Source organism: Microbacterium sp. Bi98 (assembly GCF_918698045.1).
GTDB lineage: Bacteria > Actinomycetota > Actinomycetes > Actinomycetales > Microbacteriaceae > Microbacterium.
Genome location: NZ_CAKKLK010000007.1, coordinates 1 through 54896, shown reverse-complemented (window position 1 = coordinate 54896; position 54896 = coordinate 1). Strand labels below are relative to the sequence as shown.

58 protein-coding genes (1 of these 58 running past the window's edge) are annotated in these 54896 nt (G+C 68.3%); 34 read left to right on the top strand and 24 right to left on the bottom strand.

The window, feature by feature from the left end; translation table 11 throughout:
- Together pdhA and LQZ85_RS11965 are read right to left on the bottom strand one after the other, a co-directional pair.
- A protein-coding gene (gene pdhA / locus LQZ85_RS11970) for a pyruvate dehydrogenase (acetyl-transferring) E1 component subunit alpha (protein ID WP_053099303.1) crosses the window boundary here: on the bottom strand, positions 1–953 show its 5' portion. Its footprint begins 175 nt before the window's first position; the window shows 953 of its 1128 coding nt (coding positions 1–953); its start codon is at positions 951–953; the stop codon falls past the left edge of the window.
- Positions 954–1049: 96 nt separating this feature from the next.
- Complete coding sequence (locus LQZ85_RS11965) at positions 1050–2123, bottom strand: histidinol-phosphate transaminase (RefSeq protein WP_230100914.1); 1074 nt, start codon at positions 2121–2123, stop codon at positions 1050–1052.
- Between the two features lie 52 nt (positions 2124–2175).
- Between LQZ85_RS11965 and LQZ85_RS11960 the strand changes: the two genes are divergently transcribed.
- Entirely contained in the window at positions 2176–2580 is a 405-nt protein-coding gene (locus tag LQZ85_RS11960) for a phage holin family protein (RefSeq protein WP_053098140.1), read from the top strand.
- 27 nt (positions 2581–2607) lie between these two features.
- On the opposite strand, the gene LQZ85_RS11955 is transcribed toward LQZ85_RS11960, so the two are convergent.
- Positions 2608–3885 carry a hypothetical protein gene (locus LQZ85_RS11955; protein WP_230100913.1) on the bottom strand — a complete coding sequence of 426 codons (1278 nt, stop codon included), beginning with the start codon at positions 3883–3885 and terminating at the stop codon, positions 2608–2610.
- Complete coding sequence (locus LQZ85_RS11950) at positions 3882–4145, bottom strand: hypothetical protein (RefSeq protein ID WP_072592106.1); 264 nt, start codon at positions 4143–4145, stop codon at positions 3882–3884. Before LQZ85_RS11950 ends, LQZ85_RS11955 begins: the two co-directional genes overlap by 4 nt.
- Before the next feature lie 167 nt (positions 4146–4312).
- On the opposite strand from LQZ85_RS11950, the gene LQZ85_RS11945 reads away from it, so the two are divergent.
- Both LQZ85_RS11945 and purB read left to right on the top strand, forming a co-directional pair.
- Entirely contained in the window at positions 4313–4852 is a 540-nt protein-coding gene (locus LQZ85_RS11945; RefSeq protein WP_171821959.1) for a low molecular weight protein-tyrosine-phosphatase, read from the top strand.
- Entirely contained in the window at positions 4849–6231 is a 1383-nt protein-coding gene (gene purB / locus LQZ85_RS11940; RefSeq protein ID WP_056275439.1) for an adenylosuccinate lyase, read from the top strand. The genes LQZ85_RS11945 and purB overlap by 4 nt, the downstream gene beginning before the upstream one ends.
- Before the next feature lie 241 nt (positions 6232–6472).
- Here the strand turns inward: purB and LQZ85_RS11935 are convergent, their stop codons facing one another.
- The 3 genes from LQZ85_RS11935 to LQZ85_RS11925 all read right to left on the bottom strand — a co-directional run bounded on the left by LQZ85_RS11935 (position 6473) and on the right by LQZ85_RS11925 (position 8992).
- Positions 6473–7906: an MFS transporter gene (locus LQZ85_RS11935; RefSeq protein ID WP_187249206.1), complete on the bottom strand. Its 1434-nt coding sequence runs from the start codon at positions 7904–7906 to the stop codon at positions 6473–6475.
- An 85-nt stretch (positions 7907–7991) separates the two neighbouring features.
- Positions 7992–8345, bottom strand: coding sequence for a hypothetical protein (locus tag LQZ85_RS11930; RefSeq protein ID WP_053098147.1), 354 nt, complete (start codon positions 8343–8345; stop codon positions 7992–7994).
- Positions 8342–8992, bottom strand: coding sequence for a hypothetical protein (locus LQZ85_RS11925; protein ID WP_053098148.1), 651 nt, complete (start codon positions 8990–8992; stop codon positions 8342–8344). Before LQZ85_RS11925 ends, LQZ85_RS11930 begins: the two co-directional genes overlap by 4 nt.
- A gap of 305 nt (positions 8993–9297) precedes the next feature.
- Between LQZ85_RS11925 and LQZ85_RS11920 the strand changes: the two genes are divergently transcribed.
- The gene (locus LQZ85_RS11920) at positions 9298–10206 is read left to right on the top strand and encodes a hypothetical protein (RefSeq protein ID WP_056275446.1); all 909 of its coding nucleotides are present in this window, start codon (positions 9298–9300) and stop codon (positions 10204–10206) included.
- A 33-nt stretch (positions 10207–10239) separates the two neighbouring features.
- Here the strand turns inward: LQZ85_RS11920 and LQZ85_RS11915 are convergent, their stop codons facing one another.
- Complete coding sequence (locus LQZ85_RS11915; RefSeq protein WP_072592109.1) at positions 10240–11076, bottom strand: sulfurtransferase; 837 nt, start codon at positions 11074–11076, stop codon at positions 10240–10242.
- Between the two features lie 134 nt (positions 11077–11210).
- Here LQZ85_RS11915 and LQZ85_RS11910 point away from each other — a divergent pair, with 134 nt between their 5' ends.
- From LQZ85_RS11910 to LQZ85_RS11900, 3 genes are read left to right on the top strand one after another with little or no spacing between them, the layout of a single operon-like run.
- Positions 11211–12098: a DMT family transporter gene (locus tag LQZ85_RS11910; RefSeq protein ID WP_230100912.1), complete on the top strand. Its 888-nt coding sequence runs from the start codon at positions 11211–11213 to the stop codon at positions 12096–12098.
- 44 nt (positions 12099–12142) lie between these two features.
- Positions 12143–12802, top strand: a complete 660-nt coding sequence (gene ribA / locus LQZ85_RS11905) for a GTP cyclohydrolase II (protein WP_053098152.1) — start codon at positions 12143–12145, stop codon at positions 12800–12802.
- Positions 12802–13275 carry a MarR family transcriptional regulator gene (locus tag LQZ85_RS11900; protein ID WP_053098153.1) on the top strand — a complete coding sequence of 158 codons (474 nt, stop codon included), beginning with the start codon at positions 12802–12804 and terminating at the stop codon, positions 13273–13275. The genes ribA and LQZ85_RS11900 overlap by 1 nt, the downstream gene beginning before the upstream one ends.
- Before the next feature lies 1 nt (position 13276).
- Here LQZ85_RS11900 and LQZ85_RS11895 read toward each other — a convergent pair whose 3' ends face one another.
- Complete coding sequence (locus LQZ85_RS11895; protein WP_230100952.1) at positions 13277–14149, bottom strand: aldo/keto reductase; 873 nt, start codon at positions 14147–14149, stop codon at positions 13277–13279.
- A 92-nt stretch (positions 14150–14241) separates the two neighbouring features.
- Here LQZ85_RS11895 and LQZ85_RS11890 point away from each other — a divergent pair, with 92 nt between their 5' ends.
- Together LQZ85_RS11890 and LQZ85_RS11885 are read left to right on the top strand one after the other, a co-directional pair.
- A complete protein-coding gene (locus LQZ85_RS11890) occupies positions 14242–15129 on the top strand; it encodes a helix-turn-helix transcriptional regulator (protein WP_053098155.1) in 888 nt (295 codons plus the stop codon).
- A 138-nt stretch (positions 15130–15267) separates the two neighbouring features.
- Positions 15268–15543 carry a helix-turn-helix transcriptional regulator gene (locus tag LQZ85_RS11885; protein WP_230100911.1) on the top strand — a complete coding sequence of 92 codons (276 nt, stop codon included), beginning with the start codon at positions 15268–15270 and terminating at the stop codon, positions 15541–15543.
- A 162-nt stretch (positions 15544–15705) separates the two neighbouring features.
- On the opposite strand, the gene LQZ85_RS11880 is transcribed toward LQZ85_RS11885, so the two are convergent.
- Together LQZ85_RS11880 and LQZ85_RS11875 are read right to left on the bottom strand one after the other, a co-directional pair.
- Positions 15706–16299, bottom strand: a complete 594-nt coding sequence (locus LQZ85_RS11880) for an ATP-dependent Clp protease proteolytic subunit (RefSeq protein WP_056275458.1) — start codon at positions 16297–16299, stop codon at positions 15706–15708.
- Entirely contained in the window at positions 16296–16910 is a 615-nt protein-coding gene (locus LQZ85_RS11875) for an ATP-dependent Clp protease proteolytic subunit (RefSeq protein ID WP_230100910.1), read from the bottom strand. Before LQZ85_RS11875 ends, LQZ85_RS11880 begins: the two co-directional genes overlap by 4 nt.
- Before the next feature lie 169 nt (positions 16911–17079).
- Between LQZ85_RS11875 and LQZ85_RS11870 the strand changes: the two genes are divergently transcribed.
- Both LQZ85_RS11870 and LQZ85_RS11865 read left to right on the top strand, forming a co-directional pair.
- On the top strand, positions 17080–17547 hold the full coding sequence (locus LQZ85_RS11870; RefSeq protein ID WP_072592111.1) for a hotdog domain-containing protein: 468 nt from the start codon (positions 17080–17082) through the stop codon (positions 17545–17547).
- Positions 17548–17738: 191 nt separating this feature from the next.
- Positions 17739–19448 (top strand): AMP-binding protein, encoded by a 1710-nt coding sequence (locus tag LQZ85_RS11865; protein WP_230100909.1) that lies wholly within the window; start codon positions 17739–17741, stop codon positions 19446–19448.
- A gap of 7 nt (positions 19449–19455) precedes the next feature.
- Here the strand turns inward: LQZ85_RS11865 and LQZ85_RS11860 are convergent, their stop codons facing one another.
- Together LQZ85_RS11860 and LQZ85_RS11855 are read right to left on the bottom strand one after the other, a co-directional pair.
- The gene (locus LQZ85_RS11860; protein WP_150115131.1) at positions 19456–19848 is read right to left on the bottom strand and encodes a hypothetical protein; all 393 of its coding nucleotides are present in this window, start codon (positions 19846–19848) and stop codon (positions 19456–19458) included.
- Between the two features lie 119 nt (positions 19849–19967).
- Complete coding sequence (locus LQZ85_RS11855) at positions 19968–21440, bottom strand: MATE family efflux transporter (RefSeq protein ID WP_072592114.1); 1473 nt, start codon at positions 21438–21440, stop codon at positions 19968–19970.
- Between the two features lie 146 nt (positions 21441–21586).
- Here LQZ85_RS11855 and cycA point away from each other — a divergent pair, with 146 nt between their 5' ends.
- Positions 21587–23047, top strand: a complete 1461-nt coding sequence (gene cycA, locus LQZ85_RS11850; protein ID WP_053098162.1) for a D-serine/D-alanine/glycine transporter — start codon at positions 21587–21589, stop codon at positions 23045–23047.
- A 184-nt stretch (positions 23048–23231) separates the two neighbouring features.
- Positions 23232–24218: an aldo/keto reductase gene (locus tag LQZ85_RS11845; RefSeq protein ID WP_056275472.1), complete on the top strand. Its 987-nt coding sequence runs from the start codon at positions 23232–23234 to the stop codon at positions 24216–24218.
- Between the two features lie 10 nt (positions 24219–24228).
- On the opposite strand, the gene LQZ85_RS11840 is transcribed toward LQZ85_RS11845, so the two are convergent.
- The 6 genes from LQZ85_RS11840 to LQZ85_RS11815 form a co-directional block, all read right to left on the bottom strand.
- A complete protein-coding gene (locus tag LQZ85_RS11840; RefSeq protein WP_056275475.1) occupies positions 24229–25107 on the bottom strand; it encodes a hypothetical protein in 879 nt (292 codons plus the stop codon).
- 2 nt (positions 25108–25109) lie between these two features.
- Positions 25110–26132 carry an arginase family protein gene (locus tag LQZ85_RS11835; protein WP_230100908.1) on the bottom strand — a complete coding sequence of 341 codons (1023 nt, stop codon included), beginning with the start codon at positions 26130–26132 and terminating at the stop codon, positions 25110–25112.
- Between the two features lie 167 nt (positions 26133–26299).
- The gene (locus tag LQZ85_RS11830) at positions 26300–28048 is read right to left on the bottom strand and encodes an ABC transporter ATP-binding protein (RefSeq protein WP_056275479.1); all 1749 of its coding nucleotides are present in this window, start codon (positions 28046–28048) and stop codon (positions 26300–26302) included.
- Positions 28045–29544: an ABC transporter ATP-binding protein gene (locus LQZ85_RS11825; protein ID WP_056275481.1), complete on the bottom strand. Its 1500-nt coding sequence runs from the start codon at positions 29542–29544 to the stop codon at positions 28045–28047. Before LQZ85_RS11825 ends, LQZ85_RS11830 begins: the two co-directional genes overlap by 4 nt.
- A complete protein-coding gene (locus LQZ85_RS11820) occupies positions 29541–29792 on the bottom strand; it encodes a hypothetical protein (protein WP_056275482.1) in 252 nt (83 codons plus the stop codon). Before LQZ85_RS11820 ends, LQZ85_RS11825 begins: the two co-directional genes overlap by 4 nt.
- Positions 29793–29990: 198 nt before the next feature.
- Positions 29991–31109 (bottom strand): hypothetical protein, encoded by a 1119-nt coding sequence (locus LQZ85_RS11815; protein ID WP_056275485.1) that lies wholly within the window; start codon positions 31107–31109, stop codon positions 29991–29993.
- 477 nt (positions 31110–31586) lie between these two features.
- On the opposite strand from LQZ85_RS11815, the gene LQZ85_RS11810 reads away from it, so the two are divergent.
- The 9 genes from LQZ85_RS11810 to LQZ85_RS11770 all read left to right on the top strand — a co-directional run bounded on the left by LQZ85_RS11810 (position 31587) and on the right by LQZ85_RS11770 (position 41242).
- Positions 31587–32240, top strand: a complete 654-nt coding sequence (locus LQZ85_RS11810) for a YigZ family protein (RefSeq protein ID WP_230100907.1) — start codon at positions 31587–31589, stop codon at positions 32238–32240.
- 51 nt (positions 32241–32291) lie between these two features.
- Positions 32292–33221: a DnaJ domain-containing protein gene (locus LQZ85_RS11805; protein ID WP_053098165.1), complete on the top strand. Its 930-nt coding sequence runs from the start codon at positions 32292–32294 to the stop codon at positions 33219–33221.
- A gap of 150 nt (positions 33222–33371) precedes the next feature.
- Complete coding sequence (locus LQZ85_RS11800; RefSeq protein WP_056275491.1) at positions 33372–34364, top strand: LacI family DNA-binding transcriptional regulator; 993 nt, start codon at positions 33372–33374, stop codon at positions 34362–34364.
- A 35-nt stretch (positions 34365–34399) separates the two neighbouring features.
- Positions 34400–35668, top strand: coding sequence for an extracellular solute-binding protein (locus tag LQZ85_RS11795; protein WP_056275494.1), 1269 nt, complete (start codon positions 34400–34402; stop codon positions 35666–35668).
- Between the two features lie 10 nt (positions 35669–35678).
- Positions 35679–36644 carry a sugar ABC transporter permease gene (locus LQZ85_RS11790; RefSeq protein WP_082586444.1) on the top strand — a complete coding sequence of 322 codons (966 nt, stop codon included), beginning with the start codon at positions 35679–35681 and terminating at the stop codon, positions 36642–36644.
- A gap of 2 nt (positions 36645–36646) precedes the next feature.
- Entirely contained in the window at positions 36647–37486 is an 840-nt protein-coding gene (locus LQZ85_RS11785; RefSeq protein ID WP_053098169.1) for a carbohydrate ABC transporter permease, read from the top strand.
- 15 nt (positions 37487–37501) lie between these two features.
- Positions 37502–38485, top strand: coding sequence for a glycoside hydrolase family 130 protein (locus LQZ85_RS11780; RefSeq protein ID WP_053098170.1), 984 nt, complete (start codon positions 37502–37504; stop codon positions 38483–38485).
- 4 nt (positions 38486–38489) lie between these two features.
- A complete protein-coding gene (locus tag LQZ85_RS11775) occupies positions 38490–40529 on the top strand; it encodes a hypothetical protein (RefSeq protein WP_056275498.1) in 2040 nt (679 codons plus the stop codon).
- 47 nt (positions 40530–40576) lie between these two features.
- Positions 40577–41242, top strand: coding sequence for a histidine phosphatase family protein (locus LQZ85_RS11770; protein WP_082298058.1), 666 nt, complete (start codon positions 40577–40579; stop codon positions 41240–41242).
- Between the two features lie 30 nt (positions 41243–41272).
- On the opposite strand, the gene LQZ85_RS11765 is transcribed toward LQZ85_RS11770, so the two are convergent.
- The gene (locus tag LQZ85_RS11765) at positions 41273–41803 is read right to left on the bottom strand and encodes a hypothetical protein (RefSeq protein WP_056275501.1); all 531 of its coding nucleotides are present in this window, start codon (positions 41801–41803) and stop codon (positions 41273–41275) included.
- A gap of 94 nt (positions 41804–41897) precedes the next feature.
- Here LQZ85_RS11765 and LQZ85_RS11760 point away from each other — a divergent pair, with 94 nt between their 5' ends.
- From LQZ85_RS11760 to LQZ85_RS11750, 3 genes are all read left to right on the top strand, one after another.
- Positions 41898–42320 carry a Fur family transcriptional regulator gene (locus LQZ85_RS11760; protein WP_053098173.1) on the top strand — a complete coding sequence of 141 codons (423 nt, stop codon included), beginning with the start codon at positions 41898–41900 and terminating at the stop codon, positions 42318–42320.
- 63 nt (positions 42321–42383) lie between these two features.
- The gene (locus LQZ85_RS11755; protein WP_053098174.1) at positions 42384–43835 is read left to right on the top strand and encodes a catalase; all 1452 of its coding nucleotides are present in this window, start codon (positions 42384–42386) and stop codon (positions 43833–43835) included.
- A gap of 92 nt (positions 43836–43927) precedes the next feature.
- Positions 43928–44728 carry an alpha/beta hydrolase gene (locus tag LQZ85_RS11750; protein ID WP_200955141.1) on the top strand — a complete coding sequence of 267 codons (801 nt, stop codon included), beginning with the start codon at positions 43928–43930 and terminating at the stop codon, positions 44726–44728.
- 190 nt (positions 44729–44918) lie between these two features.
- Here the strand turns inward: LQZ85_RS11750 and msrA are convergent, their stop codons facing one another.
- A complete protein-coding gene (gene msrA / locus LQZ85_RS11745; RefSeq protein WP_053098176.1) occupies positions 44919–45464 on the bottom strand; it encodes a peptide-methionine (S)-S-oxide reductase MsrA in 546 nt (181 codons plus the stop codon).
- On the bottom strand, positions 45461–45928 hold the full coding sequence (msrB, locus tag LQZ85_RS11740) for a peptide-methionine (R)-S-oxide reductase MsrB (protein WP_053098177.1): 468 nt from the start codon (positions 45926–45928) through the stop codon (positions 45461–45463). The genes msrA and msrB overlap by 4 nt, the downstream gene beginning before the upstream one ends.
- A gap of 151 nt (positions 45929–46079) precedes the next feature.
- Between msrB and LQZ85_RS11735 the strand changes: the two genes are divergently transcribed.
- From LQZ85_RS11735 to LQZ85_RS11715, 5 genes are all read left to right on the top strand, one after another.
- Positions 46080–46997, top strand: a complete 918-nt coding sequence (locus LQZ85_RS11735; RefSeq protein WP_053098178.1) for a DUF808 domain-containing protein — start codon at positions 46080–46082, stop codon at positions 46995–46997.
- Positions 46998–47028: 31 nt separating this feature from the next.
- The gene (locus LQZ85_RS11730) at positions 47029–47433 is read left to right on the top strand and encodes a hypothetical protein (protein WP_056275508.1); all 405 of its coding nucleotides are present in this window, start codon (positions 47029–47031) and stop codon (positions 47431–47433) included.
- The gene (locus tag LQZ85_RS11725; RefSeq protein WP_056275511.1) at positions 47430–47957 is read left to right on the top strand and encodes a GNAT family N-acetyltransferase; all 528 of its coding nucleotides are present in this window, start codon (positions 47430–47432) and stop codon (positions 47955–47957) included. Before LQZ85_RS11730 ends, LQZ85_RS11725 begins: the two co-directional genes overlap by 4 nt.
- Positions 47954–48685, top strand: coding sequence for a nicotinamide riboside transporter PnuC (gene pnuC / locus LQZ85_RS11720; protein WP_187249190.1), 732 nt, complete (start codon positions 47954–47956; stop codon positions 48683–48685). The genes LQZ85_RS11725 and pnuC overlap by 4 nt, the downstream gene beginning before the upstream one ends.
- A gap of 80 nt (positions 48686–48765) precedes the next feature.
- A complete protein-coding gene (locus tag LQZ85_RS11715; RefSeq protein ID WP_056275515.1) occupies positions 48766–50151 on the top strand; it encodes an LLM class flavin-dependent oxidoreductase in 1386 nt (461 codons plus the stop codon).
- Positions 50152–50178: 27 nt separating this feature from the next.
- Here the strand turns inward: LQZ85_RS11715 and LQZ85_RS11710 are convergent, their stop codons facing one another.
- On the bottom strand, positions 50179–50358 hold the full coding sequence (locus LQZ85_RS11710) for a hypothetical protein (RefSeq protein WP_053098182.1): 180 nt from the start codon (positions 50356–50358) through the stop codon (positions 50179–50181).
- Between the two features lie 147 nt (positions 50359–50505).
- Here LQZ85_RS11710 and LQZ85_RS11705 point away from each other — a divergent pair, with 147 nt between their 5' ends.
- Both LQZ85_RS11705 and LQZ85_RS11700 read left to right on the top strand, forming a co-directional pair.
- The gene (locus LQZ85_RS11705; RefSeq protein ID WP_056275521.1) at positions 50506–51546 is read left to right on the top strand and encodes an iron-containing redox enzyme family protein; all 1041 of its coding nucleotides are present in this window, start codon (positions 50506–50508) and stop codon (positions 51544–51546) included.
- Positions 51543–51749, top strand: coding sequence for a CDGSH iron-sulfur domain-containing protein (locus tag LQZ85_RS11700; protein ID WP_053098184.1), 207 nt, complete (start codon positions 51543–51545; stop codon positions 51747–51749). The genes LQZ85_RS11705 and LQZ85_RS11700 overlap by 4 nt, the downstream gene beginning before the upstream one ends.
- Positions 51750–51763: 14 nt before the next feature.
- Here the strand turns inward: LQZ85_RS11700 and LQZ85_RS11695 are convergent, their stop codons facing one another.
- Positions 51764–52300, bottom strand: a complete 537-nt coding sequence (locus LQZ85_RS11695; RefSeq protein ID WP_056275524.1) for a hypothetical protein — start codon at positions 52298–52300, stop codon at positions 51764–51766.
- A gap of 158 nt (positions 52301–52458) precedes the next feature.
- Between LQZ85_RS11695 and LQZ85_RS11690 the strand changes: the two genes are divergently transcribed.
- Complete coding sequence (locus LQZ85_RS11690; RefSeq protein WP_056275527.1) at positions 52459–53136, top strand: response regulator transcription factor; 678 nt, start codon at positions 52459–52461, stop codon at positions 53134–53136.
- Positions 53129–54460 (top strand): HAMP domain-containing sensor histidine kinase, encoded by a 1332-nt coding sequence (locus tag LQZ85_RS11685; protein WP_056275530.1) that lies wholly within the window; start codon positions 53129–53131, stop codon positions 54458–54460. The genes LQZ85_RS11690 and LQZ85_RS11685 overlap by 8 nt, the downstream gene beginning before the upstream one ends.
- Positions 54461–54896 lie beyond the last annotated feature (436 nt).

Sequence of the window (54896 nt, the reverse complement as noted above, 5' to 3'; positions counted from 1 at the left end):
ACGTCGGCGAAGAACTGCCCCGCCGCTCCCCTGTTCTCGAGGAAGGCGCGCATGCGGTCGATCGGGTCTCGCAGCGCCCACGACTGCTCTTCGTCGGAGCCGCGGTACTTCGTGGGGTCGTCGCTGGTGGTGTGCGCGCCGAGACGGTACGTGACCGCCTCGATCGCCCGGGGACCCTGGCCGCTGCGGGCTTCGTCGAGAGCGACGCGCGACACGGCGTAGCTGGCGAGGACGTCGTTGCCGTCGACGCGGACGCTGGGGATGCCGTAGCCGGCGCTGCGCTCGACCAGCGGCACCCGCGACTGCGTCGCGACCGGCACCGAGATCGCCCAGTGGTTGTTCTGCAGGAAGAAGACGGTGGGAGCCTGGTAGCTCGCGGCGAAGACCATCGCCTCGTGCACGTCGCCCTGGCTCGACGCCCCGTCGCCGTAGTAGACGATGACGGCTTCGTCCTTGTCGACGTCGCCGGTGCCGGATCGACCGTCGAAGTTCAACGCCATCGCGTAGCCGGCTGCATGCAGCACCTGCGAGCCGAGAACCAGGGTGTAGAGGCGGGTGTTGCCGTTCTTGGGGTCGGTCGGATCCCAGCCGCCGTGCGAGACACCGCGCATCAGCTTGATGATGTCGACGGGGTCGACGCCGCGGATGCGCGTCACGGCGTGCTCGCGGTACGACGGGAAGAGCGTGTCCTGGGCGCGGGCGGCGCGGGCCGAACCGACCTGGGCGGCCTCCTGCCCACGACTCGGCGGCCACAGCGCCAGCTGTCCCTGTCGCTGCAGGTTGGTCGCCTGGGTGTCGATCGCGCGGATGACCACCATGTCCCGGTAGAACTGCTCGAGCTCGGCGTCGCTGATCGCCTCGATCAACGACAGATACTGCTCAGCAGCCGGACTCGGCGTGAAGCGGCCATCCTGATCCAGGACGCGGACGAGTTCAGTCTCTGACGAGGTCACGACCCCCACGCTACCCGCGCGCGCATGCCCGGTCACGCATACCTAGGACGTCCTCGCATCTGCCGGGAACCCGGAGAAACGGCGGAACGGCGCGGATCAGCGCAGTGACGATGCGACCTCGAGCACGCGCGCCACGGATGCCTCCTCGCCCACAGAGATGCGGATGCCGTCACCCGGGAACGGGCGCACGATGAGGTCGGCGGCGACGAATGCGGCGGCGACCTCGTCGGTGCGCTCGCCGGTGGGCAGCCAGATGAAGTTGGCCTGCGAGTCGGGCACGTCCCAGCCCTGCCGACGCAGCCCCTCGAGCAGGCGCGTGCGGCGCTCGACGATCACCGCGACGCGCTCGAGCAGCTCGGACTCGGCGTCGAGGCTCGCGATCGCGGCGTTCTCGGCTGCCGACGTGACGGAGAGCGGGATGCCGGTGGTGCGCGCGGCATCGAGGACCTTCTCGTTGCCGATCGCGTATCCGATGCGCAGGCCCGCGAGTCCGTAGGCCTTCGAGAAGGTGCGCAGCACGACGACGTTCGGATGCCGCTCGAACACCCGCTCGGCGAGACCGTCGACCGCCCCGGGCACCGTCACGAACTCGGCGTAGGCCTCGTCGAGGACGATCAGCACATCGGCGGGGACGCGCTCGACGAACGTCGCGAACTCGTCGCTCGTGATGATCGGACCGGTCGGGTTGTTCGGGGTGCAGAGGATGACGGCACGCGTGCGATCGGTGACCGCCGCAGCCATCGCGTCGAGGTCGTGACGGGAGTCGGGCGTCAGCGGCACCTGCACCCCGGTCGCGCCCGCGACGAGCGGCAGGCTCGGATAGGCCTCGAACGAGCGCCAGGCGTAGACGACCTCGTCACCTACGGAGGCGGTCGCGAGGATCAGCTGGTGGAGGATCGAGACGCTGCCCGCAGCCACGTGCACCTGGTCGGGCTCGACGGCGTACCGTGCACCGAGTCGTACGCGAAGGCGGCCGGCGGTGGCATCCGGGTATCGGTTGATGGGCGTCGTGTGCTGCAGCGCCGCGGCGACCGACGGAAGCGGCTCGAACGGGTTCTCGTTGCTCGAGAGCTTGAATGCGTCGGGGCCCGCCTGCTTGCCCTGTCGGTACGGCGCCAGGGCGGCGATGGCGGGACGGATGCGCGGAAGGATCGGGTCGGTCACAGTCATGAGTCTAGATTCCGCGGCGCTCCCGCGCCCCACATGGAAGACTGGACGGACTATGCGCTTCATCATCCGAGTCGTCGTCAACGCGTTCGCCCTCTGGGTCGTGACGCTGATCCCCGCCCTGCAGGTGCAGATCAGGGCGTTCGCGCCGGGCGAGACCCTGCAGCTCGTGCTGACCCTGCTCGCGGTGGCCGCGATCTTCGCGCTCGTGAACACCGTCATCGGCACGGTGGTGAAGATCGTCGCGTTCCCGCTGTACATCATCACCCTCGGACTGATCGGCTTCGTGATCAACGGCTTCCTGCTGTGGCTCACGGCGTGGATCACGAGCGGGTTCGGCTGGGGTCTCACGGTCGGCAGCTTCTGGTGGGGCGTGCTCGCCGCGCTCATCATCTCGCTGATCAACGGTGTCTTCGGCTTCATCCTGCGTCCGCAGAGCAAGAAGCAGCGTCGGGACTGACGCCTGCCTGCGCACCTCGCGCGGCCGTCATCCGACACGCTCGGCCTGATACTCGGTGCGCTCGACCACCTCGGCGGTGTCGAGCTCGCGCCAGAACTCGTGCATCGCATCGATTCGCAGGTCGCTGAGCTCATCGGCCATCTCCGCGGTGTCGATGTACGTGTCGAGGTGGTGCGCGTCGACCGTCAGGTCCCCGAGGGTGTCCTGCGGGGTTCCTTCAGTGAGCAGGGTGATGCTGTCATCCGACCCGGTCCCCTCGGGCGATCCTCCGCCGGCCAGCCCGGAGACCACGTCGTCGGAATGACGCAGCTGGATGATGGTCTGGTCGTCATCCAGGGTCGGCTCGACCGGGCTTCCCGCCGTGATCTGCATCTGCACGTCGAACGGACTCTCCATCGCGAGGTGAGCGGCGACCATGGCCGATTGCGAATGGGCGACGACATCGACCTCATCGCCCGGCTGCGCCCCCGCCGCCTCGAGCGCCTCGATCGTCGCCTGATACGACGCGGATCTCTTCCCGGTGTAGAGCTCGGCGTTGGACTTGGAGTCCCACGGCTGCGCACCTCCCCACGCGACGCTCTGCGTTCCTTCCAGGTAGGCGACGAACTTCGTGGTGCCGTCGGCGAAGGAGTACTTCTCGACGGCGACCTGCGCTCCGACGGCGACCGGCATGCGCCTCAAGGCTCCGGCCAGGCCCGAGGGCGCCCCCTGGGGCGAGGACGTCTTCACCGGCGAGACCGTGACGGGGTCGGCCGTGCCCTGCAGCCTCTCGCCGGGGAGCACCTTGCCGAACCCCGAGAACGCCCCGACGAGCGCCGCGGTCCCGAAGACGTGGTCGTACAGGGCGGGCGTCACGAGGTTGCCCGTGAGGCCTTCGAATCGTCTGGCGCGCCACTGAGCGACGAGGTCGTCGGCCATCTTCGAGATGCGTTCGTCCGACGCAGCAAGACGATCGGCTCGTCGTGTCAGCCGCTGCGCCGTGCTCGGATCGGTCTGCGCGAGCATCTCCGCCTCCGCTCGCAGCTCGACGTATTCGTAGGCATCGGCCATGAGAAGGGTGGACTCGGCGGTCTCCTGGCACTCGGAGCGGAGTCGAGCGACGTGCTCGCCCGACGCCCACAGCCCCACCGTGTCGACGTGCTCGCTGAAGCCAGGAGAGTCGACGATGATCCGATGCGCTCGCATGATGGCCGAACGCGCATCGTCATAACGGGAGGCGACGGCATCGATGCGGTGAGCGACATCGCGCAGCACGTCGGGGTCGACGGCGATCGCTCCCCCGTGGTCGATCGTCAGCCCTGTCATGAGACGTCGATCCGTTCGGCCTCTGACTCACGGCTGCGCATCTCGGATGCCTCGACGCGTGTCCTCCGTCGGAGATCGTCGAGCGAGTGCTGCATCGCGCGCACCCCGTCGGAGTGCCAGTCGGTGTCGGCGGTGAGGACGGCGAGCGATGCGCGCACGTCGTCGAGCGCCTCGACCGCGCTGCGGAGCGCTGCCACGGCGCGGGACTGGGCCCAGGCGGTGTCTGCGGCGCCGGTCTGTGCGAGTGCGAAGGAGTACATGCGCCCAGCATCCGCGATCCACTGCCGCTGCGATGTGCGGACGACCCTCGGATCTCGGGCCTCGTGAGCAGTTGGCTCGGTCGCGGCACCGGTGCAGAACGGGTGCGCCCGCCCGGCCCCGGATCTCCGGCATCGCGCGATCGGGCTGCGACCGGCAGAATAGGACGGTGACATCCCCGGATCCCTTCCGCGTGATCTTCGTGTGCACGGGGAACATCTGCCGCTCTCCGATGGCGGAGGTGGTGTTCCGCGATCTCGCGGAACGTCAGGGTCTCGGCTCGCGGATCGTCTCCCGCAGCGCGGGAACAGGCGATTGGCACCTCGGCGAACGGGCCGACCACCGCACTCTCGATTCCCTCAGCCGCCGCGGCTACGACGGCTCACTCCACCGCGCGAAGCAGTTCACCTTCTCCTCCTTCTCGGAGAACGACCTCGTCGTCGCCCTCGACCGCACTCATGAGCGCATCCTGCGCGAGTGGGCCGCCAACGAGGACGAGGAGGGCAAGGTCACCCTGCTGCTCGCCTTCGACCCCGACGCGCACAGCCAGGATGTCCCCGACCCCTACTACGCCGGCGCCGAGATGTTCGATTCGGTGCTCGGTATGATTGAGACCGCGACTCGCGGGCTGTTCCGCCAGCTCGAGCCGGCTCTCCGCCAGCCCCGCACGCCCCGCACTCCCGGGGCCCGATCAGGAGGACTCCCCTGACTTTCCAGCCTTCGCTCCCGCCCCAGCCGCTGAGCCCCCTCGACGGTCGCTACCGCGGCGCCGTCACCGGCCTCGCCGACTTCCTCTCGGAGGCCGGCCTCAACCGCGCCCGTGTCGAGGTAGAGGTGGAGTGGCTGATCGCGCTCACCGACCGCTCGCTCTTCGAGACGAGCCCCCTGTCGGATGCCGACAAGGAGCGCCTGCGCGCCCTCTACCGCGACTTCGGCCAGGCCGAGATCGACTGGCTCGCCGAGAAGGAAGCCGTCACGCAGCACGACGTGAAGGCGATCGAGTACCTCGTGCGCGACCGCCTGTCGGCCCTCGGCCTCGACGCGATCGCCGAGCTCACCCACTTCGCCTGCACAAGCGAGGACATCAACTCCGCGTCCTACGCCCTGACCGTCAAGCGCGCGGTCGAGGAGGTCTGGCTGCCGGGTCTCGACGTCGTGATCGCGAAGCTCCGCGAGCTGGCCGCCGAGCACGCCGACGCCGCGATGCTCTCCCGCACCCACGGTCAGCCGGCCACTCCGTCGACCATGGGCAAGGAGCTCGCCGTCTTCGCGTGGCGTCTCGAGCGCGTGCGCGCGCAGATCGCAGCATCCGACTACCTCGCCAAGTTCTCGGGCGCGACCGGCACCTGGTCGGCGCACATCGCCGCCGACCCCGACGCCGACTGGCCCACCATCTCGCGCGAGTACATCGAGGGCCTGGGTCTGGGTTTCAACCTGCTGACGACGCAGATCGAGTCGCACGACTGGCAGGTCGAGCTCTACGATCGCGTGCGTCACGCCGGCGGGATCCTGCACAATCTCGCCACCGACATCTGGACGTACATCTCGCTCGGCTACTTCGCGCAGATCCCCGTCGCGGGCGCGACCGGATCGTCGACGATGCCGCACAAGATCAACCCGATCCGGTTCGAGAACGCCGAGGCCAACCTCGAGATCTCCGGCGCCCTGCTGGCATCCCTCGGACAGACCCTCGTCACCAGCCGACTGCAGCGCGACCTCACCGACTCGACGACGCAGCGCAACATCGGCGTCGCGTTCGGCCACTCGCTGCTCGCGATCGACAACCTGCGTCGCGGTCTGAACGCCATCTCGCTCTCGCGCGACGTGCTGCTCGCCGACCTCGACGTGAACTGGGAAGTCCTCGCCGAAGCAATCCAGACCGTCATCCGCGCGGAGGTCGTCGCCGGCCGCTCGTCGATCAGCGACCCCTACGCGCTGCTGAAGGAGCTCACCCGCGGTCACCGCGTGGGCGCCGCGGACCTGGCGGAGTTCGTCGAGGGACTCGAGATCGGGGATGCCGCGAAGCAGCGTCTGCTCGCCCTCACCCCCGCCTCGTACACCGGCATCGCCGAGCAGCTCGCGAAGTAGCGCGAACGCGCGGGTGCCGCTGAGGCATCCGTGCGTGCACTGCGGGGCCAGAAACGCACCGTGCGCGCGATGCGGGGCCAGAAACGCACCGTGCGCGCGATGCGGGGCCAGAAACGCACCGCAATCGGCCGAATCGGATGCGAAAGCGACCCCGCAGCCAAGCGACCCGCAGCGAAGCGACCCGCAGCGAAGCGACCCCGCACGAATCTGACCCGGCGCCGGGTCACGAACGCCGTGCGGGCTAGGGGCGGGGCTCTCCGGAGTGCGCGCCCGCCGGATCCCGCGGCATGAACGCCGCGGCGATCAGGGTGAGCACGGCCACGACGGCGGCAGCGATGAACACCCAGACGGATGCCGAGATGATGGTTGCCGGGTCCTCGGGCCCCGCGCCCTGCGCGATCACCGAGTTCGAGATCGCGCCGAACACGGCCACCCCGAGCGCGCTGCCGGCCGAGCGGGCGAAGGCGTTCATGCCGGTCACGGCACCGCGCTCGCCCCAGCCGACCGAGGCCTGAGCCGCGATCAGCGTCGGGGCGGCGCTCCAGCCGAGGCCGAAGCCCAGGACGAATGCCACGGCGGCGATCGAGAACGGATTGGGCCAGGGAGAGACCACCGCCAGAGCGATCGCAGCGACCGCGGTGATCGACATGCCGGTGAGCGCTGTGCGTCGGAAACCGATCCGCATGTACAGCCGGCCCGCGTTCGCGGCGGCGAGCGGCCAGCCGAGGGTGAGCGCCGCGACGGCCAACCCCGACAGCAGCGGCGCGATGCCGATGGACCCTTCCAGATATGCGGGTGCGAAGCTCGTCACGCCGGTCATCAGGGCGCCGATGCCCAGGGAGACGATCGTGGTCGTGAGGATCAGCGGCCGCGCCGCCAGGCGCAGGTCCACGATCGGCTCGGCTGCGCGACGCTCGACGAGGCCGAAGGCCACGAGCGCCGCGGCGCCGAGTCCGAAGCAGACGGCACTGGGGATCGACAGCCACGCCCAGGCGTTGCCGCCCTCCAGCATCCCGAGGATCAGACCTGTGAGTCCGACCGTGAGCAGCACGGCACCGGCGTAGTCGATGCGATGACGCTGCGTCTGCTTCTCTTCGTGGTACCGCCGCAGCAGCATCCATCCCGCGATCAGACACAGCGGGATGTTGACCCAGAAGATCCACCGCCAGGCGTCGAGCTGGGCGAAGATGCCGCCGAGCGCCGGCCCGACGACAGAGGAGATCGCCCACACCGAGGCGATGTACCCCTGCACCTTGGCGCGCTCGGCGACCGTGTAGATGTCGCCGACGATCGTCATCGACATCGGCGCGACGGCACCGGCGCCGAGGCCCTGGATGATGCGGAACACGATCAGGGCGGTCATGCTCCAGGCGAAGCCGGAGAGGACCGACCCGAGCAGGAACAGCGCGATGCCGAGCAGGATGATCGGCTTGCGGCCGACGGTATCGGCGAAGCGCGAGTAGATCGGCACGCTGACCGCCTGTGCGAGCAGATAGACCGAGAAGAGCCAGGGGAACTGCTGGTAGCTGCCCAGATCGCGCACGATGCTGGGCACCGCGGTCGCGAGGATCGTCGCGTCGATCGCGATCAGCCCCGTGGCGAGCATGAGGGCCCCGAGCACCGGGCCTCGTTCCGACCTGAGTCCGATGGAGGCGCGGTCGATCGAGGCAGTCACTACAGGGAAAAGCCGTCGCAGCCCGGGACTATTCCGGTCGCGATGGAGAACCTTGCGATCCGGTCAGGAGGAGCTTGCGATCCGGTCAGGAGGAGGACGTGCGGCCCGGCTTGTCGGCGCCCGGCTCGTCGGGAGTCTCGGGGTCGAACAGCACGGGGCGGTCGACCTTCTTGGTGACCTCGGCCGGGTCGACCACGAGGATCAGCATCGCGAGGAACAGCAGCGTGACGATGAATGCGCCGCCGCCGACCACCAGGCCGAGCGCGATCGGCGTGAGGCCGTCGTAGGTGCCGTTCGCGATGGCGTTGTTCACCCGGGCGGTGAAGGCGCCGGTCGACACGAGGGTCACCACCGCGGCGAAGACACCGCAGCCGAGAGCGATTCCCAGCAGGTGCAGCGGGCGCAGAATGTCGCGTCGGGTGGGCTTCTCGTCGCTCATCGCTCTCCTCCGTGCCCGGCGGGGGCGGGGTCGTTCTCGATCGTGGTCCCGGCGGCGACAGCATCCGCTCGCTTCGGGGTCAGACCGGCGATGCCGAGGAAGACCGCGACGATGGCCGCGTATCCGCCGAACATCCCGACGCCGAGGATGATGCCGGTGAGCTCGAACGCACCGGCTCCCTCGATGGCGTACGGCTGCACGAAGCCCGCCGGGATCGCGATCAGGAGCACGGCCAGCAGCAGGCCGAAGGCGCCGAGGGTGATCGAGTCCCGTGCGGTCGCATCGCCGGCTTTGCGAGCACGGAGTCCGACGACGAGCTCGAGGATGCCGGTCGAGACCGCCCAGGCGATCACGACGACGAAGAAGAGGTCTTCGGTACGCCATGCGGGCACACCGGCAGTCATCCCGGCGACGAAGCTCAGCAGGGCGAACACGACGGACGGCCAGCGCTGACCGGCCGGGTAGACGAGCCACGCGGCGACGATCATCACGAGGCCGGTGGTGAGCACGAAGCCGCTGAAGACGGAGAGACCGACGGCCGCCGAGTGATCGGGCGAGAAGGTGATCATCACTGCAGCGGCGGCGGCGAAGAGCGCGCGCAGCAACTGGAGGTGACGCACGGTGAACGCGCGGGCGGTGGCAGACATGAAGATCGAGGGTCCTCCGGGGGGTGTTCCCCCCAGTCTACGCGGGGGCGCTGAGTGGGCGCCGACACCGGAGAGGTGTTCGCGGGGCCCGATGGATCTCCCCAGATCGATCATCAGGCCCCGCGACAGAACGCAGCGACGGGGGCGACACTGCGTCAGGCCGAGTGGTCGCGAGGTCGGGCACCCTGCTCACGACTGCTCAGCCGATAGACCCCAGAAATAGCACCTCGTCCCCTACGCGATGCTGGTGTGGTCGTATGCTCACTCTAGGGCTCGATTCTTCACATACCGGAGGGGGTGCTGTGATGAGCATGGAAAGTGGTCTGCGCCGATATGCCGATGTATTCGCAGCGTCCTTCCGCGACGCGATCAATGCGCGTGGATTGACTCTGGCGCGGCTGCACGAGCAGCTGCGCGCCCGCGGCAACAGCGTGTCCATGGCGACGCTCAGCTACTGGCGGTCCGGAGCTCGGCGCCCCGAGGGTGCCCAGTCGATGGCCGCGCTCGGCGACATCGAGCAGCTGCTGCACCTCGAGCCCGGCTCTCTCACCGCCCTGCTCGGCACCACGAACCGCACCGGTCCGCTCGGACCCAACCTCTTCCCGCTCGACGAGCAGGAGCTCGAGGACGCCGTCAAAGAGGCGTTCGCCGCTCTCGGCGCGGAGTACCCCGACACGTCGCGCGAACTCACGACCCACTCGGTGACGGACGTGGATGCCGCGGGCAACGTCTCGTACTCGATCACGCGCAGCATCGTGCAGTCGACCGTCGGCACCGTCGCGTCGATCCCGTTCCTCGAGATGACACCGGGCATCAGCACTCCCGCCCCGTTCATCGAGGCGGTGGCGGGAGGACGCATCGCTGCCCGGTACTCGCACCCGAACGGCGAGGTGCACGGCGTCCTGTTCGAACTCGACGTTCCTCTGACCGCTCCGAGCACCGCGATGGTCGAGTGGTCGGTCGCCTACCCCCCGGACTATCCGCCCCAGCGCGAGACGGGTCATGCCGTCGCCCGGCAGACCAGGGAGCTGCTGGTGTGGACGCGATTCCACCCCGACGCGCTGCCCGACCGGATCGAAGAGCGCGTCGAGACGCCGGACGGCTCGAAGATCACCGAGCTGTCTCTCGAGGGCCGCAATTCGGTGCACCAGGTGCGACGCGCATTCGGACCCGGACTGCTCGGCGTCGCCTGGAGCTACGCCGACGGGCGCTGACCGCGCCCGTTCGCGGGCTCAGAGTCGACCGACTCACCCGGGCTGATCGCCGACCGCGACCGGACGCCCCGGAGTGTTCGACCACTGGCTCCACGAGCCGGGGAAGACCTTCGCCTCGATGCCGATCTCATCCAGCACCAGCGCGGTGTGCGCCGCCGTGATGCCCGAGCCGCAGTAGGCCGCGACGGGCGTCCCCTCGGTCACCCCGAGGGCGGCGAAGGTCGCCTGAAGGGTATGAGTGTCGAGGATCCGGCCCTCGGCATCCAGATGGGCGGCCATCGGGACGTTGAGCGCGCCCGGAATGTGCCCGGCGATCGGATCGAAAGGCTCGTGCTCTCCCCGATAGCGATCCGGCGCGCGCGCGTCGAGCAGCACACCGGTGTCGACGAACGAGGCGGCCTCGTCGATCGAGATCGCATCGCCGCCGATCTCGTCGAGGACGACGTCGCCGGGCTCGGCCTGCACGTCATCGTCGGCGACCGGAAGGCCGGCGGCCGTCCACGCGCGGATGCCGCCGTCGAGGACGCGCACGTCGACACCGCCCTGACGCAGCAGCCACCATGCTCGTGACGCGCTGACTCCCTTGGCGTCGTCATAGGCGACGACGACGTCACCCCGGTTCACACCCCACCGCCGGGCGGCATCCTGGAGCGTCGCCGTGGAGGGCAGGGGGTGCCGGCCGTCCGAGGGTTCGCCGTGGGTGGCGAGCTCGGTCGCGAGCGGCACGAAGACCGCCCCCGGGATGTGGCCCGCGAGGTAGTCCTCTCGGCCGTCGGGCCGGTCGAGTCGCCAGCGCACGTCGATCACACGCACGGGGGTCTCGGACGTCAGCAGATCGTGCAGTTCGGTGGCGCTCACGAAGTTGCTCATGATCCGAGGCTAGCGAGACGCCGTCCGGATCGCGCACCCGGCCGTATTCCGTCGACATATCGGGCCGATCGGCGATTCGAGACGGCGGTCGGCGCGGCGCTAGGCTCGTCCCGGCCGCGTCGAGAAAGGACAGCATGTCCACTCGATTCCGCTTCATGAGCCTGCGCCGACAGGAGGTCGCCCTCATCGCCGTGACGGCGGTCTGGGGCAGCACATTCCTCCTGGTGCACTGGGCGATGCAGAACTCGGGGCCGTGGTTCTTCGTCGGCATCCGGTTCCTGGTCGCCGGCGCGATCAGCATCGTCATCTTCCGACGGGCGCTGCGCGGCATCCGCTGGCGCGACATCGGCGCCGGGGTCGCGATCGGCGTGATGATCTATCTCGGATACGGATTGCAGACCGTCGGGCTGCAGACCATCGATTCGAGCACCTCGGCGTTCATCACCGCGATGTACATCCCTCTCGTGCCGCTCGCGCAGTGGGCCGTCTTCCGCAAGCGCCCACCGGCCATGGCGTTCGTGGGCGCCGCGCTCGCGTTCCTCGGACTGCTGCTCATCGCGGGACCCGATGCGTTCGCCCTGACCCTCGGGTCGGGCGAGATCCTGACGCTCATCAGCACCCTGCCCATCGCGGCCGAGATCATCCTGATCAGCGTGTTCGCCGGCCGGATCGACCTCGGCAGGATCACGATCATCCAGCTCCTCACGGCCGGAGTGCTCGGCATCCTCACCATGCCGGTCGTCGGCGAGGGCCTGCCCGAGTTCTCGTGGATCTGGGTCGGCTGCGCAGTCGGACTCGGAGTGGCGAGCTGCGTCATCCAGCTCACGATGAACTGGGCCCAGAAGTCCGTGTCCCCGACCCGCGCGACGATCATCTATGCGGGCGAACCGGTCTGGGCGGCCGTGATCGGGCGCATCGCCGGTGAACGCCTGCCCGTCGCCGCACTGATCGGCGGAGCACTCGTGGTGCTCGGCATCCTCGCCAGCGAGCTCAAGCCCGTGCGTCGTCGTTCCGGCGAGTAGTGCGCCAGCGGGAATATCGGGGGCGTCGGCGCGTTGCACCCGACATGATTGAAACTTCAACCGTCGTTCCGGTCGCCACAGAGCGGACGCGGGTGCGCGTGCCGATGCGCTTCGCCGACGGGTTCTCGACCACGGCGGATGTCGTCACGTTCGACGGACTGATCGACGGCCGCGAGCACCTGCTGCTCGGGCTCGGCGACTGGCGGGCCGCCCTGGAGCGCGCGGCCGACGGCGGCGACGCACCCCTCGTGCGTCCGCACAGCGAATGCCTGACCGGTGACGTGTTCGGTTCTGAGCGCTGCGACTGCGGCCCGCAGCTGCGTGAAGCCGTCGAGCGCATCGCCGAAGACGGCGGGTTCCTGCTCTACCTGCGCCAGGAGGGTCGGGGCATCGGCCTCTACGCCAAGCTCGACGCGTACGCGCTGCAGGATGCCGGCCTCGACACGTACGAGGCGAACGTCGCACTCGGCCGCGGAGAAGACGAACGCGACTACACGATCGCCGCGCAGATGCTGCAGGCGGTGGGCGTCGACAGCATCCGTCTGCTGAGCAACAATCCCGACAAGGCGGCACAGCTCGACGCCCTCGGCATCCGCGTCACCGAGCAGGTGGCCACCGGCGTGCACCTGTCGGACGCGAACCACCGCTACCTCGAGGCCAAGCGCGACCACACCTCGCACACGCTCGACCTGTCAGCCGCCTGATGAACGCGCAGCTGGCGAGCGAGCGGAGGCTCGACGATGCGGAGATGCAGACGTGGCTGCCGACCATCCGGTTCGTGCAGCTGCTGCCGCAGGTGCTCGATCGCACGCTCAAGGCCGAGACCGGGCTCAAGCACTCGCACTACGCGATCCTGGTGACCCTCGCAGGTCAGGGTGATCGCGCGATCCCGATGACCGAGCTCGCGCAGATCGCCGGGCTCAGCCGCTCACGACTCAGCCACGCGATCGACTCGCTCGAAGACCGCGGCTGGGTGACGCGCACCTCGTGCAGCAGCGACAAGCGCACGCTGACCGCTGCGCTGACGGATGCCGGTCGTGACCTGCTGCGAGCGGCGGCGCCCGTTCATGTGGCGCAGATCCGCGAACTGATCCTCGACCCTCTGACCGCAGAGGAGAGGGAGCAGCTCGGCACGATCTCGGCCAAGCTGCTCCCCGGCGTCGCCGCCGCTCTCTAGGTCACGCCTCGGGGATCTCGCGGCCGAAGGTCTCGAGCGTGACGTCCTCGGGCTCGGGGCCACGGCGCACACCGGTGTCGAGCGCATCGATCGCGTCGAGCTGGTCGGCGGTGAGCTCGAAGTCGAAGACGTCGAAGTTCTCGGCGATGCGGGCGGGACGCACCGACTTCGGCAGCGCGGAGCGGCCCTGCTGCAGGTGCCAGCGCAGCATCACCTGTGCCGGCGACTTGCCGTGCTCTGCGGCGATGGCCGTGAGCGTCTCGTCGTCGAAGACGGATGCGCCGGTGGGGCGGTAGGCCGTGATGCCGCCGATGGGCGACCACGCCTGGGTGACGATGCCGGCCGCGGCATCCGCCTGCTGCACCTCGCGCTGCTGGAAGTAGGGGTGCACCTCGATCTGGTTGAGCGCGGGGACGATGCTCGTCTCCGCCGCCAGCTTGTCGAGGTGCTCCACCATGAAGTTGCTGACGCCGATGGCGCGCACCCGACCGTCGGCGAGCAGGGTCTCGAGCGCCTTATAGGCACCCAGGGTGAGGTCGAAGCGGGTCGGCAGGGCCTGGTGCAGGATCAGCAGGTCGAGCTGATCGATCCCGAGCTTGCCCGTCGACTTCTCGAACGCGTGCAGGGTCTCGTCGTAGCCGAAATCGCTGATCCAGACCTTGGTCTCGATGAAGACCTCATCGCGCGCGATGCCGGTGCGGCGGATCGCCTCGCCGACCTCGCGCTCATTGCCGTAGGCGGCGGCGGTGTCGATCAGGCGGTAGCCGGTCTCGAGAGCGGTGCTGACGGCATCGACCGTCTCGTCCGGAGCGGCCTGGAACACTCCGAAGCCGAGGGCAGGCATCTCGATGCCGGTGTTGAGCGTGACGTTCATCGTCATACCTCCAGTGTGCGCGTCCGCTCACACGCGAGGGAGAGTCCACCAGTACCTCCCTTCGTCGCGACAGGGGGCGTACCGTCGCATACATGGACACCCGCAGCGAGGTGCGCGAATTCCTCTCGTCGAGGCGCGACCGCATCACCCCCGACCAGGCCGGCCTCCCCGCATTCGGCGGCAACCGGCGTGTGCCGGGGCTGCGCCGTGAAGAGGTGTCGCTGCTCGCCGGCGTCAGCGTCGACTATTACACCCGACTCGAACGGGGCGATCTGTCCGGCGTCTCCGACAGCGTGCTCGATGCGCTCGCCCGTGCTCTTCAGCTCGACGAGGCCGAGACCGCGCATCTGTTCGATCTCGCCCGCACCGCGAACGCCTCACCCGTCGCCCGCAAGCCGCGCAAGAAGGTCGAGACGCTGCGCCCCAGCATCCTGCGCCTGCTCGACGCGATGACCGAGGCGCCGGCGATCGTGCGCAACAACTACTTCGACTACCTCGCGGCGAACGCGCTCGGCCGCGCGCTCTATGCGCCCCTGTTCACGACCCCGGTGCCGAACAGCGCCCGCTTCGCCTTCCTCGACCCGGCCGCACAGACGTTCTACCCCGAATGGGAGCGAAACACCCAGGAGCTCGTGGCCGCGATGCGCGGCGAAGCGGGGCGCAACCCGTTCGACCGCAAGCTCACCGACCTCGTGGGCGAGCTGTCGACGCGCAGTGAGCGGTTCCGCACCCTGTGGGCGGCGCACAACGTGCGCTTCCACCGCAGCGGTGTCAAGCGCATCAACCACCCGGTCGTCGGCGAGATGGAACTCACCTACGAGGCGTTCGAGCTGCCGGCTGACCCGGGCCTGCAGATGTCGACGTACACGGCCGAGCCGGGAACGGCATCCGCCGACAAACTGCGGATGCTCGCGAGCTGGGCGGCGACCGACGCTGCCGATGGGACCATCGATGCGCCTTCAGAGCGCACCGAGGCCTGATTTCTGCTCTGAGCAGAACCGCTCGAATCGTGCGCTGACGGCGGATTATCGTGAGGCATGGCCGACCTCGTCCCGTTCCCTCGCGCACCTCTCTCTGCCCGCCCTCGTCCCAGTGAGCCCGAGCCCCTATGGCGCCAGATGGTCGGCGATCAGCTGCGCCGTCGACGACACGACCGGGACGAGACCCTGACCGAGACGGCAGGGAACGCCGGAGTCTCGCCGCAATACCTCTCCGAGGTCGAACGGGGACTCAAGGAGCCGTCGAGCGAGATGATCGCGGCGATCGCCGGGGCCCTCGACACCTCGCTGATCGAACTGACGAGCGCCGTGGCCGACGAGCTGCGCCAGGCGACGATGGCTCCGGCATCCGCTGCGGTGTCCGCCACCCGCGGGGCCTTCGCCCTCGCCGCCTGACGGCTCGTCTCGTCTGCCCGCCCCGTCTGAAGGTCCGTCCGTCTGCAGGTCCGTCCGTCTGCAGGTCCGTCCGTCTGCACGACTTCGGCACGGATGCAGGACCAGAACGGCAGAATCATCCTGCATCCGTGCCCCGATCCTGCAGACGAACGCCGTGACCCCTCAGTCCGCCCGCTCCCCCAGCACGGTGTCGACCAGACCGTAGTCCCGGGCGGCGGATGCCGTGAAGACGCGATCCCGGTCGGTGTCGGCGCGCAGCTCGCTCAGCGAGCGTCCGCTGTGCCTGGCGAGGATCGACTCCATGTCGGAACGCACCCGCACGACCTCGTCCGCCGCGAGGATGAGGTCGGGGATCGCTCCCCGCGACTGGCCCGCCGGCTGATGCAGCACGATGCGGGCGTGCGCGAGAGCTGCCCGCTGTCCCGGAGCCCCTGCCGCGACCAGCAGCGCCGCCGGCCCGATCGCCTGACCCACACACGTCGTCGCGATCGCCGGACGCACGTGCTGCATGGTGTCGTAGATCGCGAGCGCCGCCCCCGGATCGCCACCTTCGCTGTTGATGTAGAACTGGATGCCGGAATCCTGGCTGTCGGCATCGAGGTGCAGCAGCTGCGCGATCAACGCGTTGGCGACTCCGGCGTCGACGCCGGTGCCGAGATAGATGACCCGCTCGGCGAGCAGGTGCGAGTAGACGTCCATGACGCGTTCACCGCGCGGATGCTGCGCGATGACGTTGGGGATCGTGTAACCGCTCATGCGCCCGCACCCAGCCCGACCCGGGCCCGACGACGCGGCATGAGATCCGCGAGCGAGGCGACGATCTCGTCGATGAAGCCATAGTCCTTCGCCTGCTCCGCCGTGTACCAGCGGTCGTGCAGCGAGTCCTCGAAGATGCGCTCCACGGGCTGTCCGGTGTCGGCCGCGATCAGCCCGAGCACGGTGTCGCGCATGTGCCTCAGGTCGTCGGCCTGCGTCTCGAGCTCGCCCGCCGAGCCGCCGATCCCCGCCGAGCCCTGATGCATGAGGATGCGCGCGTGCGGGAGCGCCCTGCGCTTGCCCCTCGCCCCGGCTGAGAGGAGGAACTGCCCGGCGCTGCACGCGAGCCCGAGTGCGAGGGTCAACACGTCGTTCGGCACGAGGGTCATGAGGTCGCGGATCGCGAGCATCGCCGGCACGGAACCACCGGGCGAATGGATCCACAGGGCGATGTCGGTCGTCGGATCCTCCGCCGAGAGGGTGAGCAGCTGCGTCATGAGCAGCGTGCCGTTGTCGTCGTCGAGGGCGCCGTCGAGCACGAGCACCCGTTCGTGGAACAGTGCCCGGCGGGCCTCGGGGCCGAACTGCGGGATGGGGTTGTCTTCGCTCATGGCCCCAGCATCCGCCGCCGTGTCGGAGTGCGGGCGAGTATCCGCTCGCGGCAGATCGGCCCAGAGCAGATAGGCCCAGAGGAGATCGGCGCCAGCAGATCCACCCGTGCAGATCGGTTCGGCATCCTCGCGTAACACCCCCGACTCACGCGGCTCCTACCCTCGAAGCATGGCGAAGCAGAAGACACCCGAGTGGCAGTGGTCCGAAGACGGCATCAACTTCCGCACCCGCAAATGGGTGAAGCCGGAAGACCTCAACGCGAACGGATCGCTGTTCGGCGGCAGCCTGCTGAAGTGGATCGACGAAGAGGCCGCGATCTACGCGATCGTGCAGCTGGGCAACTATCGGGCCGTGACGAAGCACATCTCCGAGATCAACTTCGAGGCCTCAGCCGTGCAGGGCGACCTGATCGAGATCGGCCTGCAGGCCACGCACTTCGGCACCACGTCTCTGACCATGCGCGCCGTCGCCCGCAACATGATCACGCGCAAGCGCATCCTCACGATCGAGAAGATCGTGTTCGTGAGCCTGGACGACGACGGGATGCCGACGCCGCACGGATACGACGAGATCACGTACAACCGCGATCGGATGCCGACCGAGCGCATCGCCACGGGGACGATCCGCCTGCCCTAGCCGCGGCTCCCGCCCGCTCGTCCGCCCGTGTGCGGGCCTCCGTTCAGGAGGCGATCTCTCGCACCGAAGGACCAGGCAGTGGATTCGGTCCTTCTGAGCGAGGGATCTCCTTCCGCAGGTGCGGGGGTCAGAGGCCGGCGTCTGCGCTCGGTGCGAGGATGGAACACGTCTGCCGAGCAAAGGAGCCCAGAATGAGCCGCAGCGCCACCGCAGCCACGACCGCGATCAGAGAGATGCGCGACTTCCTGTTCGCGAACGCGACGGACTACGCCGCGGCACGCGAGGGGTTCGCCTGGCCTGCGCCCGCTGAGTTCAACTTCGCGCTCGAATGGTTCGACGTGATCGCCGGCGAGTCGCCCGACCGCCCGGCGGTGCAGATCGTGTCAGCCGACCTCAGCCTCGAGTCGTGGACCTACGGAGAGCTGTCGAGCCGCTCCGACCAGGTCGCCGCTTGGCTCACAGGACTCGGCATCGGGCGGGGCGACCACGTCATCGTGATGCTCGGCAACACCATCGAGCTCTGGGAGGTGATGCTCGCCATCACCAAGGTCGGCGCGGTGTCGATCCCCACCTCGACGCTGCTCTCGGCATCCGACCTGGCCTACCGCGTCGACCACGGACGCGCCCGCGCCATCGTGACGCTCGGCGGCCTGGCCGAGCGCATCACCGACATCGACGGCGACGTCCTGCGCATCGGGGTGGGCGAGGGCATTCCGGCCGGGTGGACGCGCTTCGACGATTCCGCCGACGCTCCGACGACCTTCGAGCCCGACGCCGCGACCCCCGCCGATGACACGGCTCTGCTCTACTTCACGAGCGGCACGACCAACCGTCCGAAGCTCGTGCAGCACACCCACGTGTCGTACCCGATCGGGCATCTGTCGACCATGTGGTGGCTCGGTGTGCGCCCCGACGACGTGCACCTGAACATCTCGTCGCCGGGTTGGGCGAAGCATGCGTGGTCGAGCTTCTACTCGCCCTTTCTCGCCGAGGCGACCGTGTTCGTCTACAACTACGACCGCTTCGACGCGAACACCCTCATGCAGGTCATGGACACGCATCATGTCTCGACGTTCTGCGCGCCGCCCACCGTGTGGCGGATGCTGATCCAGGCCGACCTCGGGCGCTTGACCCACCCGCCGCGCGAGCTCGTCGGAGCCGGCGAACCGCTGAACCCCGAGGTCATCGACCGGGTGCAGGAGGCGTGGGGAGGCACGATCCGCGACGGCTTCGGCCAGACCGAGATGACGGCCTGCGTGGGCAACTCCCCCGGTCAGGTCGTCAAGATCGGATCGATGGGACGACCCCTGCCCGGATACCCCGTCGTGCTGCTCGACCCCGCGACCGGTGAGCTCGCCGAGCACGAGGGCGAGATCGCGCTCGACCTGGCGCATCCTCCGGTGGGGCTCATGGCCGGGTACTACGACGACCCCGAGAAGACGGCCGAGTCGCGCGTCGGCGGATACCACCACACGGGCGACATCGCCCAGCGGGATGCCGACGGCTATCTGACCTACATCGGCCGGGCGGACGACGTGTTCAAGGCGTCCGACTACAAGATCTCGCCGTTCGAGCTCGAGTCGGTGCTGCTGGAGCACGACCTCGTGATCGAGGCGGCTGTGATCCCGAGCCCCGATCCGACGCGGCTCGCAGTCCCGAAGGCGTACGTGTGCCTGCGCCCCGACGCGGCCGGCTCCGACGCCGAGGCCGCGCGATCGATCTTCGCCTACGCCCACGACCGGCTGTCCTCGCACCTCTGGGTGCGGATCATCGAGTTCGTGCCCGAGCTGCCCAAGACGATCTCCGGCAAGATCCGCCGGGTCGAACTGCGCGCCCGAGAGGCCGAGCGCGTGGCCTCAGGAGACGAGGCCGCGCAGCACCGGGATCGCGACTACCGCTGAGTGCGGCTCAGCCTGCGAGCGCAGGCTGACTGCCGGTGCTCGGCGCTTTCGTGGAGCGCGCCGGGACCGTCGGCTCGGGCGCGTCGACGACAGCCTGGATCCGCGCGGCGCGGGCGACCTCACGGGCAGGCTCGCCCGCGTTGACGATCCCGCGTGCGACGGCTCCGATCACCAGCATCGCGACGAGCACGATGCCGGACACGAGCAGCGGCGTCCACTGATTCGCGAACGATGCCGTGGTGCTGAGCATCGCGCTCGGGATCCACAGTCCTACCGCTCCGCCGGCGAGACCCGCCGCTCCGCGCATGATCGCGACTCCCGCCACGATCGCGCACAGCGCCGCGAGCACGGCCCCCACCACTCCGATCGGCACCAGTATCGATGCCAGTTCGCTTGCCACCCTTGACGATGTCATCACGACCCCCCGGTCCGCGGAACCTCCGCATCACCAACATTACGAAGTGTCGGCATTCTGGGCATCCATCTGAAGGATGATGTTCCTCAACCGTGACGCGTTGCTCAGCGGCGCTTCAACCGTGCGAACCGGGACCTCTTGACCACTCGCACCGGCTGGGTGACGACCGCGTCGACGACCATCGAGCCGTCGGTCGGACCGATGATCGCCATCGCCGACGTCTCGGTGGACTCGATCGGGTCGACCGGCATGCGGGCGAGCGACCGGTGAGCGCGCACGTACGCGGGCACCAGCAGCACGATCGCGCCGAGCCAGGCGAGAGGGTTGCTGAGCGCGACGCCCTCGAATCCGATGAGCGCGCCGAGCACGACGGCCGCTCCCACGCGCATCACCAGCTCGATCACGCCCGTGACGGTGGGGATGAGGGTGTGGCCGAGGCCCTGCAGCGCCCCGCGGAGCACGAACAGCACACCGAGGGCCCAGTACCCGCATCCGTTGATGATCAGCATGAGGTGCGCGAGTCGCACGACCTCGTCGGACCCCTCACCGACGAACAGGCGCACCATCGGCGTGCCGAACGCGATGATGATGACGCCGAGTGCGATGCCGGCGGCGATCGCCATCCAGGTGCCCTCGACGACTCCTCGACGGATGCGGTCGGGGCGGCGCCCGCCCAGGTTCTGCGCCGTGTACATCGACGACGCGAGGCCCAGCGACGAGAGGAAGGCGACCGCGAGGCCGTCGACGCGGGATGCCGTCGTATAGGCCGCGACGGCATCCGAGCCGAGCGTGTTCAGCGCAACCTGCACGGTGAGCGTGCCGATCGCGATGATCGATGCCTGGAATCCCATCGGCAGACCGAGGCGCAGGTGCTCCCTGAAGTCGTCGCGGGTGACTCGCCAGTCGGCGCGACGCAGGTGCAGCATCGGCAGGCGACGGCGCACGAACTCGAGGCACAGTGCGACGGAGACGGCCTGGGCCACGACGGTCGCGAGGGCTGCGCCGCCGACTCCCCACTCGAGCGGACCGACCATCAGGATCACGAGGCCGACGTTGAGCGCGCACGAGACGGTCAGGAAGATGAGCGGCGTGCGCGAGTCGCCGATCGCCCGGATGATCGCCGAGAGGTAGTTGAAGAACATCGTCGCGCTCGCGCCGATGAAGCTGATCTGGGTGAAGACCGTCGCCTCGGGCATGAGCTCGGCCGGCGTCTGCAGCAGCTCGAGCACGGGTCGGGCGATCAGGGGCGCGACGATCGTGAGCACCACGCTCGTGATTCCGGTCAGGATCACGCCGGTCGCGACCGAGCGGCGCACGGCGGCACCGTCACCCGCTCCGAACGCCTGCGCGATGGGGATCGCGAAACCGCTGGTCAGACCCCAGGCGAAGCCGATGAGCAGGAACAGCAGGCTGCCGGTGGCGCCGACGGCTGCGAGGGACTCGACGCCGAGGTGCCGGCCGACGACGACGGCGTCGGCGAACTGGTACATCTGCTGCACGACGTTTCCGAGCAGCAGGGGAATGGAGAACGACAGGATGACACGCCACGGACGGCCCGTGGTCAGAGAGGTGGCCATGAGAGAAGAGGCTCGCAGAACTGGGGGATGATCGGGGGTCGTACCAGGCTATCGAATCGATTCGGTTGGATGCCATCCCCGATCGCCAAGTACGGTCGGAAGGATGCCGCAGCGGGACGCGGCACGGAACACCGGAGGTTCGAGCGATGACGACAGAGAAGACAGGCGGATCCGTCGGGGTGGACGGATCGGCCGACGGCGACGAGCAGCACCTGAAGCGGGCACTGAGCAACCGGCACATCCAGCTGCTCGCGATCGGCGGCGCGATCGGCACCGGCCTGTTCATGGGCAGCGGCAAGACCATCTCGGTCGCGGGCCCCTCGGTCATCTTCGTCTACATGATCATCGGCTTCATGCTGTTCTTCGTCATGCGGGCGATGGGCGAGCTGCTGCTCTCGAACCTCAAGTACAAGTCGTTCAGCGACTTCGCCAGCGACCTGCTCGGCCCGTGGGCGGGGTTCTTCACCGGATGGACGTACTGGTTCTGCTGGGTCGTCACCGGAGTCGCCGACGTGATCGCGATCGCCGGCTACACGGATGCGCTGTTCCCCGGCATCCCGTTGTGGATCCCTGGCGTGCTGGTGATCGTCATCCTGCTCGCGCTGAACCTGCCCACCGTCGCCGCCTTCGGCGAGATGGAGTTCTGGTTCGCGCTCATCAAGATCGTGGCGATCGTGGCGCTCATCATCACGGGTCTCGTGATGATCTTCACCGGCTTCCAGCACGATGCGGGCACGGCGAGCTTCGCGAATCTGTGGGATCACGGCGGCATGTTCCCGCACGGGTTCATGGGCTTCGTCGCCGGGTTCCAGATCGCTGTCTTCGCGTTCGTCGGCGTCGAGCTCGTCGGCACCGCCGCGGCCGAGACGAAGGACCCCGAGAAGAATCTGCCGAAGGCGATCAACGCGATCCCGATCCGCATCCTGCTCTTCTACGTCGGCGCCCTCGTCATCCTGATGGCCGTCACGCCGTGGACCGAGTACGTCGCGGGCGAGAGCCCCTTCATCGCGATGTTCGCTCTCGCGGGCCTCGGCATCGCCGCCACCGTCGTGAACCTCGTCGTGCTGACCTCTGCCATGTCGAGCGCCAACTCTGGCATCTACTCGACCTCGCGCATGGTGTTCGGGCTCGCACAGGACGGCGATGCGCCCCGGCTGTTCGGACGCCTGTCGAAGCGCCGCGTGCCGCAGAACGCCCTGTTCCTGTCGTGCATCCTGCTGCTGTCGGGTGTCGTGCTGCTCTACGCCGGCAAGGACATCGGCACCGCGTTCGACATGGTCACCACGGTCTCGGCGGTGTGCTTCATGTTCGTCTGGACGATCTTCCTGTGCAGCTACCTCGTCTACCGGCGCCGGCGGCCCGAGAAGGTCGCCGCATCGAGGTTCCGGATGCCGGGCGGCATCTTCATGGTCTACGTCGTGCTCGCGTTCTTCGTGTTCATCCTGTGGGCGTTGACGACACAGCCCGACACGCTGACCGCGCTGCTCGTGACTCCGATCTGGTTCGTGCTGCTGCTCGTCGCGTGGCTGTTCGTGCGGAAGTCGCAGAACCACCTGACCCGGCACGCCGCGCACATCGCCTACCTGCGCGACGACTCGGCGGAGTAGTCGCGACGGCTCGGCGTTCACAATTCAGCATGAGCCGGCCGATTCCTGACGAATCGGCCGGTTCTGCTGTGTCCGGGACTGCTCGTGCTGAATCGTGAACGGCGGCTGCCTGTGGGAGGTTCCGACAGGCCCTCCCTCGGGGCCGTCAGCGCGCGTAGCGTCGGCCCTGACGAAAGGACTCGACATGCACACTCGCACACTCGGACAGGGCCTCGAGGTCTCGGCAGTCGGACTCGGCTGCATGGGGATGTCGCAGAGCTACGGACCCAACCCCGGCAGCCGCGACGAGATGATCGGCGTGCTGCGGTCGGCTCTCGACCTCGGCGTCACGTTCTTCGACACCGCGGAGGTGTACGGGCCCTATGTCAACGAAGAGCTCGTCGGCGAGGCGCTCGAGCCGATCCGCGACCAGGTCGCCATCGCGACGAAGTTCGGGTGGCGCATCGAAGACGGCAAGAGCGTCGGGCTCGACAGCCGCCCCGAGCAGATCCGCCGCGTCGCGGAGGCATCGCTGCGGCGCCTGCGCACCGATGTGATCGACCTCTTCTACCAGCACCGCGTCGACCCGGACGTGCCGATCGAAGACGTCGCGGGCACGGTGTCGGAGCTGATCGCCGAAGGCAAGGTGCGTCATTTCGGGCTCTCCGAGGCCTCGGCATCCACCATCCGACGCGCGCATGCCGTGCAGCCGGTCACCGCGCTGCAGAGCGAGTACTCGCTGTGGACGCGCGATCCCGAGCGTGAGGTTCTGCCGGTGCTCGGTGAGCTCGGCATCGGCTTCGTACCCTTCAGCCCTCTGGGCAAGGGGTTCCTCACCGGCACCGTCGACCAGACCACCTCATTCGCAGACGGAGACATCCGCGGCACGATCCCCCGCTTCAGCGAGGAGAACCGGGCGGCGAACCAGGCCCTCGTGAGTCACGTCACGGCACTCGCCGAGGCGAAGGACGCATCGTCCGGCCAGATCGCGCTGGCCTGGCTGCTCGCCCGCGAACCGTGGATCGTGCCGATCCCCGGCACCCGCCGCACCTCGCGCATCGCCGAGAACGCGGGAGCGGCGGCCGTGGCGCTCTCGGCAGACGAGATGGCGGATCTCGACCAGCTCGCCGCTCGCGTCGGGGTGCAGGGCGACCGCTACAACCCGCAGCAGATGTCGTTCGTCGACCGGTGAGCCCGCGCTCCTACCCGGCCACGAAGACTTGGCGGAACCGGGCCCAGCGGCGCTGGACCTCAAAGCCTGACCTCTCATACTGCACCGATTTCGCGGCAGTCACCCCGGTGCTCACCGAACGGGTGCCGTCCCTCGTCGAGCGCAAGACGCTGAGCAGAGCGCGAGCGACTCGCGCACCGCCGTCACCGCCTCCAGGCCCGACAGAGAGGCACTCGATCCAGAGATCCTCCGGATCACCAGGCCAGCGGTAAGCGATGGCGAAGCCCTCCGGAAGTCCGTCTCGCCACGCCATCACGCTATCCCTCCGGCTGACGAACGGAGAGTTCCACACAGCGAGAAGATCACGCTCCGCATGGTCGACATCGACTCTGACGCCGTGCGCGCTGCCGTAGATGGCTGCAGCGAGCGGAAGATCTGACTCGTCCAGCAGGCTCAGCGCCACGCCATCCGGGAGGCTCACCCCGCCGAGCTCGCGTGTCGGCGCAGTCATCTCGACGAAGTCCTCGGCGACGAAGCCTCGCTCGCTCAGGATGTGACGCAACGCGTCATCGCCGACCCCGTCGTCGATGATCACCTCGATGATCCGGGCGTCCAACTCCTCGATCCCCGCGTCGCAGAACCAGTCGATCAGCGCTCTCCCCGCTCCGCGTCCTCGATCACCCACCAGAACTCCTCCCCGAAGATCGGCCACGAGGTGACCATCTCTCCTCTGCGGGCTGACCGCGACGCAACCCACCGGTCGCCGTCCGCAATACGCGACAGCGACGTCGACGTCGACCAGAGAGTCCAGCTGGCGCGACATGGCGCCCTCGCCGATGACGCCAGTCGTGCGAAGAAGTTCCTCATGCTCACCGAACTCGCGCGTGTCGAGAAGGCGCACCGAGAGCATGTTCAGCGCCTCCCACCCATGGCGGCGTCCACAGCGTGGACGAGCAGAGCAGAAATCTCGAGGCCCGGAGCGTCGTGTCCGTCCGGCAGGAACTCCACGACATCGATCCCCACGACTCTCCGCGATCCGAGTACCGCGACGAGCACGTCGATAAGCTCCCCCCATCGCACACCACCCGGTAGGGGTGTGCCCGTGGCCGGCATGTGTGCGGGATCGATGACATCGACATCGACCGTTACATACCACGGGATATCAGCGGCGATGGTGCGCAGCAGCGACTCCGCGCCCGCGTCGACCCATGTCCGGCCAGGCCACACGTGATGCGAATCGAGCGTCTCGGGATCGACTGAGGTGAGCTGGCGGATGCCGCACTGGACGATATGCGCGACCCTGTCATCCCCCGCGCTCCAGTTGAGGAAATTCCCGTGGTGCAGACCCTTCATGTCGCCCGACGCGGGATGGGAGAGATCGTGATGGGCATCGAAGTGCAGCACTCCGATGGAGCCGACGCTATCAGCCACCCCGGCGATGAGTGGCGCCGAGATCGAATGGTCTCCGCCGAGGGCGACGAGCAGTTTGCCCGCGCCGGCGATCCGCCCGGCCAATACCCGCGCGTCGTCAAGTTGCCTCCTGCCACCCCCGCCAGGGTCGGGCAGGATGTCGCCCACATCTCTCACCCGCACAGACTCCATCACACGCTTCCCGCGAACGGGGTCGTGCATACCCCTAGGCGGCTCGGCCGCCTGGAAGACGCTCCTGCTCACGCTCCGAATACCCTGAGGGCCGAATCTGGCTCCCGGCCTGTACGTGACTCCACCGTCAAAAGGGACCCCGACGACGATAACGTCGGCCTCACCGGCGAGCGCGGATCGCACCGAGACGACGGGGGCGCCGAACAGGCCGACCCGCGCGGCGGTCTCCCACTCGGCTCTCGACTCATCCACGAGCACTCCGGCATCGATCAGCCGCTCGATCGCGGCGACGATCACTTCCCGCTCGGCCGAGGCAGAGAACGCCTCGACCACATGTTCGACCAGCTGGGGCACCGCGAACTTCTCGACGGCACGCAAGGACGCTCCGCGGAGGGTCACTCGTGGTCCCGCGGTGCCCCAAGTGAAGTCCGCGCGGTCGAGCCCCTCGATGCGCACGACGGCGTCAGGACGCAGAACAAGGCGTCGTCCGTCAGAGCGATTCACGCCACGACCCCCTCCGAGATGCGCCAGAGATGCGCATAGCGTCCGTCCAGGCCGACGAGATCAGCATGGGTGCCGACCTCGACGATCCGCCCGCCCTCCATCACCACCACACGATCGGCATCTCGCGCTGTCGTCAAGTCGTGCGCGATCTGGAGCACCGCGGCTGCGGGGAGCGACGCAGCGACGCCGAGCTGGAGATCGCGCGCAGCGCCCGCCGACAACGCTGCTGTGACCTCGTCGAGTACGAGAAGCATCGGTCCCGCATAGAGCACCCGAGCAAGCGCGATCTGGCGTGCCTCGCTCGGGCTGAGCTCCCGCTCGCCATCCGAGAGTTCCGTATCGAGTCCGTCTTCCAAGCTGCGGGCCCACGACGCGCCGACGGCGTCCAGACTCGACCACACGCGCTCGTCGTCGACGTCCGCATCGGCGTCGCCCAGCGCGACGTTCACGCGAAGTGAGTCGGCGAACACGTAGTCTTCCTGGGCGACCATCGCCACCGTGCCGTCGCCGGGGATGATGGGCCTGCCGTCGAGAGCGATCGTCCCCGCGGACGGTTCGAGCGCACCGACGATCATCATCCCGAGCGTCGACTTGCCGGCGCCGGACGGGCCCACGATGCAGATGCGTTCCCCGGGATGGATCTCCAGGCTCACGCCGTCGACCGCGCGGTGGCCGCCGGGATACGTGTAGGTGACGTCGCGCATCTCGAGGAGCGGTTGCGCCGCGTCCCTCGCACCTCGTTCCTCCGTCCGCTCCTGGCCACGGGTTCCGGGGACACCGAGGATCCGTCCGAACGCCACCATCGCCGACTGCGCCTCTCCGAACCAGTAGATGACATCGTCCAGAGGGAGCACGATGGTCCGCATGAACAGGGCGATGGCCGCGACTTCTCCGATCTGCGCCGCTCCCGTTCCCACGAGTGGGATCCCTACGGCGAGCACGGTCACGACAGGCAGGTGATAGCCCAGCTGGACCGCGGGGAACCATCTCGCCTCCAACCGCAGCGGTCGGCGAGAGGTCGCGTCGGCACGATCGACGGCCCGCTGGAAGCGCCGTCGTCTCACGTCGGACAACCCAAGGAGTGAGACGGTCTTCGCGCCTCGTACAGTCTCGGTCGCTTCGGTGATCAGTGCGGCTTTGGCCTCTAGCTCCGCCTCATATACCTCGGGCGCCCGCCGCACATACCATCGCGTAGACAGAACGATCAGAGGGAGTCCGATCACCGTCCCGAGAGCCACCAAGGGGTTCACGATGAAAGCCACGGCGATCGTGACCACGGTGGTCACGACTCCCACGAGCGTTTCCGGCACGCCCGTGCGGGCCACCTCGTGCACCGCATCGAGATCCGAGGTCGTGCGCGACAGGATCTCGCCGGAGTCCAGCGCCTCGACCATAGTCAGCGGCAGGTCGAGCACATCGCGGAAGAAGCGTGATCTCAAGGTGGCGAAGACTTCCTCGCCGAAGGCGAAGGCGACCCGCGATGCGAAGAAGCCGACCATCCCACCCACGAGGAGCGCGGCGACCAGGAGCAGCACGACGTTCCAGAGCGGAAGCGGGTTCTGAGCCAAGTAGCCGTCGACCACCGCGCCCAGAAGCATTGGAGGAACGAGCCCGAGCACCACCGCCACCCCCTGAAGTGCGGTCGCACCGACGAGCATGAACCACCGCGGTCGCACGAGGTCCGCGAGTCCGTGCCGCAGCGCGGCTCCCCGCAGGCGAGGGAGATGGCGAATCACGTCGGTCACATCGTCCTCCCGAGTTCGGCCACAGCGGCGGCACTTTCGTCGAAGGCCGTGCTTTCCGTGATGACGATCGTCGTGTGCGCGCGTCGTCGGCTGGCCACGCGCTGCGCGGTCTCCGCCTCGGTGGCGACGTCGAGGGCCGACGTCGGTCGGACGAGAACGAGCGAGCAGGGATCTCCCAGCAGACTGCGCGCGAGTATCAGCCGCTGCCGCTGGCCCCCGGACAGACGTCGTCCTCCCTCGCCGATGACCTCATCGAGTCCGTCGTCGAGCCGCTCGACGACGTCGTCGGCCGCAGCCGCGTGGATCGCCGACACGATGGTCTCGTCGTTCGCCTCGCCTCGCGGATCGACGAGCTCGCGGATCGTTCCCGAGAAGATCGCAGGGTTCTCGTACTGGACGCGCGGCTTGCCGCCAGAGGTATCGACCTCGGCGCGGCGCGCGACTTCGTCGGCAGACATGTCGGCGAGATGATCGACGACGGCGTCCTCCCCGGGGTGGAGCACCGACAGCCGTCGCGCGGCGATGGCCGTGGGATCCAACCGGTCGGCGTCCACCGCGGCGATGACATTCGTGGGCTCCTCCGACGGCGCCGTCACCTCGGCACGACGCCGTTCGGCCACGCGCGCTGCTGAGCGCACCTGCAGGACTGTCGCGGTGGTGTGGATCGGCCCGACGAGATACGCCGACGCGGCGTAGAACGTCACGAGCGCGGACGGCTCGAGCGCTCCGGCCTCGAGAAGCGCTCCCCCTGCGGCGATCAGTCCCACCAGCATCACTCCGGGAAGGAGCACGCCGACCGAGAGCAGCACCGCTTCCGCTGTTGCCAGCCGGAGGCCCTCTGCCTGCGCTCGGCGATTCTCGCGTTGCAGACGCGCGAGGAAGGATGCCCTCGCACCGACCGCCCACAGCGAGCGCAACCCGAGCGCGATGTCAGAGCTCATGGCGGAGATACGACCGACGCGGTCCCTCAGCGCCTCCTGCCGCGCCTCCAACGGCGCGGAGGCCAGTTGCGTGATCCACATGAACAGCGGAACGCCGACGAGCACGATCAGCGCGAGCGGAATGGACAGCCACAGCAGGTAGACGGCGACGATGACGAGGCCGACCATCGCAGCCGCCCACCGCATCACGGCGATCGGGTAGCCCGCGATCCGCGAGATGTCCGAGCCGAGCACCGTTCCTACATGCGACGCGCCGACGGACCTCTGCGTCTCTGCGGTGATCGCCTCGCCGACCTCTGCGCGCATGGCCGTCTGCCGCTGGATCATCCACCGTCCGCCGACGACGTGGCGAGCGACGTTGCACGCGACAGCCAGGACGACGGCGACGGCGAGTGCGCCAGCGAAGAGCAAGCCAAGTCCCGTATCGGTGAGTGCGGCACCGAGCGCGGCACCGAGCAGAAGCGGCATCAGTGACTCGAGCACGGTACCCGTCAAGAGCAGGAACAGGAAGGCGAACCCGATTCCGGAGAGTCGGCTCTCTTTCGAAGATCTCACGTCAGAACGACTTCTTTCAGCGACGGCATCGCGCGACGCATCGCGGCGAACGAGGGGTAGGCGGAGAGGTGGCGCATGACGTCGACGAGCGCCCCGAGCGACGGGCCGCTCCGCGATCCGACGGCGACCTTGAACAGCCCGACGGCGTCAGCCGCACGGGGGATGATCGTCTCATAGCGTGTGCCTCGAAACCCGAAACTGGATCCGTGGGCAACCGCCGCGTCAGTTCCCTGACGGACGCGAACCAAGCATGCTCGAGATATCCGTACGGATGTCTCGGATGTCTGCGCTCTCTGCATCCGATTCGTGAACCACGATCCCGTCGTCCCATCCGGACGCAGTCTCGAACAGCTCAGCGAGACTCTGCTCCAAGTTGGCGATGTTGCTCATATTCCCCTCCCTCCTGTCATCTAGGGTCTCCGGTCGTCCCCCGCCAGGGACTCGATTCATTCGTGAACGGCGCCGCGATAGGAACTCAGCTGTCGGCCCGCGGGGAGGGTGATCTCACCCAGTCGGTCCACTACACCCCCCAGCCATGCGGAAAGTCGTCGCCCATCGTGTCCAAGCTCGCGATCCAGCTCTCCCGAGTCAATCGCCCGCGCGAACACATCAGCCCTCGCCCACGCCAGGGCCGCCCGCTCGATCGCCCGCTCCTCGTCCGCCAGACCGTGAAGATACATGCCGAGGTACAACAGCACCTGGTGCGTGTACACGTGAAAAGCCGCGAAACTGCGATCTGCGCCGAAACTGCGCACTTTGTCGGAACCAAAAGACCAGGGCACATGAACCTGGTCGCTTTGCGCGTCATCGTAGTCGGCGCGCACCAGAGTGCGCGCCAGACTAATGTCGTTGAGCTTCTGATGCAGGCTTTCGTGCAATAGAAATTCGGCGGCGGACTCCAAAACGCGTAACGCCTCTTGATTGATGAAGACGAAGAGGGCGGCCGAGCTTGCGTATCCGCTGCACAACGTCGCTTCGGTAGAGAACGCGCCGACGCGGGACACGCACGAGAACGCGTCACCGGCGATGCGGGGCGCCGCAGCCGTAGCCAATGAGGTCGCGCTGCGGACAGCTTCGGCGAGCGCGGGATCGTGCTCGGCATGACGAAGCGCGACCGGCTCCCCGTCGAGCACCGTGCTCGCAGTGAACCGCTCCAGCGCTCCCCCACTGGAGCCCGGAACTCCCCAGTCCTCTGCCAGCCGCGGGCCGTCAGCGGGACGAAGCTCTCCCCCGTGGACCTCTGCGCGTCGATCCGCATAGGACTCGAGCTCCGCCGCGCATCCAGCCAAATCGCCCGCGAATGCAGCTCTCAATCCCGTGTCGAGATGTGATCGTCGCAGAGATTCAGTCCCGGGCGCGAGCGACGGCAGAACGATCTCCGGGTCGATACCGGTCGCCTGGGCGCAGATTCTGCCCGCTCCGCGATAGTAGGCATCGGCGGTCCCGCTGATGTGGCTGCCCACGCCGAAGGTCCCGCTGGTTAAGACGCCCTCGCAGTGGTCGACCACGGTCGCGATGCGATCCCGAACGTCTAGGAGTGCGCTTCTCCCGGCCGCCGAGGTCACGCGACCAACCCCTTCAAGCGAAGCGAGTCGAGTCGATCACGGACGAATGACCGGGCTTCCTCGCCCTCGCCGATCCGACCGGATGAAACGTTCGTGACGTGCGTTGCGATCTCCACCTCGGAGCGACAATCTGCGAGCTCGTAGATCCACCAGCTCAGTCGATCAAGAACGCACACGCGAAAAGGATCGGAAGAGAAGAAGAATGCCGCCGACATATCGGAGAATGGTTCGATATACCAGTTCCCGATCCTGATGGGACTGTCGACGATGACCTCATTTGACACTAGACCCCCATTGGTCAATGCCGATCACGCTAACACGGATTCTTGTATTCCCATTCGCCGACCGGAATATAGCAGCCACCCGCCGACTCCCGAAGGTTTCGCCGGTCCAGTATCGTCCTGGGAGCAGCTGAAGCACCGGTCGGCGCGAGGGGACCGCGTAGGCGTGGCCGAGGGCAGCACTATCCTGGGGCGGATGATACCCGCGCGTTCCCATCCGGCCACGATCGCCGCGGGCGTCGCGAACGAGATCGTCATCAAGAAGTCGCGATTCATCGCGACCGTCGAGCCGGTCGCCTCAGTCGACGAGGCCGATGCCGTGATCGCCCGCCTCCGCAAGCAGTGGTGGGATGCCCGGCACAACTGCACCGCGATGGTGACGGGGCTTCTCGGCGACCAGGCGCGGTTATCGGATGACGGCGAACCCTCCGGCACTGCGGGCATCCCGATGCTCGACGTGTTGCGGCGTCGCGAGCTGACGGACGTCGTGGCCGTCGTGACCCGCTACTTCGGCGGGGTGAAGCTCGGAGCGGGCGGTCTGGTGCGCGCCTACTCCACGGCCGTGTCCGAGGCTCTCGATCTCGCAGCGCTCGTACGGCGGCAGTCACTCACGCAGGTGACGATCGATGTCGCCCATGCGGATGCCGGACGCTATGACAACCTGCTGCGCGACTGGGCGGGACATCACGGAGCTACCCTCGGGGATGCCCGTTACGGCGCCGTCGCGACGTTCGAGGTCTGGGCCCCGGCAGACGAGCTGCCCCGGCTCGCAGACGATCTCGCGGCGGCATCCGCCGGTTCCGTCGTGCCGGTGACCGGCGTGGAGCGCATCGTCGACGTCCCCGGCTGATCCACAACAGCGCCCGGATATTCTGGATGACGCGATCTCGGAAGGAGAGCGATGTTCGACAGCCCGCTCTCGGCTTCCGCCTACGAGATCCTCGGGGTGGACCCCACCGTCGACGACGGCGAGCTGCGGCGCGCCTATCGTCTGCGACTGCGCCAGACCCACCCCGACACCGGAGGGGACGCGGCCGTGTTCATCCAGGTGCAGCGCGCGTGGGAACTCGTCGGCACGCCCGAGGGCCGCGCCGCCTATGACCGTCGCTCCGGCGCCCACCCCGGCATCCCCGCCGAACCGGAGTGGAACGGCTGGCGGCCGCAGTCGGCGACCCGCACCGACACGCGTCCCCGGGCGCGGTCGTACGGCCACCCCGGCGGATGGCGTCGAGAGCGCTACCTCTCACTCATCCGCGAGTGGGCCGGCCGTGGCGTCGAGGTGCCCGATCCCTACGACCCGGCGCTCGTGCGATCAGCGCCGCGAGACCTGCGACGGCTGCTCGCCGATGCCCTCGCGGAAGAGGCGACGGCCCGCACCGTCAGCGCCCTCGGAATGGGATTCACGGTCTGGCACGACGTCGCGACCGGCGCCGACCCCGACGACAAGCTCGACCACGTCGTGCTCAGTCCGTCGGGTCTCTACGGCGTGATGTCGGAGGACTTCGGCGGCGTCGTCGGATTCCGCCGCGGCGAGATCACCGGCCCGAGCCTCGGCACACGCGCGCCCGTCACCGCGGCGCTCGGCCGCATGCGCACCGTCGCGAAGGCCGCCAAGGTGAAGTTCGGCGGTCTGATCATGGTGCTCCCCGACGACGACCTGGCACAGGCCGTCACGCCTCTGGGCAGCAGTCGCGGGGTGCCCGTCGTGGTCGTGCGGCGCAGCGCCCTGGCGATGGTGCTGCGCCAGGGAGTGCCCGGCGCACGAGCGATCGGCGGCAACGAACTGTTCGACGTCCGCACCCGACTGCAGCAGACCGTCACCTTCGTCTGACCCTGGTCGCGCCCTGTGGCATCCGTCCGGCCCTCTTGACGGGCGTCGTCAAACCGGTTTACACTCGCTGCACCCGCACCTGTCAAACCGGTTAAACCGACGCCTGGCGAAGATGCGGACGATCAGCCCGATGTTCCACGAGGAGGTGGCATGAGCCGCACGACGATCGCCGACGTCGCCCGCGAGGCGGGAGTCACCAAGGCCACCGTCTCTCACGCGATGAGCGGCAAGCGCCCCATCTCCGACGACACCAGGGCGAAAGTGCTCGCCGCCGCGGAGAAGCTGAACTGGGTGCCGAGCCAGAGCGCCCGCGCGCTGGCCACCCAGAAGGCCAACGCCCTCGCCGTCGTGCTGGCCCGCGACCCCGAGGTCATCGCGAACGACTCGTTCTTCCCCGCGTTCATCGCCGGCGTCGAGTCCGTGCTGGCCGAGACCGAGACTGCCCTGATCCTGCAGGTGGTTCCCGATCGGGCCGCAGAGGAACGCGCCTATCGCTCGCTCAGCCACGGGCGGGCCGACGGCGCCCTGCTCCTCGATCTTCGGAACGACGACTGGCGCGTGCCGCTGCTCGAAGAACTCGGCCTGCCGGCCGTGCTGGTCGGCGCCTACGAGCAGCCGACCCGCTTCTCGTGCGTACGCACCGATGACGACGCCCCGGTGCGCGAGATCATCGCCCACCTGCGCGCCGAGGGGCATGAGCGCATCGCGCACGTGGCCGGTCCTCTCGACTACGTGCACTCGCGGGTGCGGGCGGATGCCTACATCGACGCCGTGGGCGGAGACGCACTGCTGCGCGAGGGCGACTTCACGGCATCCAGCGGTCGTGAGCGCACCGCCGAGCTGCTCGCGCTTCCCGAGCGACCGACCGCGATCCTCTACTCCAACGACACGATGGCGATCGCCGGGTTGTCGTACGCCCGCTCGAGCGGACTCAGCATCCCCCGCGATCTCGCGATCGCCGGCTTCGATGACGACCACCTCTCGGCCCACCTCTCCCCTGCGCTCACGAGCGTCTCGTCGGGTCCTGCCGCACGTGGCCGCGCGGCAGCCCGCCTGCTGCAGGCCGACATCCTCGGCGCCGAACCGCGCACCGAGGTCGTCGACTGCAACGTCGTGCACTTCCGGGAGAGCACCACCCGCTAGACGATCACCCGAACCATCGCGTCAAGGAGGACAACATGAAGAAGAAGATCCGCGCAGCAGCGCTCTTGGGAGCCGTCGCACTGGTCGCCACCGGATGCTCGTCAGGAGGCCGGGGCGGCGACGCCTCGGCCGACGGCACCGGCTCCATCGACATCTGGCTGTCGAACAACGAGCAGGAGGTCGCCTGGGGCACCGCCGTCGTAGACGCCTGGAACGCCGAGCACCCCGACGAGAAGGTCAACGCCCAGGAGATCCCCGCGGGCTCGTCGTCGGAAGAGGCCATCACCGCCGCGATCACCGCCGGCACCGCACCCTGCCTCGTCTACAACGTGGCCCCGGCCGCCGTCTCGGGCTGGGTCAAGCAGGGCGGACTCGTCGACCTCAGCACCATGGAGGGCGGCAGCGACTACATCACCGAGCGCGGAGGAGAGGTCGACTCGTATGCGACCGACGGCAGCTTCTACCAGCTGCCCTGGAAGTCGAACCCCGTCATGGTCATGTACAACAAGGCGCTGTTCCAGGCCGCGGGCATCGATCCCGAGGACCCGCAGATGAACACGTACGACGCGTTCCTCGAGGGGTCCAAGGCGATCGTCGCCTCCGGTGTGCAGAGCGCCATCTGGCCGGCTCCGACGAGCGAGTTCTACCAGCCCTGGTTCGACTTCTACCCGCTCTACCTCGCCGAGACCGACGGCACCATGCTCGTCGAAGACGGCAAGGCGACGGTCGACTCGGATGCCGGCCGCGAGGTCGCCGAATTCTGGAAGACGTTCTATGACGAGAAGCTCTCGCCGAACGAGGCGTCGACCGACGATGCGATGTCCGCCGGCACCACCGCCATGCAGCTCGCCGGTCCGTGGGCGATCCCCTCGTACGCCGAGACCGTCGACGTCGGGTTCATGCCGGTCCCGACCAGCGACGGCCGCGAGAACCCGACGACCTTCGCCGACTCGAAGAGCGTCTCCATGTTCACCGCGTGCGAGAACCAGGGCACCGCATGGGAGTTCCTGAAGTTCTCGACGAGCGTCGACAGCGACGGACAGCTGCTCGAGGCCACCGGTCAGATGCCGATGCGCACCGACCTCACGGAGACCTACGCCGACTACTTCGATGCGAACCCGAACTACGTCGCGTTCGCCGAGCAGGCCGAGGCGACGGCCGATGTGCCCAGCATCCCGAACTCCGTGGAGGCCTGGCAGGCGTTCCGCGACGAGTACTCCGCCGCCGTGATCTTCGGCAAGGAGTCGATCGACGACTTCCTGAAGAACGCCACGACGAAGATCGACGACCTCGTCGCCGAGTGATGAGTCTGCGATGACGCTCCGAGACGACGCCGTCGCGGACGTGGCCGGGGGCACTTCAGCCCCGGCCCCGTCCGCGGGCCGGCCACCGAGGGCGCGGTTGCGCACCCGACTGCTGGGTGCGCAACCGATCGGCGGCCTGTTCGCCCTGCCGTACCTGGTCTTCGTGCTGGCGATCTTCGCGTTCCCGCTGGGATTCGCGGTCTACATCGCCTTCCACGACTACTTCTTCACCGCCCCCAACGTCGAGGTCGAGCGACCGTTCGTGGGCTTCGACAACTTCGTGACCGTGCTCACCGACCCGAGAGTGCTCGGTTCGTTCCGCAACACCCTGATCTTCCTCGTCATCAACGTGCCGCTCACCGCCGTGCTCTCGCTCGTGCTGGCCGCGGCGCTGAACACCGGCATCCGCTGGGTCGCCGCCTACCGCGTGGCGTTCTACGTGCCGTATCTGACGGCCAGTGTCTCGCTCGTCGGCGTGTGGATGCTGCTCTTCTCGGGCAACGGTCTGATCAACACGATCCTCGGCCCGCTCGCCCCCGATCCGTCGTGGCTCGTGAACAGCGGGCTGGCGATGCCGATGATCGCGCTCTACGTCACGTGGAAGCAGCTGGGCTTCTACATCCTGCTGTATCTCGCGGCGCTGCAGAACGTGCCGAAGGAGCTCTACGAATCGGCCGAGACCGACGGCGCGGGAGCATTCTCCCGATTCTGGAACGTCACGGTACCCGGCGTCCGTAGCGCCACCACGCTCGTGCTGATCCTGTCGATCATCACCGGAGCCAACCTCTTCACCGAGCCCTACCTGTTGACCAACGGCGGTGGCCCCGACGGCGCCTCGTCGACCCCCGTGCTGCTGATCTACCAGCTGGGCATCCAGCAGCAGAACCCCGACACCGCGGCAGCGATCGGCATGATCCTCGTGATCCTGGTCGGGATGCTGTCACTCGCCGCCAACCGCGCGACCAGGGAGCGATGACCATGAGACGCACGCGTTCACTGCCCCGCATCCTGAGCCTCATCCTGCTCACGGTCGCGGCCATCGGCTTCGCCTTCCCGTTCTACTTCATGCTGGTCGGGGCCTTCCAGGAGAATCCGACGAACTCGCCCAGCGAGCTCTTCCCGACGAGCGGGTGGACGGTCGACAACTTCCTCGCGATCGACTCCCGCATCGACCTCGCGGGCTCCCTGCTCAACTCGCTGATCTTCACGGCGGGTGTGCTGCTGGGCACCGTGGTGTTCGGGCTGCTCGCCGGATATGCGATCGCGAGGCTCGACTTCCGCGGCCGTGGCGTCATCTGGGTGCTCATGCTGCTCGTGCAGATGGTGCCGTTCCAGCTGCTGATGATCCCGCTCTACGTGCAGATCACCCGCAACTACGGGCTCGGCGATTCATACATGGGCATGATCCTGCCGTTCCTCATCAACACGACCGCGGTGTTCATCTTCGTGCAGTTCTTCAAGGCGCTGCCCGTCGAGATCTTCGAGGCGGCGCGCATCGACGGAGCCGGCGAGATCCGGCTGCTGACGTCCGTCGCGATCCCGCTGATCAAGCCGGTACTCGTCACGGTGGTGCTCGTCACGTTCATCGGCCCCTGGAACGAGTTCCTCTGGCCGTTCCTCATCACGAAGGACGCGTCGCTGCAGCCGCTCGCCGTATCGCTCGCCAACTACATCTCGAACGTCGCGCAGTCGACGGCGAATCCCAACGGGGCCATCCTCGCCGGCGCCACGGCGCTGGCGTTCCCCGTCGTCATCCTGTTCATCGTCTTCCAGCGGTTCTTCCGAGCCACCGACCTCGGCGCCGCCGTCAAAGGCTAGCCAGAAAGGCACCCCATGTTCACCGGAGCAACCTTCCCCCTGGGCCCCTTCGTCCCCTACGAGGCCAATCCCATCCTTCGACCGAAAGGCGACAGCTGGGAGTCGGCCAATCTCTACAACCCGGCCGCGATCGTCGACGGCGACGAGGTCGTGCTGCTCTATCGGGCGCACGCCGACGACATCGTCTCGCACATCGGCATCGCGCGATCGAGCGACGGCGTGAACTTCACCCGCGAGGACGCGCCGATCCTCTCCCCCTCAGAGGACTACGAGCGCTTCGGATGCGAGGACCCGCGCATCGCGCTGATCGACGGCACCTACTATCTGACCTACACGGGATGGGACCGACGCAGCGCCCAGCTCTGCCTCGCCACCTCGACCGACCTGCGCACCTGGACCAAGCACGGCCCGCTGTTCGACGACTTCGACACGTTCAAGACCATGGATCCGCGTGGGTTCAACTGGTCGAAGGCCGGCGTGATCGTGCCGCAGAAGATGCACGGCAAATGGTGGATGTACTTCGGCGAGGGGGCGATCTACTGGGCGACCAGCGACGACCTCATCCACTGGACGCCGGGCACGGCCGACACCGACCCGATGTACTCGCCGACCCCGGGCACCTGGGACGAAGCGCTCGTCGAGATCGGCACCTCGCCCGTGCTCGCCGACAACGGACTGCTGGTGTTCCTCACCAACGGCGCGACGAGGGTCGTGCATGACGACGGATCGGTCGACGTCGACTACCGGTGCGGGCAGATCGCGATCGACCCCGACGAGCCGACGAAGGTGATCGCCCGCCTGCAGGAGCCATGGCTGAGGCCGCAGACATTCGAGGACATGAACGGCCTGGTCTCGAACGTCACGTTCGTCGAAGGACTCGTGAAGTTCCGAGGCAAGTGGTTCGCCTACTACGGGCAGTCCGACACGACGCTGGCCGTCGCCATCCACGATCCCGCGCAGCCGTGGGGCCGGGCACTGAGAGACACGAACGAGGAATGAGAGCATGTCCATCTCCCGACGCACGTTCCTGACCGCCGCAGCCGCGACCTCTGCACTCGCGCTGCTTCCGCTCGACCCTGCCGGAGCGCACGCCTCGGCGCCCGCCGCACTGCCGCTCGGATCTCGACCGATCGGCGCGGGTGGAGGCGCGCGGCTCACGAACCTCGCACACCTGCGCTTCCTGCTCGCCGAGGTTCCCGTGGTGGCGAGTACCACGCACACCACGTTCGGCATCGACGCCTCACCCCGCGTGCTCGCACCGTGGACCTATGCCGACACCGACGGTGCGGGCGGATTCCGTCCGGTGGGTGGCGGCACTCGCGACGCCGTGACCGGGTACTGGACGCAGGGCGCCTACAACGCGGATGACATCGCGCGAGCGGCGATCGTGTTCCTGCGCGCGTGGAAGGCGACCGGCGACGCGCAGGCCCGCGACGAGGCACGCGATGTGCTGAGGTCGCTGGCGTTCCTGCAGACGACGAGCGGGCCGAATGCCGGCCGGGTGGTGCTGTGGCAGCAGGAGGACGGCACCCTGAACCCCAGCGCGATCCCCGTCGAACTGCCCGACCCGTCGGACTCCGCCGAGTCCTACTGGCTCGCTCGTTCGGTCTGGGCATTCGGCGAGGGCTATGCGGCGTTCCGGCGGGAGGATTCCGAGTTCGCGGCATTCCTGCTCGCACGGCTGCATCTCGCTCTCGACGCGCTCGGTCGCGAGTCTCTGTCGCGTGCCGGTCACTGGGTGCGCAGCGACGGACGGGATCTGCCCGCCTGGCTGATCGCCGGCGGCGCGGATGCGACGGCCGAGGCCATGCTCGGGCTCGCTGCGGCGACCGAGGCCGGAGATGCGCGCAGCCGTCAGGCTCTGCAGACCTACGGAGAAGGGGTGGCCGCGATGGCCACCGACCCGGCGAAGGGATGGCCGTTCGGCGCCGTTCTGCCGTGGACCGGGTCTCTCGGTTTCTGGCATGCCTGGGGCGCTGCCGCACCGGAGGCACTGGCTCGCGCGGGTGCGCTGCTGCGCCGCCGAGAATGGACCGCCGCGGCCGTGGCGGACGCGGGGACGTTCACCCCGCAGGTGCTCGCCTCGGGCGGACCGCACAACGCCTGGGCGCCGCTGCCCGCGGAGGCGCAGATCGCGTACGGCGCACACGGCCGCGTCGCGGGCGCCGTACAGGCGGCGTCCGTCGGCGGAGACGGTATGCGCGTGCTCGCCGGGCTGACTGCCAGCTGGTTCTTCGGGGCGAACACCGCAGGCGTCCCGGTGTACGACCCGGCCACCGGCGTGACGTTCGACGGCGTGGAGACCGACGGGCGCGTGAATCGTAACTCGGGGGCTGAGTCCACGATCCACGGGCTGCTCACGATGCTGCTGCTCGACGCGAACCGCGACATCGCACGCATCGCGACATCGATCACCGGCCTGTCCTCGTTCTCGGGACTTCGGGTGATCGATGCCGAGGGCGCTCGGCTCTCGGCGGGCTGCGAAGTCGTGCGGCCAGAGGGCGGCGCGTGGATCGGCGAGGGCAACCTCTCGGGAGCCGCGTATGTGCGGGTTCCCGCGGGCGAGTCGGTCGAGTTCGATGTGACAGAGGCCGGCGGCATCCTGCACGGTCTCGTCTGGAGACAGAAGGCGGATGCCGGAGAGGCGGTGTGGGAGGTGTTCCGCGGTGGCAGGCGGCTCTGGAGCACGCGAACCCCTGCCGGAGGAACGGGCGATCGCGGCCTCACGGAGGCCGACGGGATGCTCGTTCCCCAGCTGCTCGGTGGCGATCTTCCCGCCGATGCGGTGACCGTCCGGTGCACGAGCACCGGCGATCTGCGGCTCGACGCTCTCGTCATCCAGCCGGCGGTGTCCACGGCCGTGTATGCCATGGCATCCGGTTCCGCGGTGCTGTACGCGAACGGCGCTCGGCGCGATCAGCGAGTCTCGCCCCTCGCTGCGGGATCGGGCCGAGCCTACGAGGCCGACGGGTCGCAGCGTGGCCAAGCTGTACAGGGCGGCAGGGTTCGCGTGCGCGGCGGAGGTTTCACCATCACGCGGTGAGGGTGCGGGGCTGTGCCGTCGGCACGCGTGCGGACTACGGTTGCGGTGTGCCTGCGCTTCCCGAGTACGACCCGCTGCCCGATCGCCCCGCCCCCGACAATCCCTCGGGAAAGCTCGTCCTCCTGCGCCACGGCGAGACGGAGTGGTCGAGGGCCGGCCGCCACACCGGCCTCACCGACATCCCGCTCACGGCGCGGGGTGAAGACCTCGCTCGCGCTGCCGGGAGGCTGGTCGCCGACTACGACTTCTCGCTCGTCCTGTCGTCACCCCTCGAGCGCTCTCGGCGCACGGCCGAGCTCGCGGGGCTTCACGCCGAGGTCGATCCGCTGCTCGTCGAGTGGGACTACGGCGGATACGAGGGTCGCACGACGAAGGACATCCGCGAGGAGCTCGGCTACGACTGGAGCGCCTTCACCCACGGTGTGATCCGGGGCGCGACGCCGGGCGAGACCGTGGAGGAGGTCGCCGCCCGCGCGTCCCGCGTGCTCACACGGGTGCTGCCGGCGCTGACCGAGGGCGATGTGGCACTCGTCGCGCACGGCCACTTCCTCCGCATCCTCACCGCCGTCTACCTGCGCCTCGCTCCGCGCTTCGGCGCGCAGATCACGCTGGATGCCGGATCGGTGTCGGTGCTGAGCTTCTATCGCGAGCAGCCGGCGATCCTGACGTGGAACTACGGCCTCGAGTTGCCCCTCGCACCGTCGGAGTCCTGACCCCCGCAGCGGAACGAGAGCACTGGAAACTCACGGCACGGTGACGAGCGAGATCGCATTGATCGTGGGAGCGCCGTCGAGAGCGAGCTCGAACCTCACCCCGGTCCGGGCATTCGTGACGTCGAACGCGATCGTCTCGTTCGTGCACGCGATCGGCTCCGACGGCGATCCCTCATCGAGTTCACTGACGGTGAGCACGATCGTCCCCTCGCCTCGGCATGCGATTTGCGCCTGATAGGTCCCCGGTTCGAGCGATGTGAAGCTGGTGACGTCGTTGGCCGAGCTGTTCTCGCTCATCCATCCGGAGAAGCCGAAGACGTATCCGGGCGAGTCCGACCCCGGTACCGCCGTCTGCGCCCACTCGGCGATCTCGTCCACGGGCAGCGGAAGCTGCGCCTCGTCGGAGTCGGCATCCGGAGTCGCCGTCGACGCGGAGCCGCTCGGAGATGGCGAGGGAGACGTCGATCCGGTCGCCGACCCCGACGGCTCTCCCGTGCATCCGGCGAGCGCGATGCCCGCCATCAGGACCAGTCCGATCGTCGCCGCTCGTTTCCTGAACATCCCTCCACGCTACGGATGAGCCAGGATGATGCAACCGCCGCGCCCGACACGCCATTCTTTTGAGTTACTCAAAATAAACGGTAGAGTCGGGGCCATGGAGACAGAACTCGACTCGGCACTTCGCGGTGCCGGGCTGCGTGCGACCGCGGGCCGCGTCGCCGTGCTCGAGGCACTGGAATCCATGGCCCACACGGATGCGGAGCGGATCTTCCGCACCGTGTCCGACGTGCTTCCGACGACGTCGATCCAGTCGGTGCACAACATCCTCGCGGACCTGACGACGGCGGGCCTCATCCGCCGGATCGAACCGGCAGGCTCCGCGGCGCTCTACGAGAGGCGCATCGACGACAACCATCACCACATCGTGTGCACCCAGTGCGGTGCGATCGGCGATGTGGACTGCGTCGTCGGCGAAGCGCCGTGCCTCACCCCGTCTTCGGCGGGGGGATTCACCGTCCAGACAGCCGAAGTGACCTTCTGGGGCCTGTGCCCCAGTTGCCAGAACGCCGCGCAGTAGCATCCGACGCCGTTCCCGGGCACCCGGGATGATCGTCGTGTCTGCGTGCAGAAGGAGAAGAACATGACCGACCCATCGACCACCACCCAGACGGGCACCCCCGTCGCGAGCGACGCGCACTCGCTCACCGTCGGAGCTGACGGCCCCACCGTTCTGCACGATCGCTACCTCGTCGAGAAGCTCGCGTCGTTCAACCGCGAGCGCGTGCCGGAGCGCAACCCCCACGCCAAGGGCGGCGGAGCCTTCGGAACGTTCACCGTCACCGAGGACGTGTCGGCCTACACCCGTGCCGCGGCCTTCCAGCCGGGCGCTCAGAGCGAGACGCTGCTGCGTTTCTCGTCGGTCGCCGGCGAGCAGGGTTCGCCCGACACCTGGCGCGACGTGCGCGGTTTCGCGCTGCGTTTCTACACGCCCGAGGGCAACCTCGACATCGTCGGCAACAACACTCCGACCTTCTTCCTGCGCGACGCCATGAAGTTCCCCGACTTCATCCACTCGCAGAAGCGTCTCGGCGACTCGGGTCTGCGCGACGCCGACATGCAGTGGGACTTCTGGACCCTCTCCCCCGAGTCCGCCCACCAGGTCACCTACCTCATGGGTGACCGCGGCCTGCCGCGCAGCTGGCGCCACATGAACGGCTACGGATCGCACACCTACCAGTGGGTCAACGCCGCCGGCGAGCGCTTCTGGGTGCAGTACCACTTCCTGTCGAAGCAGGGCGTCGAGGCGATGAGCGCCGAAGAGGCCGAGAAGCTCGCCGGATCGGATGCCGACTACTACCGTCGCGACCTGTTCGACGCGATCGCTCGCGGCGACGCCCCCTCGTGGGACGTCTACGTGCAGGTCATGCCCTACGAAGAGGGCAAGACCTACCGCTTCAACCCGTTCGACCTGACGAAGACCTGGTCGAAGAAGGACTACCCGCGCATCAAGGTCGGCACGTTCACGCTCGACCGCAACCCGCAGAACTTCTTCGCCGAGATCGAGCAGGCCGCCTTCTCGCCCGGCAACCAGGTTCCCGGCACGGGCATCTCGCCCGACAAGATGCTCATGGCTCGCGTGTTCGCATACTCGGATGCTCAGCGCTACCGCATCGGTGCGAACTACAACCAGCTGCCAGTCAACCAGCCGCACGCGGCCGAGGTGCGCAACTACATGCACGAAGGCCAGATGCAGTACAAGTTCAACCCGGCCGAGCACCGCGTCTACACGCCGAACTCCTACGGCCCCGCCGGCGGACCCACGGCTGACCCCGCTGCCGGTGTCGAGGCGAGCTGGGAGTCGGACGGCGAGCTGATCCGCGCCGCCGCGACCCTGCACCTCGACGACGACGACTTCGGTCAGGCGGGCACGCTCTACCGCACGGTCTTCGACGACGAGCAGCGCGCGCGCTTCCTCGACACGCTGACCGGCCAGGGACAGGGCATCACGATCGACGCGATCCGCGAGCGGTTCTTCCAGTACTGGACGAACGTCGACGCCTCGCTGGGCGACGCTCTGCGCGCTCGCTTCTGAGCCGCCTCCGCTGAGGACCGAGACCCACCGTCCGTTCGGGGCCGGTGGGTCTCGGCGTCTCCGGGCATCGCAGGGGGAGCACAATGGATGCCGTGGCTGTTCCTCTCTCCGACCTGACCCAGATGCCCGAACCCCAGCAGGTGCACGCCGCCGATGGCACTCGCCTCGCGACCTACACCTGGGGTGATGTGGATGCTCCCGTGGCGGTGATCGTGCACGGGTTCGCGTCGAGCGCCCGCGACACCTGGGTGCTCACGGGGTGGGTGCGCGAGCTCACGAAGGCGGGGTATCGGGTGCTCGCGCTCGATCAGCGGGGCCATGGGCTCAGCGAGAAGCCGCACCAGGCCGACGCCTACGGCATCCGCACTCTCGCGACCGACGTCGAGACGGTCATGGACATGTATCTCGTCGACGAGGCCGTCTACGTCGGATACTCGCTCGGGGCCCGGGTCGGCTGGGAGGTCGTGCGCGATCTGCCCCACCGGATCGGCCGCGCCGTGCTCGGAGGGGTGCCGGACGGCATCCCTCTCGCGCGGCTCGATCTCGACCAGGTGCGCGCGTATCTCGCCGACGGGACGCCCGTCGCGGATCCGACGACGCAGAACTACATCGCGCTGACCGAGCGCGTGCCCGGCAACGACCTCGGCGCACTCGTGGCGCTGGCCGAGGGGATGCGGTCGTCTCGGACGATCGATCCCGACCCGTCGAACGCGCCGGCGAGCCCGATCCTGTTCGCGACGGGGTCGAAGGATGCCATCATCGAGGGCTCTCGCGCCCTGGCGTCAGCTGCCCCGCAGGGACGGTTCTTCGAGATCCCCGATCGCAACCACTTCAACGCACCGGGATCGCGCGCTTTCAAGGAAGCCGCGCTCGCTTTCCTGTCGGAGACCTGACCGCGGGCGGCCACGCCTGCCCACTCGTAGCGGAGGAGATCTCAGGCAACGAAGGATGCTTCTCCGCATCCGCTCCTCGATCCGCGAGATCTCCTTCATTGCCGGAGCGGCAGCCGTCTGCCCGAGCACTGACCGCGGGCACGAGAAGAGCCCTCCGTCTCGGCGAGACGAAGGGCTCTCGGGGTGACGGTCAGACCGTCGCGTTCTCTTCGCGCTTCGGCAGCACCCATCCCGCACGCGGGAAGTGGCAGGTGTAGCCGTTGGGGTACTTGATCAGGTAGTCCTGGTGCTCCTCTTCGGCCTGCCAGAACGGGCCGACGGGCTCGATCGTGGTCACGGCCTTGCCCGGCCACAGACCCGAGGCGTCGACGTCGGCGATGGTGTCGCGCGCGACGGCCTCCTGCTCGGGGCTGAGCGGGAAGATCGCCGAGCGGTAGCTCGAGCCGATGTCGTTGCCCTGGCGATCCTTGGTCGACGGGTCGTGGATCTGGAAGAAGAAAGCGAGGATGTCGCGGTACGTCGTCTTCGTGGGATCGAAGACGATCTCCACAGCCTCGGCATGACCCGGGTGGTTGCGGTAGGTCGCGTGGTCGTTGCTGCCGCCGGTGTAGCCGACGCGGGTGTCTAGCACGCCGGGCTGGCGGCGGATGAGGTCTTCCATGCCCCAGAAGCAGCCGCCGGCGAGCACGGCGGTCTCGGTCCCGGGGGTGCGGGTGATTGTTCCGGTGTCGGTCATGAGTTCTCCTCGGAGTTGGGGGTGGGGAAGAGGTGACGGTAGCGACCGTACCCCTCATCTTCCAGGCTGTCAGCCGGGATGAAGCGCAGGGCGGCGGAGTTCATGCAGTACCGGAGTCCTCCTGCGTCTCGGGGTCCATCGTCGAAGACGTGCCCGAGATGGCTGTCCGCGCCGCTGGAACGCGCCTCGGTGCGCTTCATCCACAGCGTGCGGTCGGTGCGCGTGGTCACGGCGTCGGCCTCGATGGGCTTGGTGAAGCTCGGCCATCCGGTGCCGCTGTCGAACTTGTCGGTCGACGCGAAGAGCGGCTGGCCCGAGACGACGTCGACGTAGATGCCGTCGTCGTGGGTGTTCCAGTACGCGTTGCGGAAGGGCGGCTCGGTCGCATCCTCCTGCGTGACCTCGTACTGCAGGTGCGTGAGGTCGCTGACGGCCTCGGGGGTCTTGCTGTACTCGTTCGACATGGTCTGTCTCCTTGTCCGACGCGGCTGGCTGCAGCGTCATAGAAGAGAACCAGGAGGATGCCGGTTTTGGTCCCGCGGGACTGTGAGCGCGCTGTGAGTTTGTGCGCAGTCGATAGAGTTGCTCCGCTACATACACACCAGGGAGACACACATGTCGGTAGGACTGCTCGCCGTCGTCGATGACATTCTCAGCGCGGCGATGAAGGCTTCGGCCAAGGCCGCCGGCGTCGTGATCGATGACGCCGCCGTGACCCCGCAGTACGTGCAGGGCATCACGCCCGCGCGCGAGCTGCCGGTCGTGGCGAAGATCGCCCTCGGATCTCTCGCGAACAAGTTCGTCATCATCATCCCCATCGCGCTGCTGCTCACCGCCTTCGCGCCGTGGGTGCTGCCGTATCTGCTGATCCTCGGTGGCGCCTACCTCTGCTTCGAGGGGGCCGAGAAGGTGCTCGAATGGTTCGGCGTGCAGCACGGCCATGCCGATGAGAGCGCCCGCAACGAGAACAAGCTCGTGTGGGGCGCGGTGCGCACCGACCTGATCCTGTCGACGGAGATCATGCTGATCTCGCTCGCCAACCTCGAGGCCGGCCTCGACATCTGGACGACCCTCGCGATCCTCGCCGTGATCGCGCTGCTCATGACCGGCGTCGTCTACGGTGCAGTCGCCCTGCTCGTGAAGATCGACGACATCGGTCTGAAGATGGCGAAGAACCCGTCCCAGCGAGTTCGCCACACGGGCACGCGCATCGTGCGCTCGATGCCGGCGGTCTTCCGCTTCATCAGCATCCTCGGCACCGTCGCGATGCTGTGGGTCGGCGGGCACCTGCTGCTCGTGAACCTCGGCGAGGTCGGCGTGCACTTCGGCGCCGACATCCTGCACGGCATCGAGCACTTCCTCGAGCCGGCCGGCGGTGTCATCGTCTGGATCGGCGACACGCTGTTCTCGGCCATCGCGGGTCTGATCGCGGGTCTGATCATCGTGGGGATCATCCTCGGGATCGGTCGCCTGATCGGCAAGAAGCCGAGCTTCCACGAGGGCGAGGAATCGCCCGCCGACGTGCACGTCTGACACCGACGCCGCTGTTCGAATCTCAGTCGGTATGCCGACATGCGATCCGGGGCGCGACTCACTCGCCGCGCACGTGATCCTCGGTGCGCAGCCATTCGTCGAACGTGATCGCTCCCTGCAGAGCATCGGCGTCGCCGCGCAGCGACCCCGATGCCAGCCCCTTCCCGTACGCGCCGGCGCCGACAATGTCGCGCGCTTCCTGCTCGGAATCGCAGCCAAGAACCCGCACTTCACCGTCGAGGAGAGGCAGTTCGGCGAGGGTCTCGGCCTGGTGTTCCGCGACGGAGGGAGGGTGCACTCGGTCATGAACCTGCACGTCGAAGACGGCGCGGCACAGGAGGGAAGCCGCGGCGAGCCCTCGGAGACCGACCCCACCCCGGCATCCTGCTACCGTCGTCCCGTGCGCACCCGAGCGCAGATGCAGGAGACCCGATGAGCGACCACCAGATCCGGGATGCCGAGACCGCCGACGTCGAGGCGATCACCGCCATCTACAACGACGCGGTGCTGACCACGACCGCCATCTGGAACGAAGAGGCCGTCACGGTCGATGACCGCACCGCCTGGCTCGCCGAGCGCACCGAGCGCGGCTACCCCGTGATCGTCGCCGTCGACGACACCGGCGTCCTCGGCTACGCGACATTCGGCGACTGGCGCCCGCACAGCGGCTACCGCCATACGGTCGAGCACTCCGTCTATGTGCGCGAGGGGCAGCGCGGGCGCGGCATCGGCAAGGCGCTCATGATCGAGCTCATCGACCGCGCGCGACGCCTCGGCAAGCACGTCATGGTCGCGGCGATCGAGAGCAGCAACACGGGGTCGATCATCATGCACAAGCGCCTCGACTTCATGCAGGTCGGACGGATGCCGCAGGTCGGCGCCAAGTTCGATCGCTGGCTCGATCTCACCTTCCTGCAGCTGGTGCTCGATGAGCGGCCGTTCCCGGACGAGCGCCCGTGAACCCGCTGCTCTGGCTCGCTGACGCCTTCAACTCGCAGTGGGTGCTCCCCGGCGGTCAGGTGCTGCTGATCCGCGAAGTGGTCGGCAACGCGTTCGGCCTGGCGAGCGCCCTCGGCGGCATGCAGCGCAAGATCTGGGCGTGGCCGGTCGGCATCGTCGGCAATCTGCTGCTGCTCACGGTCTTCCTCGGGTCGATCCTGAATCCCGACCACGAGCTGCCGCATCTGCTCGGCCAGGCCGGGCGTCAGATCATGTTCATCATCGTCGCGATCTACGGCTGGGTGCGCTGGCGCCAGGCCGCCTCGAACGGTGGGCGCGTGACCCCGCGATGGGCGCCCAACAGTGCCCGCATCGGCCTGGTGCTCGTGATGGTGATCGGCACGATCGCCCTCACTCCCCTGTTCCGCGCGCTCGGCTCGTGGGAGCCCGTGTGGGCGGATGCCTGGACCTTCGTCGGCTCGCTGCTCGCCACCTATGGCATGGCCAAGGGCTGGACCGAGTTCTGGCTCATCTGGATAGCCGTCGACATCGTGGGCGTGCCGCTGCTGTTCAGCTCCGGCTTCTACGCCACGGGCCTGATGTACGTGTTCTACGGCGTCTTCACCGCGGTCGGATTCGTCGTGTGGTGCCGCGCGCAGGCGAATGCCAAACCGCAGGTCGACACGATCATGCCGGATCCCCGACCCATCACGTCGACCATGAAGACCGTCGACCGCGACCGCGACTGACCGCCCCGACCACTCGGCGAATGTGTCGGCGCATGTCACCGGGGTGGCCGAGAGGTCGATCGACGGGTTTGCTGGTCCCCATGACCCGTCAGATCCGTTTCAACGCCTTCGACATGAACTGCGTCGCCCACCAGTCGTCCGGCCTGTGGCGGCATCCTGACGATCGATCGCGCCAGTACAACACCATCTCGTACTGGACCGACCTCGCGAAGCTGCTCGAGAGCGCGACCTTCGACGGCATCTTCATCGCCGACGTCCTCGGCACCTACGACGTCTACGGCGGGACGAACGAGGCGGCGATCCGCAACGGCGCCCAGGTGCCGGTCAACGATCCGATCCTGCTCGTCAGCGCGATGGCCGCCGTCACCGAGCACCTCGGATTCGGCATCACCGCCGGCACCGCCTTCGAGCACCCGTACCCGTTCGCGCGCCGTCTGAGCACCCTCGACCACCTGACCAACGGACGCGTCGGCTGGAACGTCGTCACCGGCTACCTGCCCAGCGCCGCGCGCAACATGGGCCAGGAGGACCAGCTCGCGCACGACGACCGCTACGACCATGCCGATGAATACGTCGAGGTGCTCTACAAGCTCTGGGAGGGGTCGTGGGAAGACGACGCGGTCGTCGAGGACCGTGAGCGCGGCATCTTCACCGACCCGTCGAAGGTGCACCCCATCGGCCACGAGGGGAAGCACTTCAGCGTTCCCGGCATCCACATCTCCGAGCCGTCACCGCAGCGCACGCCGGTCATCTACCAGGCCGGAGCGAGCCCCCGCGGCGTGCGCTTCGCGTCGGAGAACGCCGAGGCGATCTTCGTCGCCGCCCCGTCGAAGGAGGTGCTCGCCGGCACCGTGAAGCGCATCCGCGACGCACTCGAAGAGGCGGGCCGCGACCGATACGACGCGAAGATCTACACGCTGCTCACGGTCATCACCGGGGCGACGAGCGAGGATGCCGCGGCGAAGCACGCCGAGTACCTCTCGTATGCGAGCCCCGAGGGCGCGCTGACGTTCATGTCGGGCTGGATGGGCGTCGACCTCTCGCAGTACGCCGAGGACGAGCCCGTCGGCAACGTCGAGTCGAACGCCATCCAGTCGGTGCTGCAGCACCTGAAGGAGGAGGCCGACCTCGGACGCGAGTGGACCGTCGGCGACTTCGGACGCCACAACGCGATCGGCGGCCTCGGCCCGACCCTCGTCGGCTCGGGCGTCGAGATTGCCGACGAGCTGCAGTCGTGGGTGGAGGAGACCGACATCGATGGCTTCAACCTCGCCTACGCGGTCACTCCCGGCACCTGGCAGGACGTCATCGAGCACGTCATCCCGGTGTTGCGCGAACGCGGCGTCTACCCCGAGGAGTACACGCCGGGCACCCTCCGCAACAAGCTGCAGGGCAAGGGCGACCGCGTGCAGGACACGCACCGCGCCGCGAGGTATCGGATCGGGGCGAACGTCCCGGTCGCCTGACCCTCAGCGACCTTCGGTCGGGCGCGGTCAGTCGGCCTTCGAGGTGAAGAGCCCGCGCAGCACGAGGAACACCACGACCGCGACGACGAGCACGATCGCCAGCTTGGCGATGAACCACAGGATCGAGAACAGCGCGCTGACGATCCACCAGGCGATCACCACGGCGAGGACGACGCCGACGATGGTCCAGAGCGAGTTCTTGTTCATGGTTCCAGCCTAGGCGGCGCGGCGACGTCACAGATCCGAACGCTGCGGCATCCGCCCTTCCGCATCCGATGCGTCGCCGTCAATCCCCTTCCCGTGCGCTGATCACCGGGGTGAGACTGCAAGCATCCGACTCTTGGGAGCATCTCCATGTCTGCGCCAGCACTCACTTCGTCCGCCGTTCACGGCATCACCGCGAGAGGTCCCCTCAGCGACGCCGTCATCCGCCGACTGACCGGCGAAGACGCCGACGATCTCGGTGCCAGGGCCGAGGCTGCGCTCGCTTCGACCGATGACGTCGTGCGCGACGACGACATCCAGCTCGCGCTCTTCGTGCTCTACGCCTCGTCGTACGGGTCTCTTCCCGAGCTCGACCCCGCCCTCGAGTGGGATCCGGCGTTGATCGCGACACGGGGAATCCTCGAGCACGCGTTCGAGCGGGCACTGCGGGCGAGTGTCCCGATGCCCGAACTCCCCGAGCCGACCGTCGATGCCGTCGGGCGGGCCCTCTTCGCCCTCGCCGAGGCCGACACGGGTCCCAGCCTGTCGCGCTACGTCGCGAAGAAGGCGACGGAAGAGCAGATGCACGAGTTCTTCATGCAGCGCTCGATCTACACGCTGCGCGAGGCCGACCCGCACTCGTGGGCGATCCCGCGCCTGCACGGGCGTGCGAAGGCGGCGCTCGTCGAGATCCAGTCCGACGAGTACGGCGGCGGGCGGCCCGACCGCGTGCACGCGACGATCTTCGCTCGCGCGATGCGCGGCGCCGGACTCGACGACACCTACGGCGGATACGTCGACGACGTGCCGGCCATCACGCTCGCCTCGCTGAACTCGATGTCGATGTTCGGCGTCAACCGGCGCCTCCTCGGCGCCATCGTCGGACACCTCGCCGCGTTCGAGATGACCTCGTCGATCCCCAACCGCCTGTACGCCGACGGCCTGCGGCGCCTCGGGTTCGGTGAGGACGTGACCGACTACTTCGATGAGCACGTCGAAGCGGATGCCGTGCATGAGCAGATCGCGGCGCGTGACCTCGCCGGCGGGTTGGCGGAGGATCACCCCGAGCTGCTGCCCGACATCATGTTCGGCGCGGCCGCCTGCCTGACCGTGGACGGCTGGGCAGCGGGCCACATGCTCGACTCGTGGACGCGTGGAGAATCCTCGCTGCGGCCGAGGGACGCACGATGAGCGCGCGCGAGGATGCCGTCACCATCACCGCCTACCCCGACGGACCGCTGCTCGTGCGGGGCGCGGCGGTGCTGGAGTCATCCGACGGCGAGCCGATCGAGGTCACGCGCCGCACCGTGGCGCTGTGCCGCTGCGGCCTCTCGACGATCAAGCCGTTCTGCGACGGCACCCACAAGGCCGCAGGGTTCCGCACCGACGCCTGATCTCAACCCGTCGGTCAGTGCCCGACTGCCGGCAGGCATCCGCCGTCCATGATGACGCCGCCGATCTCGACCGTGAGCACGTCGGCCGAGACCTCGCCGAAGATGCATCCCCCTTCGGGAGCAGCTGCACCGAAGGCCACGGCCCGCTCGTCGCCCAGCGTCTGGACGTAGGCGAGGCCGGCGTCGGCGAAGACCTCCTCCACAGCCGCGACCGACAGGCCGCCGGAAGTGCGGAGCGACTCGAGGCCGGCGCGGATGTCGTTCGCCGGTTTCTCGGCGGCGGCTCGGCTCTCCTCCGAGAGGTCGACGCGATCGCGGTAGCGCTCGTTCTGCGCCATCGCGTCGTCGGGGTCGTAGGGCGCGCAGTCCGGAGGCAGATCGACGCCTTCGATCTGCGGGCACGCTGCCGTGGGAGTGGGACTCGGAGATGCAGATGGCGATGCGCCAGGCGGGCCGGCGGTGGCCGTCGCGCACCCTGCGAGCATCATGGTCGTCGCAACGACGAGAAGCAGCCGTGCACCTCTCGACCTGTCCCCCCGGAGTCCGGTCATTCCCTCATGCAACCACACGGGAGCTCAGTGGCCAATGGTCATTCCGTGTGCGCCTCCGCTCACCGCGACAACGCCCCCGGGTGCAGGCCGGATGCGGCGATGAGGCGCGACGACCCCGCTTCAGCCCGGATTCAGCGTGCGCCCGCCACACTGGAGGAATGCGGATCCTGGTGGTTGACGACGAGGTGCGGTTGGCCGACGCCGTCCGCCGGGGACTCGAGGCCGAGGGCTTCGCGGTCGACGTGGCGAACAACGGCGTCGACGGGCTCTGGCGTGCGCGCGAGACCCGATACGACGCGATCGTGCTCGACCTCATGATGCCCGGCATGAGCGGCTGGAAGGTGTGCGAGGCCCTGCGCGCCGAAGAGAACTGGACGCCCGTGCTGATGCTCACCGCCAAGGACGGCGAGTGGGATCAGGTGGAGGCCCTCGAGACCGGCGCCGACGACTATGTGACGAAGCCGTTCTCCTTCGCGATCCTCGTCGCCCGCATCCGCGCCCTCGTGCGCCGCGGAGCCGTGGCCCGCCCGGCCGTCCTCGAAGCCGGAGACCTGAAGCTCGACCCCTCGTCGCACCATGTCTGGCGGGGCGAGACCCCGGTCACGCTGACCGCCCGCGAATTCGCCGTGCTCGAGCACCTGATGCGTCATCGAGGTCAGGTGCTCTCGAAGCGCGAGCTGATCGACGGCGTATGGGACGACGACTTCGACGGCGACCCCAACATCGTCGAGGTCTACGTCGGACACCTGCGCCGCAAGCTCGACAAGCCCTTCGGACGCGAGGCGATCGAGACGATCCGCGGTGCCGGCTACCGATTGGCGGTCGACGGTGGCTAGGCGCTCATTCCGATCGGTGCGCGCCCGGACGACCCTCGGCGCGACGCTCGTCGTGGCCGTCGCCCTGCTCATCGGGGCGTTCTCGTTCTACGGCATCCTGAGCTCCAGCATCCACGCGAGCGCGGAGCGTGCCGCCGAGCAGCGCCTCGACGAACTCGCCGATCGCTTTGACGGCCCCGGCGGCGGACCAGGCGGCGAACGCGGCATCGACACCCTCGACGACGAGATCGTGCAGATCATCGGCGGCGACGGATCGGTGCGCGCCGCCAGTGAGGATGCGCGCGACGAACTGGGGTCGACCGCTCTGCCGGTCTCCGACGGCGCGCAGACCCTGACGATCGGCGGCGAGCCCATGCTCGTGGTCTCCGACGGCATCGAGGACGACGACACCCTCGTGCTGGCGGTGTCGATCGAAGACGGGGTCGAGACGCTGTCGACGGTCGCGCTGCTGCTCGCGGTGGCCGTGCCGCTACTGCTGCTGCTCGTCGCCGTGACCACGTGGCTGGTCGTCGGGCGGGCCCTCCGACCGGTCACCCGCATCCGCGAAGAGGTCGACGGGATCACCGCCGAGCACCTGCATCGGCGCGTCGAGGTGCCGCCGTCATCGGACGAGATCGCGGCGCTCGCGACCACCATGAACCGGATGCTGGATCGCCTCGACGCCTCGGCGACGGCGCAGCGCCGTTTCGTCTCCGATGCGTCGCACGAGCTGCGCTCCCCGCTCGCGACGATCCGACAGCACGCCGAGCTCGCGCAGGCCCACCCGGCCACCACGAGCATCGGCGAGCTCGCGGAGGTCGTGTCCGATGAAGGACTCCGGCTCCAGGGCATCGTCGAATCGCTGCTGCTGCTCGCCCGGCTCGACGAGGGCGGCGGCACGCACGACGAGGCGATCGATCTCGACGACCTCGCGCTCGCTGAGGTGAGGCGGCTGAGGTCTCGGGGCGTCGAGGTCGACGGCTCCGGCATCCGTGCGGCCCGTGTCACCGGAGACCCCCGCCTGCTCGGTCAGCTGCTGCGCAACCTCGCCGACAACGCCGTCCGGCACAGTGCGGCTCGCGTGGCCATCAGCGTGATCCCGCAGGATTCGTGGGTGTTCGTGACCGTCGAGGACGACGGCTCCGGCGTGCCGCCCGACGAGCGCGAGCGCATCTTCGAACGGTTCGTGCGGCTCGACGAGGCGCGCAGCCGGGATGCGGGAGGCAGCGGTCTCGGCCTCGCGATCGTGCAGGGCATCGCCGTGGCCGGCGGCGGCACCGTCTCGGTCGACGCCTCCCGTTGGGGCGGCGCGCGCTTCGTCGTGGCCCTGCCCCTCTCGGACTGACACTCTCTCGGCGTCCGGGCTGTCCGCAGGACCTGGCACCTCAGCATCCGGGCCGTCTGCAGGACCTGGCACCTCAGTATCCGGGCCGTCTGCAGGACCTGGCACCTCAGTATCCGGGCCGTCTGCAGCACCTGGAGCCACAGCATCCGGGCCGTCTGCAGGACCTGGCACCTCAGTATCCGGGCCGTCTGCAGGACCCGCGCACGGATGCGGGAACAGGATCCATGTCTCGTCCTGCATCCGTGCCCGGATCCTGCAGGTGGTACGTGTCACTGCGGCCGAGACGCCCTGCTTCCTGAAGACGCCTTCAGGACGCTTCAGGGTGGCTTCAGCACTGCCGCGAGAGCATCGAGACATGAACGACAAGAACCCGACCCCCGACCAGACGCCCGAGAACCTCCCGACGAACGCGACTCCCCCAGCACCGCCCGCACCC

What these genes read in the sequence shown, in the direction of transcription:
- LQZ85_RS11965 (WP_230100914.1), bottom strand. Translation starts at nt 2,123, where the DNA reads ATGACTGTGACCGACCCGATCCTTCCGCGCATCCGTCCCGCCATCGCC.
- LQZ85_RS11960 (WP_053098140.1), top strand. Translation starts at nt 2,176, where the DNA reads ATGCGCTTCATCATCCGAGTCGTCGTCAACGCGTTCGCCCTCTGGGTC.
- LQZ85_RS11955 (WP_230100913.1), bottom strand. Translation starts at nt 3,885, where the DNA reads ATGACAGGGCTGACGATCGACCACGGGGGAGCGATCGCCGTCGACCCC.
- LQZ85_RS11950 (WP_072592106.1), bottom strand. Translation starts at nt 4,145, where the DNA reads ATGTACTCCTTCGCACTCGCACAGACCGGCGCCGCAGACACCGCCTGG.
- LQZ85_RS11930 (WP_053098147.1), bottom strand. Translation starts at nt 8,345, where the DNA reads ATGAGCGACGAGAAGCCCACCCGACGCGACATTCTGCGCCCGCTGCAC.
- LQZ85_RS11925 (WP_053098148.1), bottom strand. Translation starts at nt 8,992, where the DNA reads ATGTCTGCCACCGCCCGCGCGTTCACCGTGCGTCACCTCCAGTTGCTG.
- LQZ85_RS11920 (WP_056275446.1), top strand. Translation starts at nt 9,298, where the DNA reads ATGAGCATGGAAAGTGGTCTGCGCCGATATGCCGATGTATTCGCAGCG.
- LQZ85_RS11915 (WP_072592109.1), bottom strand. Translation starts at nt 11,076, where the DNA reads ATGAGCAACTTCGTGAGCGCCACCGAACTGCACGATCTGCTGACGTCC.
- LQZ85_RS11910 (WP_230100912.1), top strand. Translation starts at nt 11,211, where the DNA reads ATGTCCACTCGATTCCGCTTCATGAGCCTGCGCCGACAGGAGGTCGCC.
- ribA (WP_053098152.1), top strand. Translation starts at nt 12,143, where the DNA reads ATGATTGAAACTTCAACCGTCGTTCCGGTCGCCACAGAGCGGACGCGG.
- LQZ85_RS11900 (WP_053098153.1), top strand. Translation starts at nt 12,802, where the DNA reads ATGAACGCGCAGCTGGCGAGCGAGCGGAGGCTCGACGATGCGGAGATG.
- LQZ85_RS11895 (WP_230100952.1), bottom strand. Translation starts at nt 14,149, where the DNA reads ATGAACGTCACGCTCAACACCGGCATCGAGATGCCTGCCCTCGGCTTC.
- LQZ85_RS11890 (WP_053098155.1), top strand. Translation starts at nt 14,242, where the DNA reads ATGGACACCCGCAGCGAGGTGCGCGAATTCCTCTCGTCGAGGCGCGAC.
- LQZ85_RS11885 (WP_230100911.1), top strand. Translation starts at nt 15,268, where the DNA reads ATGGTCGGCGATCAGCTGCGCCGTCGACGACACGACCGGGACGAGACC.
- LQZ85_RS11880 (WP_056275458.1), bottom strand. Translation starts at nt 16,299, where the DNA reads ATGAGCGGTTACACGATCCCCAACGTCATCGCGCAGCATCCGCGCGGT.
- LQZ85_RS11875 (WP_230100910.1), bottom strand. Translation starts at nt 16,910, where the DNA reads ATGAGCGAAGACAACCCCATCCCGCAGTTCGGCCCCGAGGCCCGCCGG.
- LQZ85_RS11870 (WP_072592111.1), top strand. Translation starts at nt 17,080, where the DNA reads ATGGCGAAGCAGAAGACACCCGAGTGGCAGTGGTCCGAAGACGGCATC.
- LQZ85_RS11865 (WP_230100909.1), top strand. Translation starts at nt 17,739, where the DNA reads ATGAGCCGCAGCGCCACCGCAGCCACGACCGCGATCAGAGAGATGCGC.
- LQZ85_RS11855 (WP_072592114.1), bottom strand. Translation starts at nt 21,440, where the DNA reads ATGGCCACCTCTCTGACCACGGGCCGTCCGTGGCGTGTCATCCTGTCG.
- cycA (WP_053098162.1), top strand. Translation starts at nt 21,587, where the DNA reads ATGACGACAGAGAAGACAGGCGGATCCGTCGGGGTGGACGGATCGGCC.
- LQZ85_RS11845 (WP_056275472.1), top strand. Translation starts at nt 23,232, where the DNA reads ATGCACACTCGCACACTCGGACAGGGCCTCGAGGTCTCGGCAGTCGGA.
- LQZ85_RS11840 (WP_056275475.1), bottom strand. Translation starts at nt 25,107, where the DNA reads ATGCTCTCGGTGCGCCTTCTCGACACGCGCGAGTTCGGTGAGCATGAG.
- LQZ85_RS11810 (WP_230100907.1), top strand. Translation starts at nt 31,587, where the DNA reads ATGATACCCGCGCGTTCCCATCCGGCCACGATCGCCGCGGGCGTCGCG.
- LQZ85_RS11805 (WP_053098165.1), top strand. Translation starts at nt 32,292, where the DNA reads ATGTTCGACAGCCCGCTCTCGGCTTCCGCCTACGAGATCCTCGGGGTG.
- LQZ85_RS11800 (WP_056275491.1), top strand. Translation starts at nt 33,372, where the DNA reads ATGAGCCGCACGACGATCGCCGACGTCGCCCGCGAGGCGGGAGTCACC.
- LQZ85_RS11795 (WP_056275494.1), top strand. Translation starts at nt 34,400, where the DNA reads ATGAAGAAGAAGATCCGCGCAGCAGCGCTCTTGGGAGCCGTCGCACTG.
- LQZ85_RS11790 (WP_082586444.1), top strand. Translation starts at nt 35,679, where the DNA reads ATGACGCTCCGAGACGACGCCGTCGCGGACGTGGCCGGGGGCACTTCA.
- LQZ85_RS11785 (WP_053098169.1), top strand. Translation starts at nt 36,647, where the DNA reads ATGAGACGCACGCGTTCACTGCCCCGCATCCTGAGCCTCATCCTGCTC.
- LQZ85_RS11780 (WP_053098170.1), top strand. Translation starts at nt 37,502, where the DNA reads ATGTTCACCGGAGCAACCTTCCCCCTGGGCCCCTTCGTCCCCTACGAG.
- LQZ85_RS11775 (WP_056275498.1), top strand. Translation starts at nt 38,490, where the DNA reads ATGTCCATCTCCCGACGCACGTTCCTGACCGCCGCAGCCGCGACCTCT.
- LQZ85_RS11765 (WP_056275501.1), bottom strand. Translation starts at nt 41,803, where the DNA reads ATGTTCAGGAAACGAGCGGCGACGATCGGACTGGTCCTGATGGCGGGC.
- LQZ85_RS11760 (WP_053098173.1), top strand. Translation starts at nt 41,898, where the DNA reads ATGGAGACAGAACTCGACTCGGCACTTCGCGGTGCCGGGCTGCGTGCG.
- LQZ85_RS11755 (WP_053098174.1), top strand. Translation starts at nt 42,384, where the DNA reads ATGACCGACCCATCGACCACCACCCAGACGGGCACCCCCGTCGCGAGC.
- msrA (WP_053098176.1), bottom strand. Translation starts at nt 45,464, where the DNA reads ATGACCGACACCGGAACAATCACCCGCACCCCCGGGACCGAGACCGCC.
- msrB (WP_053098177.1), bottom strand. Translation starts at nt 45,928, where the DNA reads ATGTCGAACGAGTACAGCAAGACCCCCGAGGCCGTCAGCGACCTCACG.
- LQZ85_RS11735 (WP_053098178.1), top strand. Translation starts at nt 46,080, where the DNA reads ATGTCGGTAGGACTGCTCGCCGTCGTCGATGACATTCTCAGCGCGGCG.
- LQZ85_RS11730 (WP_056275508.1), top strand. Translation starts at nt 47,029, where the DNA reads ATGCCGACATGCGATCCGGGGCGCGACTCACTCGCCGCGCACGTGATC.
- LQZ85_RS11725 (WP_056275511.1), top strand. Translation starts at nt 47,430, where the DNA reads ATGAGCGACCACCAGATCCGGGATGCCGAGACCGCCGACGTCGAGGCG.
- LQZ85_RS11715 (WP_056275515.1), top strand. Translation starts at nt 48,766, where the DNA reads ATGACCCGTCAGATCCGTTTCAACGCCTTCGACATGAACTGCGTCGCC.
- LQZ85_RS11710 (WP_053098182.1), bottom strand. Translation starts at nt 50,358, where the DNA reads ATGAACAAGAACTCGCTCTGGACCATCGTCGGCGTCGTCCTCGCCGTG.
- LQZ85_RS11705 (WP_056275521.1), top strand. Translation starts at nt 50,506, where the DNA reads ATGTCTGCGCCAGCACTCACTTCGTCCGCCGTTCACGGCATCACCGCG.
- LQZ85_RS11700 (WP_053098184.1), top strand. Translation starts at nt 51,543, where the DNA reads ATGAGCGCGCGCGAGGATGCCGTCACCATCACCGCCTACCCCGACGGA.
- LQZ85_RS11695 (WP_056275524.1), bottom strand. Translation starts at nt 52,300, where the DNA reads ATGACCGGACTCCGGGGGGACAGGTCGAGAGGTGCACGGCTGCTTCTC.
- LQZ85_RS11690 (WP_056275527.1), top strand. Translation starts at nt 52,459, where the DNA reads ATGCGGATCCTGGTGGTTGACGACGAGGTGCGGTTGGCCGACGCCGTC.